Source organism: Paenibacillus sp. RC84 (assembly GCF_041260495.1).
Lineage (GTDB): Bacteria > Bacillota > Bacilli > Paenibacillales > NBRC-103111 > Paenibacillus_F.
In genome coordinates this window covers 461,138-513,904 of the sequence record NZ_JBGBYL010000004.1, presented here as the reverse complement: position 1 = coordinate 513,904, position 52,767 = coordinate 461,138, and the positions used below count along the sequence as shown (strand labels likewise).

At 49.9% G+C, this 52,767-nt stretch carries 48 protein-coding genes and 5 pseudogenes (1 of these 53 running past the window's edge); 24 read left to right on the top strand and 29 right to left on the bottom strand.

Annotation, left to right across the window (positions count from 1 at the left end):
* The first annotated feature begins 241 nt into the window (after positions 1-241).
* From ABH899_RS12575 to ABH899_RS12560, 4 genes are all read left to right on the top strand, one after another.
* Positions 242-715 carry a DUF2975 domain-containing protein gene (locus ABH899_RS12575; protein WP_369996482.1) on the top strand — a complete coding sequence of 158 codons (474 nt, stop codon included), beginning with the start codon at positions 242-244 and terminating at the stop codon, positions 713-715.
* 16 nt (positions 716-731) lie between these two features.
* Positions 732-1,211, top strand: a complete 480-nt coding sequence (locus ABH899_RS12570; RefSeq protein ID WP_369996481.1) for a DUF2975 domain-containing protein — start codon at positions 732-734, stop codon at positions 1,209-1,211.
* Positions 1,212-1,221: 10 nt separating this feature from the next.
* On the top strand, positions 1,222-1,440 hold the full coding sequence (locus ABH899_RS12565; RefSeq protein WP_004434885.1) for a helix-turn-helix domain-containing protein: 219 nt from the start codon (positions 1,222-1,224) through the stop codon (positions 1,438-1,440).
* Between the two features lie 605 nt (positions 1,441-2,045).
* The gene (locus tag ABH899_RS12560; RefSeq protein ID WP_369996478.1) at positions 2,046-2,462 is read left to right on the top strand and encodes a VOC family protein; all 417 of its coding nucleotides are present in this window, start codon (positions 2,046-2,048) and stop codon (positions 2,460-2,462) included.
* Positions 2,463-2,541: 79 nt separating this feature from the next.
* Here ABH899_RS12560 and ABH899_RS12555 read toward each other — a convergent pair.
* Together ABH899_RS12555 and ABH899_RS12550 are read right to left on the bottom strand one after the other, a co-directional pair.
* A pseudogene (locus tag ABH899_RS12555) lies at positions 2,542-2,966 on the bottom strand (SRPBCC family protein).
* Between the two features lie 70 nt (positions 2,967-3,036).
* Positions 3,037-3,993: a sigma-70 family RNA polymerase sigma factor gene (locus tag ABH899_RS12550; protein ID WP_369996477.1), complete on the bottom strand. Its 957-nt coding sequence runs from the start codon at positions 3,991-3,993 to the stop codon at positions 3,037-3,039.
* Between the two features lie 1,125 nt (positions 3,994-5,118).
* Here ABH899_RS12550 and ABH899_RS12545 point away from each other — a divergent pair.
* Complete coding sequence (locus ABH899_RS12545; protein WP_369996476.1) at positions 5,119-5,256, top strand: hypothetical protein; 138 nt, start codon at positions 5,119-5,121, stop codon at positions 5,254-5,256.
* A gap of 186 nt (positions 5,257-5,442) precedes the next feature.
* A complete protein-coding gene (locus ABH899_RS12540; protein ID WP_369996475.1) occupies positions 5,443-6,045 on the top strand; it encodes a DUF1349 domain-containing protein in 603 nt (200 codons plus the stop codon).
* Between the two features lie 106 nt (positions 6,046-6,151).
* Here the strand turns inward: ABH899_RS12540 and ABH899_RS12535 are convergent.
* Both ABH899_RS12535 and ABH899_RS12530 read right to left on the bottom strand, forming a co-directional pair.
* A pseudogene (locus tag ABH899_RS12535) lies at positions 6,152-6,256 on the bottom strand (ATP-binding cassette domain-containing protein); the annotation flags it as partial.
* 38 nt (positions 6,257-6,294) lie between these two features.
* A pseudogene (locus ABH899_RS12530) lies at positions 6,295-6,561 on the bottom strand (SMI1/KNR4 family protein); the annotation flags it as partial.
* A 237-nt stretch (positions 6,562-6,798) separates the two neighbouring features.
* Between ABH899_RS12530 and ABH899_RS12525 the strand changes: the two are divergent.
* From ABH899_RS12525 to ABH899_RS28600, 3 genes and pseudogenes are all read left to right on the top strand, one after another.
* A complete protein-coding gene (locus ABH899_RS12525) occupies positions 6,799-7,911 on the top strand; it encodes an amidohydrolase/deacetylase family metallohydrolase (protein WP_369996473.1) in 1,113 nt (370 codons plus the stop codon).
* A gap of 159 nt (positions 7,912-8,070) precedes the next feature.
* Entirely contained in the window at positions 8,071-8,784 is a 714-nt protein-coding gene (locus tag ABH899_RS12520; RefSeq protein WP_369996505.1) for a GntR family transcriptional regulator, read from the top strand.
* Positions 8,785-8,978: 194 nt separating this feature from the next.
* A pseudogene (locus ABH899_RS28600) lies at positions 8,979-9,128 on the top strand (PD-(D/E)XK nuclease family transposase); the annotation flags it as partial.
* 195 nt (positions 9,129-9,323) lie between these two features.
* On the opposite strand, the pseudogene ABH899_RS12510 reads toward ABH899_RS28600, so the two are convergent.
* A pseudogene (locus ABH899_RS12510) lies at positions 9,324-9,632 on the bottom strand (NAD-dependent epimerase/dehydratase family protein); the annotation flags it as partial.
* A gap of 489 nt (positions 9,633-10,121) precedes the next feature.
* On the opposite strand from ABH899_RS12510, the gene ABH899_RS12505 reads away from it, so the two are divergent.
* On the top strand, positions 10,122-10,538 hold the full coding sequence (locus ABH899_RS12505; protein ID WP_369996471.1) for a hypothetical protein: 417 nt from the start codon (positions 10,122-10,124) through the stop codon (positions 10,536-10,538).
* 449 nt (positions 10,539-10,987) lie between these two features.
* Here the strand turns inward: ABH899_RS12505 and ABH899_RS12500 are convergent, their stop codons facing one another.
* Together ABH899_RS12500 and uvrA are read right to left on the bottom strand one after the other, a co-directional pair.
* Positions 10,988-12,511, bottom strand: a complete 1,524-nt coding sequence (locus ABH899_RS12500) for an MDR family MFS transporter (RefSeq protein WP_369996469.1) — start codon at positions 12,509-12,511, stop codon at positions 10,988-10,990.
* Between the two features lie 47 nt (positions 12,512-12,558).
* Positions 12,559-15,063 carry an excinuclease ABC subunit UvrA gene (uvrA, locus tag ABH899_RS12495; protein ID WP_369996468.1) on the bottom strand — a complete coding sequence of 835 codons (2,505 nt, stop codon included), beginning with the start codon at positions 15,061-15,063 and terminating at the stop codon, positions 12,559-12,561.
* A 207-nt stretch (positions 15,064-15,270) separates the two neighbouring features.
* On the opposite strand from uvrA, the gene ABH899_RS12490 reads away from it, so the two are divergent.
* Positions 15,271-15,765 carry a MarR family winged helix-turn-helix transcriptional regulator gene (locus ABH899_RS12490; protein ID WP_369996467.1) on the top strand — a complete coding sequence of 165 codons (495 nt, stop codon included), beginning with the start codon at positions 15,271-15,273 and terminating at the stop codon, positions 15,763-15,765.
* A 275-nt stretch (positions 15,766-16,040) separates the two neighbouring features.
* On the opposite strand, the gene ABH899_RS12485 is transcribed toward ABH899_RS12490, so the two are convergent.
* The 5 genes from ABH899_RS12485 to cls all read right to left on the bottom strand — a co-directional run bounded on the left by ABH899_RS12485 (position 16,041) and on the right by cls (position 20,572).
* A complete protein-coding gene (locus ABH899_RS12485) occupies positions 16,041-16,730 on the bottom strand; it encodes a hypothetical protein (RefSeq protein ID WP_369996465.1) in 690 nt (229 codons plus the stop codon).
* Positions 16,727-17,626, bottom strand: a complete 900-nt coding sequence (locus tag ABH899_RS12480; protein ID WP_369996464.1) for an ABC transporter ATP-binding protein — start codon at positions 17,624-17,626, stop codon at positions 16,727-16,729. The genes ABH899_RS12485 and ABH899_RS12480 overlap by 4 nt, the downstream gene beginning before the upstream one ends.
* Positions 17,623-18,012: a GntR family transcriptional regulator gene (locus ABH899_RS12475; protein ID WP_369996462.1), complete on the bottom strand. Its 390-nt coding sequence runs from the start codon at positions 18,010-18,012 to the stop codon at positions 17,623-17,625. Before ABH899_RS12475 ends, ABH899_RS12480 begins: the two co-directional genes overlap by 4 nt.
* Positions 18,013-18,189: 177 nt before the next feature.
* Positions 18,190-18,906, bottom strand: coding sequence for a YebC/PmpR family DNA-binding transcriptional regulator (locus tag ABH899_RS12470; protein ID WP_009673580.1), 717 nt, complete (start codon positions 18,904-18,906; stop codon positions 18,190-18,192).
* Positions 18,907-19,126: 220 nt separating this feature from the next.
* A complete protein-coding gene (cls, locus tag ABH899_RS12465) occupies positions 19,127-20,572 on the bottom strand; it encodes a cardiolipin synthase (RefSeq protein ID WP_369996461.1) in 1,446 nt (481 codons plus the stop codon).
* A gap of 218 nt (positions 20,573-20,790) precedes the next feature.
* Between cls and ABH899_RS12460 the strand changes: the two genes are divergently transcribed.
* Positions 20,791-20,976, top strand: coding sequence for a hypothetical protein (locus ABH899_RS12460; RefSeq protein WP_369996460.1), 186 nt, complete (start codon positions 20,791-20,793; stop codon positions 20,974-20,976).
* Positions 20,977-21,062: 86 nt separating this feature from the next.
* Here ABH899_RS12460 and ABH899_RS12455 read toward each other — a convergent pair whose 3' ends face one another.
* From ABH899_RS12455 to ABH899_RS12445, 3 genes are all read right to left on the bottom strand, one after another.
* Positions 21,063-21,695, bottom strand: a complete 633-nt coding sequence (locus ABH899_RS12455; RefSeq protein WP_369996458.1) for a type 1 glutamine amidotransferase family protein — start codon at positions 21,693-21,695, stop codon at positions 21,063-21,065.
* 276 nt (positions 21,696-21,971) lie between these two features.
* The gene (locus ABH899_RS12450) at positions 21,972-22,529 is read right to left on the bottom strand and encodes a hypothetical protein (protein ID WP_369996457.1); all 558 of its coding nucleotides are present in this window, start codon (positions 22,527-22,529) and stop codon (positions 21,972-21,974) included.
* 191 nt (positions 22,530-22,720) lie between these two features.
* Positions 22,721-24,025 (bottom strand): Stk1 family PASTA domain-containing Ser/Thr kinase, encoded by a 1,305-nt coding sequence (locus ABH899_RS12445; RefSeq protein ID WP_369996456.1) that lies wholly within the window; start codon positions 24,023-24,025, stop codon positions 22,721-22,723.
* A gap of 258 nt (positions 24,026-24,283) precedes the next feature.
* Between ABH899_RS12445 and ABH899_RS12440 the strand changes: the two genes are divergently transcribed.
* The 4 genes from ABH899_RS12440 to ABH899_RS12425 all read left to right on the top strand — a co-directional run bounded on the left by ABH899_RS12440 (position 24,284) and on the right by ABH899_RS12425 (position 28,380).
* Positions 24,284-24,763: a PH domain-containing protein gene (locus tag ABH899_RS12440; RefSeq protein ID WP_369996455.1), complete on the top strand. Its 480-nt coding sequence runs from the start codon at positions 24,284-24,286 to the stop codon at positions 24,761-24,763.
* Entirely contained in the window at positions 24,756-26,282 is a 1,527-nt protein-coding gene (locus ABH899_RS12435; RefSeq protein ID WP_369996453.1) for a PH domain-containing protein, read from the top strand. Before ABH899_RS12440 ends, ABH899_RS12435 begins: the two co-directional genes overlap by 8 nt.
* A 411-nt stretch (positions 26,283-26,693) precedes the next feature.
* On the top strand, positions 26,694-27,110 hold the full coding sequence (locus ABH899_RS12430) for an organic hydroperoxide resistance protein (RefSeq protein ID WP_009673630.1): 417 nt from the start codon (positions 26,694-26,696) through the stop codon (positions 27,108-27,110).
* A 106-nt stretch (positions 27,111-27,216) separates the two neighbouring features.
* On the top strand, positions 27,217-28,380 hold the full coding sequence (locus ABH899_RS12425; protein ID WP_369996452.1) for an iron-containing alcohol dehydrogenase: 1,164 nt from the start codon (positions 27,217-27,219) through the stop codon (positions 28,378-28,380).
* 59 nt (positions 28,381-28,439) lie between these two features.
* On the opposite strand, the gene ABH899_RS12420 is transcribed toward ABH899_RS12425, so the two are convergent.
* From ABH899_RS12420 to ABH899_RS12410, 3 genes are read right to left on the bottom strand one after another with little or no spacing between them, the layout of a single operon-like run.
* Positions 28,440-28,682 (bottom strand): hypothetical protein, encoded by a 243-nt coding sequence (locus ABH899_RS12420; RefSeq protein ID WP_369996450.1) that lies wholly within the window; start codon positions 28,680-28,682, stop codon positions 28,440-28,442.
* Between the two features lie 45 nt (positions 28,683-28,727).
* Positions 28,728-29,240 carry a DNA-deoxyinosine glycosylase gene (locus ABH899_RS12415; RefSeq protein WP_369996449.1) on the bottom strand — a complete coding sequence of 171 codons (513 nt, stop codon included), beginning with the start codon at positions 29,238-29,240 and terminating at the stop codon, positions 28,728-28,730.
* A gap of 18 nt (positions 29,241-29,258) precedes the next feature.
* Entirely contained in the window at positions 29,259-29,930 is a 672-nt protein-coding gene (locus ABH899_RS12410) for a DUF421 domain-containing protein (RefSeq protein ID WP_369996503.1), read from the bottom strand.
* Positions 29,931-30,259: 329 nt separating this feature from the next.
* On the opposite strand from ABH899_RS12410, the gene xerS reads away from it, so the two are divergent.
* The gene (gene xerS, locus ABH899_RS12405) at positions 30,260-31,342 is read left to right on the top strand and encodes a tyrosine recombinase XerS (protein WP_009673862.1); all 1,083 of its coding nucleotides are present in this window, start codon (positions 30,260-30,262) and stop codon (positions 31,340-31,342) included.
* A gap of 230 nt (positions 31,343-31,572) precedes the next feature.
* Positions 31,573-32,127 carry a GNAT family N-acetyltransferase gene (locus ABH899_RS12400; RefSeq protein WP_369996448.1) on the top strand — a complete coding sequence of 185 codons (555 nt, stop codon included), beginning with the start codon at positions 31,573-31,575 and terminating at the stop codon, positions 32,125-32,127.
* A 124-nt stretch (positions 32,128-32,251) separates the two neighbouring features.
* Here ABH899_RS12400 and ABH899_RS12395 read toward each other — a convergent pair whose 3' ends face one another.
* Both ABH899_RS12395 and ABH899_RS12390 read right to left on the bottom strand, forming a co-directional pair.
* Positions 32,252-33,070, bottom strand: a complete 819-nt coding sequence (locus tag ABH899_RS12395; protein ID WP_369996447.1) for a methyltransferase domain-containing protein — start codon at positions 33,068-33,070, stop codon at positions 32,252-32,254.
* Between the two features lie 67 nt (positions 33,071-33,137).
* Entirely contained in the window at positions 33,138-33,863 is a 726-nt protein-coding gene (locus ABH899_RS12390; RefSeq protein WP_369996446.1) for a YceI family protein, read from the bottom strand.
* Between the two features lie 285 nt (positions 33,864-34,148).
* Between ABH899_RS12390 and ABH899_RS12385 the strand changes: the two genes are divergently transcribed.
* From ABH899_RS12385 to ABH899_RS12370, 4 genes are all read left to right on the top strand, one after another.
* Positions 34,149-34,829, top strand: a complete 681-nt coding sequence (locus tag ABH899_RS12385) for a response regulator transcription factor (protein WP_369996444.1) — start codon at positions 34,149-34,151, stop codon at positions 34,827-34,829.
* Positions 34,826-36,205, top strand: coding sequence for a sensor histidine kinase (locus ABH899_RS12380; protein ID WP_369996443.1), 1,380 nt, complete (start codon positions 34,826-34,828; stop codon positions 36,203-36,205). The genes ABH899_RS12385 and ABH899_RS12380 overlap by 4 nt, the downstream gene beginning before the upstream one ends.
* Positions 36,206-36,279: 74 nt before the next feature.
* Positions 36,280-38,511 (top strand): MMPL family transporter, encoded by a 2,232-nt coding sequence (locus tag ABH899_RS12375; protein WP_369996442.1) that lies wholly within the window; start codon positions 36,280-36,282, stop codon positions 38,509-38,511.
* Between the two features lie 29 nt (positions 38,512-38,540).
* Entirely contained in the window at positions 38,541-38,981 is a 441-nt protein-coding gene (locus ABH899_RS12370) for a hypothetical protein (RefSeq protein WP_369996441.1), read from the top strand.
* A 59-nt stretch (positions 38,982-39,040) separates the two neighbouring features.
* Here the strand turns inward: ABH899_RS12370 and ABH899_RS12365 are convergent, their stop codons facing one another.
* Positions 39,041-40,255 (bottom strand): MFS transporter, encoded by a 1,215-nt coding sequence (locus ABH899_RS12365; RefSeq protein ID WP_218230358.1) that lies wholly within the window; start codon positions 40,253-40,255, stop codon positions 39,041-39,043.
* A gap of 204 nt (positions 40,256-40,459) precedes the next feature.
* Between ABH899_RS12365 and ABH899_RS12360 the strand changes: the two genes are divergently transcribed.
* Positions 40,460-41,065 carry a TetR/AcrR family transcriptional regulator gene (locus ABH899_RS12360; RefSeq protein WP_369996439.1) on the top strand — a complete coding sequence of 202 codons (606 nt, stop codon included), beginning with the start codon at positions 40,460-40,462 and terminating at the stop codon, positions 41,063-41,065.
* Positions 41,066-41,201: 136 nt separating this feature from the next.
* Entirely contained in the window at positions 41,202-42,071 is an 870-nt protein-coding gene (locus ABH899_RS12355; RefSeq protein ID WP_369996438.1) for an AraC family transcriptional regulator, read from the top strand.
* 60 nt (positions 42,072-42,131) lie between these two features.
* Here the strand turns inward: ABH899_RS12355 and ABH899_RS12350 are convergent, their stop codons facing one another.
* The 8 genes from ABH899_RS12350 to ABH899_RS12315 all read right to left on the bottom strand — a co-directional run.
* Positions 42,132-43,769, bottom strand: a complete 1,638-nt coding sequence (locus ABH899_RS12350) for a DUF4179 domain-containing protein (RefSeq protein WP_369996437.1) — start codon at positions 43,767-43,769, stop codon at positions 42,132-42,134.
* Positions 43,741-44,328: an RNA polymerase sigma factor gene (locus ABH899_RS12345; protein WP_369996435.1), complete on the bottom strand. Its 588-nt coding sequence runs from the start codon at positions 44,326-44,328 to the stop codon at positions 43,741-43,743. The genes ABH899_RS12350 and ABH899_RS12345 overlap by 29 nt, the downstream gene beginning before the upstream one ends.
* 190 nt (positions 44,329-44,518) lie before the next feature.
* Complete coding sequence (ilvD, locus tag ABH899_RS12340) at positions 44,519-46,204, bottom strand: dihydroxy-acid dehydratase (protein ID WP_369996434.1); 1,686 nt, start codon at positions 46,202-46,204, stop codon at positions 44,519-44,521.
* A 114-nt stretch (positions 46,205-46,318) separates the two neighbouring features.
* Positions 46,319-47,050 (bottom strand): phosphonate ABC transporter ATP-binding protein, encoded by a 732-nt coding sequence (locus ABH899_RS12335; protein ID WP_369996432.1) that lies wholly within the window; start codon positions 47,048-47,050, stop codon positions 46,319-46,321.
* Between the two features lie 254 nt (positions 47,051-47,304).
* Entirely contained in the window at positions 47,305-49,719 is a 2,415-nt protein-coding gene (locus ABH899_RS12330) for a glycosyl hydrolase family 18 protein (RefSeq protein ID WP_369996431.1), read from the bottom strand.
* A gap of 303 nt (positions 49,720-50,022) precedes the next feature.
* Complete coding sequence (locus ABH899_RS12325) at positions 50,023-50,625, bottom strand: TetR/AcrR family transcriptional regulator (RefSeq protein ID WP_369996430.1); 603 nt, start codon at positions 50,623-50,625, stop codon at positions 50,023-50,025.
* 1 nt (position 50,626) lies between these two features.
* Complete coding sequence (locus ABH899_RS12320) at positions 50,627-51,361, bottom strand: MBL fold metallo-hydrolase (RefSeq protein ID WP_369996428.1); 735 nt, start codon at positions 51,359-51,361, stop codon at positions 50,627-50,629.
* A gap of 178 nt (positions 51,362-51,539) precedes the next feature.
* Positions 51,540-52,767: the 3' portion of a catalase gene (locus ABH899_RS12315; protein WP_369996427.1), read on the bottom strand. It continues 902 nt past the right edge of the window; only the last 1,228 of its 2,130 coding nucleotides appear in the window; its start codon lies off the right edge, out of view; the stop codon is at positions 51,540-51,542.

The window sequence follows — 52,767 nt, the reverse complement described above, 5'->3', positions numbered from 1 at the left end:
CTTTTCTCGCTGGCATAAAAAAATGCACCCCCTAGAATTTTATCGGATTTTACCCAGAGGGTTTTTCCAATGTCCATTCTAAGGGGTGCACTTCAGAGACAGATGGGGGTTATTTGACGTTTAGACTCCAAACGCGCAATTATATTTTAATAACAATATAATAAAATACGATACAAAATTATTGTAAAACGATAAATCGTATGCTAAAATCATGTTGTCATAAATAAGCGAGGTGTTTTAAATGAATGTTAAACGAGGTTCAACCAATTTCTTAAAGGTAATTATTTTTCTGGCTGGAATTGCAGTGCTTGCTTTGTGTATCTATTGGTTGCCTGAAGCAACGAGGAGAGATGCCCTAGCAAATCCGGATTACCATTACCAGGTTTACCCCCTTTTAGTATGCGCGTATGGAATCTGTATAACGTTTTCTGTTGCATTGTATCATGTGTTTAAGCTATTAACTTATATCGAAAGGAACAATGCTTTCTCCGAGTTATCCCTTAAATCTTTGAAGGTTATAAAGAGATGTGCCTTTACAGTCATTTTCTTCATTTTGTTAGTGATAGTAAACTTAATGGTGCTTGCTAAAACCACAGGAGATGACGCAGCGGGTCCGATATCGCTAAGTCTAATGGGTATTTTTGCAACAAGTATTGTTGCAGTCATTTTAGAAGTTCTTCAAAAACCAATAAAAAATCTCCTGAATAAAAAATAAAAAAGAGGTGTTATAAATGAAAAAAGCATCCACATTGTTTTTAAAATTAGCGGTTATTCTTATGGGGATTCCAGTTCTTGCTCTGTGTATATTTTTAGTGCCTAATGTAGCGAATTTTGCATCCGAATTATACCCAAATATCGCTTCAATGAAATATCTCGTTTTCATACTTATGTATGGAGCGGCTATCCCGTTCTATTTGGCTCTCTATCAAGCTTTCAATCTTTTGCGTTATATGGATAAAAGCAAATCATTTTCGCAATTATCAGTAAATGCATTAAAGAATATAAAACATTGTGCGATTACCATCAGCAGTTTATATGTATTAGGCATGCCACTCATTCATTTTATAGCGAAGAAAGTTGACCCTCCTATTGGATTATTGGGACTCATCATCATTTTTTCTTCGCTGGTTACCGCCTTTTTTGCTGCTGTCCTACAACGGCTTTTGCAAGAAGCGATTAACATAAAATCAGAAAATGATTTGACGGTCTGAGGTGGAGGATATGGCAATTATTATTAATATTGATGTGATGTTAGCAAAACGAAAAATGAGCGTAACGGAGCTTTCGGAGAGGGTTGGAATTACTATGGCGAATCTTTCCATTCTGAAAAATGGGAAAGCAAAAGCGGTTCGTTTTTCAACATTAGAAGCGATATGTAAGACTTTGGATTGTCAGCCAGGTGATATTTTGGAGTACAAAAGCGACGAAGACACTCAATAAAAACAGACAACTAATTAATTTAACTAACGGGTACGATAGCTTAATAAACCTGCTAACTCGTAAAAAAATCTGCGGAATCGTATGAATGGATGGATACATACTTCTCACTGTATGAAAAACGTAGAAATAATGAATCGAAGGAAGGATCGTTTATTTCATATTCTGGCGCAGCTTGGGATCAGTTTGAAAATAAACTAGATCAAGCATATAAGGAGTACAAAGAACCCGATATATGTTGGATAACAAGAACATATATCGTTTGCCGTATTTGGACAAGAACTTATATAGGTTCCCGTAAAGTAGGTTCCTTCTCATTAGTAGTTAGTGAATATTTAACAAGAACCCCTGTTCCGTCACTCGATACCCACTCTTTAATTGTCATATATTCATAAAAATTCCTTTTTAAAGAGGTTCAATCTTTATCCCTGCACAATAAGAATAAGCAACCTTACGGGAATGGCGGGTATCCGAACTCAATACCAAGTTATTTTTCAATATTTTCGCTTCCGAATCCATGAGACCGATGAATTCCCGGATCGGATGTCGTCTATATAAACGAAGGCATTAATGAACACAAACTAATTTGACGAAGAGGTGTTTTGAAAATGGCATTAACGTCCGCATTCACGAGCTTCAACCTGCCTGTAAAAAACGTAGAACAATCGAAAGCGTTCTTCACCGGAATCGGATTCGAGCTCAACCCGCAATTCCCCGAGAACGAGAATTCGGTAGCCATCGTGATCGGCGACAACCTACAGGTCATGCTGATCAATCAAGCATTCTTTAATACGCTCACGGTGAAGGAAACCGTAGATACGAGCAAGTATGCGCAGATGACGATCGCATTGGCCTTCGAGAGCCGGGAAAAGGTCGATGAAATCGTGAATACCGCGGTCTCCTTGGGCGGGAAATTGCACGCTGAACCTGAAGATCATGGGTTCATGTATCATTGGGGCTTCGTGGACTTGGACGGCCATCTGTGGGCCATTAACTACATGAACATAGATGCGGGACAAGATTAAGGCTAACGGAGAGCACGCTCGTACTAGGGTTCAAAAAGAAAGACGCCGGGCATCTTCCCAGGCGTCTTCTTCGCGATGATTAGTTTTGTTCGGTATAGGCTTTGAAATTGTCCATGATCGCTTGCCAGCCTGCTTGCTGGAACTCGACGGGATTGGAGCTTTCCGCGTCGAACGTTTCAACGACCTTCGTCTCATTCCCTTGATCGACGAAAGCAATATCCACTCTTCTTCCGTCTTCCATGGTGTAGCCGATCGCCTCATGCAGATTCACGACATCGTAGACGCCGCCAAAATCAAAGCCCATGCTGCCATCCTTCGCTTCCATCCGTGTCAGAAACTTGCCACTGATCCGCAATCGTTTTCGGCTCTCGGCGCATGCCAGTCCTCGGACGCTTGATTCCACCTCGTGATGTGATCCGGTTCGGTCCATTAGCGCCATACCTTCTCGACAGGGGCTTGAATGACGGCTTGCACGGTTACTTTCGTTGGTTGACTCGTTTCCATTAGACACCTCTCTTATGATATTCGTCGTTTGGTTATTCTCAATGATATAGACGTAAGCCAATGACGAAATTCATTGGTCAATTCGCTCAGGCAGCCCAAATCGCGAAAATAATGGCGTATGAATGAAGTTTTGAACGTGCAGGATTTGATTTTCTTTGGTTTCGATGACGTGGATGCCCCAGGGTACCAGGCCAGAGCTCTCTTTGCCCGGCATATACTGGGCCAACGCCGGATAACCGCCATTCACCGTAATGGGCACAAATCGCGAACCTTCGCAATGCCAGCGAGTAAGCGAATAGAAGGCGGACAAATCTTCCTTGCCGCGGATCCACATCTCGAAGGGCGGCATCGACATGCAGCCTTCCTCGTGGAACAACGCGACGAGCGCAGTAATATCGAATTGCTCGAAGGCCTCCACATACCGGGACAGCAGCTGCTGCTCCGGTTGAACGTTCATGCTGCTGAGCTCATCCGAGCGAAGCTGCGCCCGGTCCATCGTCTCTCGGGCTCTTTGCAAGGCGCTGTTCACCGCTGCCGGCGACATCGCCAATGTTTCCGCGATCTGCTTGGAGGACCATTCAAATACATCCTTCAAAATGAGTACCGCGCGCTGCCGCGGAGGCAAGGTCTGCAGGAGAGCGATGAAGCACAGTTGAAGGGTATCTCTGCGGACGAGCCGATCCTCCGGATTGCCCCCAAAGTCGGGAGACGGCCAGATCCAGGCAGAGTCCGGCAGCGTGTCGCGCGGCTCGACGATGGCGACGGCCGGGTCGAACAGGTCAACGGGAAGCGCGCGGCGTTTGGATTGTCTCAGCTTGTCCAAGCAAAGGTTGGAGGCAATCCGATAGACCCAAGTTTTGAACGAGGAATCCTGTCTGAACGTGCTCCAGCTCTGCCAGACCCGAATACTCGTCTCCTGAACGGCATCGTCCGCATCGTCCATGGAGCCTAGCATTCGGTAACAGAACGAGGTTAAGCCCGGCTTCAAGCTTGCAAATAATGGTTCGTCAAATGCGGTCTTGTTCATCGCGGCCTCCCTTAACGATCTCCCCGAAGGGTGGTACATTCATTATATGCAATGAAGCGGACAGCCTCAATCCGAATAAATAGGCAGGATTTAGTACACAGGGATAAAAATTTAGCACGATCGTACTTATAATTCAATAACCAATAGATTAACCCTTGTCTATACTTTTGAAATAATTCGCAATACCTCACGCCAAGACCTGAATACTGGAGCTATCCATGAAATCACTCGTTTCAACAAAAGCCTAAAAATACTGGTTAAATGAGATACTCGAAAGAAAAAAGAGCAAGGAAACGTGGGGAGGTAGAAAACCGTTTTCAGTGAAGGAGATCAATTGGGCAGCATTGCCGCAGTTTGAGGGCTAGAGACGTCCCCGCTCCTTGGCAAATGGCGAAGGTCAGATGAGCGGCAGCAGGTGAAGCGAAACGAGAAACTATATATAATAATCTGGCTGCAGAATAAATTCACAACACATTTTTTTTGAATCCTTTTAGGTTATGGCTCCAATTAGCACAAAATGGTGCCCAAAGTGAATCCGTACCTAAATGGGATGAGCTAAATAAGTTAAAGTAGGCGAGTCTATCAAAATTCTCGTTTAAATACATTAACAAAAACGACCGTTTACAGTACTCGGCTTATAGGATCCCAAGTTAATGAGGACATACCGAATATGAATTGTCCTAACCGTGCATCAAAATAAAAGAAAAAGATCAATTGTATGCAATCTTTTATACCGCTCAAAGGTAGCGATGGATGTATTTGATAAACCAACATTAGAAAACAAGCAGTTTATGAAATATGTTGACCGACGAATTTCTAAAAAATGCGATGTCGTTAATGGCATTGCATTTTTTATTTTTAGATGACAAAACAAAAGTTACAGGAATGTCGGCTGACAAGAACATGCATCCTTAAAAGTCGCGCAGCAGCGGCTTTTTTATTTTAACGATATAAGTTCTTGTCGCAAGTCAGTGACAAGAACTTATATCGTTTGCCGCGTTGGGACAAGAACATATATCGTTTGCCGTAATTGAGAATCTTTCTCGTGAGATTGTGGTTCCATAATTTGAACAATCGTATATAAAATAGAATCAACGTCATATGTTCCAGTGGCGGCTGCTACGTATGAAGTTAATAAAAAAAACGATAAATGATATAGAAAAACATATTCAGCATCCGAACCCTGCAGGCATGACGGCTGCGTTAATGTCGATTGTGCATGAAGGTGCAGCGGCAAAACAGGCGCTTGCGATATTGAAATGAAAGTAATTCGTCGCTTCCCATTCTACATAATAATGAGAGGATCTAGCATATGATCGCCCAAATGAACAAGTCTGGACGCAAGGTGCACTTGTTTTTCTAAATTGACGCAGGGTGACGGCTTCAAGTTTTGGAGTACCGATTTTTACGGTATAATGGGTCTTATTCAGTGAGCAGGAGGGGCAGTTCATGAAATACGATCCAAGTCAATTATTTTGGTTAAATGAGCCCACGAGTTATTCGATTCGAGAAAATGAAGTTGTAATTCAAACAGAGCCTGGAACGGACTTCTGGCAGCGTACGTACTACGGTTTTAGAAACGATAACGCACCGGCTCTGTTATTTAAGATTCATGAACCCTACTTTTCATTTGTGGTCCGAACAGAGTTTGATACTAACAATCGGTTTGATCAATGCGGTGTAGCGATCTACCAAAACAGCGACAATTGGTTCAAGGCTTCCATTGAGTACGAAAATGAACAATACCAACGATTAGGCAGTGTAGTGACGAACAACGGATTTTCCGATTGGGCGACGACAGATATTGACGCTAGTATTAAAGTTATGTTTTACAGAATTAGCCGTCGCAATCGTGATTTCTGCATCGAGAACTCCTATGACGGAGTAGAATATAGACAAATGCGTATTTTTCATTTATTTGAGGGTAGCGGGGAAATTCAACTGGGAATGTATGCGTGCAGCCCAGAGAATTCTTCGTTCACATCTTTTTTTAGTGGGATGGAGATCACGGAATGCATGTGGAAGGCTCATGAAGGGGAGGCAGCTGTCTAAAGACAGAAACATGCCATAATTAAAATACAATAATATCAAGGGTCCTTTTTAGTTTAAAGGGATGTTTGTGTCGGAGGTTACTGACACAAACATCCCCTTGATTGTCAATTCCGGCTGGATCAAGTGTATTAGTTGGCTCATCAAGAATCAGAGCGTCCGGCTTATGAATTAACGCTTTGGCCAATCCAAGATTCTGCGCGTTACCAAGTGACTTCTAGCGTATTGTACGCGGCTATAGATGAGGCCGTGTTCCACTTCGGTTGTCCCAGAGCAAAGCTCCTCCAGCAAAGGAGAAAATTTGCCGTGTGCTACTTTATTTAAGTCATGTTCTTTGTCTTCCTCAGAAGTATCATATTCTTCATCGCTCACTAAGCCTCTAATAAACGCTTCAAAATTATCGGCCAGGAAGGTAATCTCATAGTCATCTTCTTGATCGACGTGAACGATTTCAGGTTCACCCTCTCTACCGCAGGCTCGATAGTCTAACATTACCACATCATGACCTGCTGAGAGACAAACTGCCGATCCCATCTCATAAAATTTTTCTCCTTAAATACTTGTATTATAATCGACCTTTTTGGATATTTAGTCAGCTTGTTACCACGTTATATTTACTTTAATCTTCCTGTATGCTACATTAACATTATAACGTTATAATTATTTTACAATGCGATCGTGCACATACCTAGGGAACCCATAACAAATAATCGTTTGCAAGCGTTCTTAACTAAAACCAGGGAAAAGGTGAAGTTCATGTATGAGCCGAAGCAAGAGTCATTTGTGTTACGTAATGTAAAGCGTGTGAATGGGGAAGCTACCGATGTCGTAATCGAAGAGGGTAAAATTACCGAGGTAACGACAGCCGGGAGTGGACAAGGAAAACAAGTGAAAGACTGCTCGGGGATTTACATATCAAGCGGTTGGATTGATATGCATGCCCATGCCTTTCCCGAATTTGAACCCTACGGCGATGAAATCGATGAAATCGGAATTAAGCTGGGCGTCACGACCATCGTGGATGCGGGAAGCTGCGGGGCGGACCGGATTGCCGAGTTAGCCGCAAGCAAGCAGCACGCCCAAACCAATCTATTCGCCTTTTTGAACATTTCGCGAGTAGGCTTGCAAAGAATCGATGAATTATCCAATCTGGAATGGATAGATACGTCAAAAGTCATTCAAGCGGTAAAAGAGCACAAAGATTTCATAGTGGGATTAAAAGCGCGAATCAGCAAAAGCGTGGTGGGTGAAAGCGGCATTGAACCTCTGCGTATCGCGCGAGCTCTTTCCGATAAAACATTACTGCCGTTAATGGTGCACATTGGTTCCGCACCGCCAAGTATTGAGGAGATCGTCCCTCTATTAGAGAAAGGGGATATTATCACTCACTATCTCAACGGGAAGCCGAATAATCTCTTCGATGATCAGGGCAATCCCCTTCCTGTGTTAGCGGATGCCATTGAACGCGGCGTAAACTTGGACGTCGGGCATGGTTCAGCAAGCTTTTCGTTAAGAATTGCCGAGGCAGCAAAGCAGCATGGCATCGGTTTAAACACGATTAGCACGGACATCTACCGTAGAAACCGATTAAATGGCCCCGTGTATAATATGGCCAATGTCCTCTCGAAATTTCTTTATTTGGGATATTCGCTAGAGGAAGTGATTGCAGCCGTTACGGATCATCCGGCCAATTGGCTCGGAAAACCGGAGCTTGGCCGGATACAAGTTGGGGACGTTGCCAATTTAACCTTATTCACCCTTCGGAATGATCCGATTACACTGGTTGATTCCGAAGGTGTCAAGTGGACAGCCGATAGAAGCATAGAAGCCAAAGGGGTCGTTGTGAATGGTGTTTACATGGAATGTTAATTACGAGGTTTTAACGCGTCATTAGCGCAAGCGGGAGTATGTCGCGGCGGCAGTCTTGTTCGCGCCCCCGGAGCGGGAGAATCTCCGAAGTCATCGGAGGTGAACTACACCGGGCTTTGTCGGGCTCAATAGGGACTTAGAAAGGTAGTGGATGCAGAAGTGAACTTATCCCGGAATCAAAGGCCCTTGTATTTGCAAATCAAAAATATTTTAAAGGATAGAATACTGCATGGCGTGTATCCTATTAAGGCGAATATCCCTTCAGAGCCCCAATTGGAGAAGGAGTTCGAAGTCAGCAAGATTACAATTCGCAACGCCATCAAAGAACTGTGCCAAGAAGGCTATCTGGAAAAGGGTAGTGGCAAAAGGACGAAGGTTATACGCAATACGGCTACTTCCAAGCTGTCTACATGGAAGCGATTTACAGAGATATTGGTCGAAGAAGGCAATCAGGTTCAGAAGCAATTGTTGCAAGTCGAAGTGATCATGACGGAAGAGGGTACGGAACCGCATCAGTTATTTGGAGCACAGTGCGTTCGCATAGAACGTCTGTACAGCCTTAATAATGTGCCCTATACCCATTACACACATTATTTGACCACGCGTATAGGAGAAATCGATCAATGGGAACTGAATGCTCAGTCTCTGTACGAGTGGCTTGAGGAGCAAGAAATCACGTTGGCGAAATATCGGGATCATTTTGCGGTAGCATTTGCCAATCCTCTTGTAGAGGAGAAATTACGCGTGCAAGAGAAAACCCCTTTATTGAAAAGATTGCGTTATTCCTATGACGAAACGGGCGAGGTGATCGAATACAGCGAGGGCTTCTACAATACGGAAATGCACAGTTATATTGTAAATTATGATGTTTAGCCAATAGTAATAAATCGCAACGTACATTGATAGTACCTCATTTCTTTTTTCAAGGGATGGGTTGTCAAGGAAAAAAAATGTCGGAGGACAAAAACATTTATCGTAAAGGAGTCGCATCATTGCGGCTTTTTTTGTTTTAACGATATATGTTCTTGTCCCAAGTCACAGACAAGAACATATATCGTTTCCCGTTAGATAAATCCAAGTGGGAGATGCTGAAAATGAACGAACCGACGTTGAAAAAAGCGATGGAGACGTTGGAGTTTCTTGGACAGGATCGGGAAGGTCGCCGCCTATATGAAAAAAGGGCAAAAGTTTTGCACGATGAAGCTTCCATGATTGAGTTGGGTCAGATTGAGCAATTGCTAGGCGGTCACCCTGATGGCACGACAGAAACATCAAGAATGTGTCCTCGGGCTCGTGAGTGGATAAAAGGGGCTGTGTCCAGAAAGTCAGTTTATGCTGACTTTCTGGACAGCCCCTAATTATTCCATATCATTTAATACGACAGGTCGTTAAGATTGGATTGTGCTGGCGAGGGTGCCGGCAGATGCAGATTCGAGCGCCAGTCGATAAAGTTTGGCTGCATCGAGCCGGTGCACAGCGGGCCAACGGTTCGTTCCATCGCCTACATAGGCGGAGACACCCGTTCTTCTTGCAACATCGATCAAAGTTGGGACCAATCCCTTGTCGCCATCACCATGAACGGATGCCGGAAGACGAACCACGGATGCGCGAACGCCTTGTGAAACCATGGCCAATGTAGTTTCTTCCGATGCGACGCGTGCGACTGAATGGGGATCGGCTGTATCCATCTCCGTACCCAGGCGTCCAGGTGTTAAGAGCGCAAAAGCATTGTTATGAAAGCAACCCTAACGGTGACCAGAAGAGAGTACTAATGAACTTCCATTTGATAAGATCGATAAAATACTGGTCCTGACAAATGGGAGGGATGGAGCCGCGAATTCTATTTTAACCGAGAGGTTTCATTAATACAGGGTCATGATCCACATGATTACATTCTAGTATCAACTGATACTACAACACCTGACTTTAAACCGCTTGATGAAAACACTACAACGTATACTTAGCTGCAATACCTGGATTATTAATAGCTGGGGCAGCATATGCATTTTACCGGTTCAAAGCCAAAGCAAAGTAACTAATTATCCATATGATGTTATTTTTTGTGAAATGAGGTACTATACTAAGATAGTACCTCATTTCTTTTTTCAAGGGGTGGAGCAATGAGATTCTTTAAAATTTGCCTCATATGTTATGCATTCCTGACTATGTCACTATTAATTTCGGCTTGCACAAGCAATAAGGAACCGGACATGTATGAAAAATACTTGTCAGAAAGGGACTTAACGGTTGTTAAAAAAATGGGAGAGGAAAAACAATACGTCTTAACAAGAGAAAAGCTAACTCAATTACCGTACATGGCGTTATGGGGCGTGCAAAATAAGGACGTAACTCCCTACATAAATAAAGATATAATTTCAAAGAGCTATCTTGTAGAAAATAAGAATTTGATTTCCAAGCTCGACTTGAGAAAAAATGATAAATTAAAAGCAACATTATTGGTCGTTGACGAACAAATTGTTGGTGGCTATTTATTGATTACTAATACTAACGTTGATGAGATACCTGCGGGTCTTGGGTATTCATTAACTGGAGGGACAATAGAGGAATTGAGTAAAAAGAGCTTTCAAACTTGGCAATCAGAATGGGTCAGTAAATATAAAGATTAAGGTACAGGCTGCTTGATAAATTATTTGAATCAATACAACAATAGTTTTAAATTTAGTTGTCATGATTGTAAAAAGGAAAATCTGACTTATAGACATATGTACAAAATACGGATTTTGTGAAGTAGATGTACATAAGTTTTTATGTTGTGGGTCCTTTGTGCTTAAATTCATACATTCACAGTATCACTATTATTTCGTCTACAATTAGTGTTTATATTGTTTGTAATCATTTGCTTGTGTTTGTAGAATTATTTAAAAAAGAAAAAACGCTATTGTGCGGCAATCTCACAACATGCGTTTTTCTGTAATTTCTGTAATTTGTAACTTACGAAAATTTAATTGTTTTTGCGTGAATTACAATCAAATCTAACCTTGGTTTATTCACATTTCTAGTATTTTTGGCGTTTTATCATAAATTTATACTTTTAGAATCTATTTATTGAGTTTTTTTAATGCGATGCCGTATATTCTTCAAGCTCGGATGCCGGATCGAATTTCTCTTTACTCATGGAAAATGCTGCCATAAGCGCAATAACTGCCGGTATAATCGCCCAAGCAAAAGTTTGAACAAGTGACGAAGACAACGCTTCGGTAATCTTGTCAAGTATTTGAACCGGAATCTGGCCGCGAGTCTCCGGGGTTAAGATTTTACTCGGATCGCTGAGATTAAGATTTTCCGGCGTTTGTCCCCCGCTTCCGAACATCGTACCTAATTTATTCGTAAACAGATGACTTTGAATGATGCCGAAAACTGTAATTCCCAATGTCATTCCAAGTTCCCGTGTAAAGCTGAGCGTAGAACTTGCGGATCCCCGCTGTTTTGCTGTAAAACCATGGATCGCGGCGTTGCTCAGTACGGAGAATGACGAGCCAATCCCCAGACCGACCAGAATCATGAGAATGGTGACCGTGAAGCGCGAAGAACCGGTCGTGAGTGTCGTAAGCAGAGCCATACCGGCAACAAGAAGCGCCAACGTTGCGATCATGATGGAACGGTAGGTAAACTTGGAAAGCAAGAATCCTCCGCCCGCAGCGGTGATGACCGATCCGACCATCATGGGCAGCAGAACAAGTCCCGAGCTGGTTGCCGTGCCGCCAAATACACCTTGGATAAAGATTGGAATATAGACGGAAGCCGTAATAAAAGCTGCACCGCTAAATACAGCCATGATGTTACTGGTTGAATAAAGACGGTTTTTGAACATACCAAATGTAAGGATAGGTTCTTGCGCACGTCGTTCGATGAATATAAAAGCAACGATAAGGACTGCAAAAGCACCGAACAACCCCGTAATCATGCCGGAGTTCCAAGCATATTCCTTGCCGCCGAGCTCAAGGGCAAACATCAGGCAAAGGATTGAAGCAACCAGCGTAACCGCGCCAAGGTAATCGATTTTTTGCTTGGTATGCTCGACAGACTCTTTGTAGAAAAAAGCGATCATGAAGAATGCCACAATTCCTACAGGCAAATTGATATAGAAAATCCACGACCAATTGATATAGTCCGTAATATACGCGCCGATAAGAGGTCCGAAAATACTGGAAATTCCGTATGCGGCGCCGAATAACCCGCCGATTTTGCCCCGTTTTTCCGGAGCGACCACATCGAACATGATGGTAAATGCGATCGGCACGAGAGCCCCGCCGCCAATCCCCTGTACAGCGCGGTAAATACTCAGCTCAATGATGGAATCTGCCGTGCCGCACAAGGCGGAACCGATCATAAATACGATAATACCGAAGATAAAGAAACGCTTGCGCCCATACATATCCGATAATTTGCCGAAAATCGGCATCCCGGCCATCTCGGCTACCATATAGGCGGATGTCACCCACATCAGCTTATCAAAGCCGCCCAGGTCTCCTACAATGGTCCCGATTGCGGTGGCCACGATGGTATTATCCATCGAAGCCATTAATGTGGCTAGCAGCAGCGCCGCTATGATCAAACCTGCCTTATTTTTCTTTGCCATCGTCTCTGGTTTCCCCCACCTTCTCTGTTACTATGCCCGTTTTATAGTTAAATCCCTTCGGATAAAACCCGCTTCAAGAACATGCCCGTATAGGAAGCCGGCACATCGGCCACCTGTTCCGGCGTACCTTGCGCTACGAGCTGGCCTCCGGCTGCGCCGCCTTCCGGTCCGATGTCGATTACCCAGTCGGATTCCCGGATCAGTTCCAGGCTGTGTTCGACCGCCACAACGGTGTTTCCCGTATCGACCAGCTTATTGAGCAGAACATGAAGCTGTCTGATGTCAGTGGGATGAAGACCGGTCGTCGGCTCATCCAATAGATAGAGTGTGTGGTTTTTGGACGGTTTGCTCAATTCTTTCGCCAGTCGGATCCGCTGTCCCTCACCGCCAGACAACGTTTTAACCGATTGGCCCCATTTCAGGTAACCGAGCCCTACCTCACACAGCATGGTGATGATGCCTGCCATTTTAGTCTCCGTCTGGAGAATCGGCAGACTTTCCTGAACGGACATATTCAGCAAATCCGAAATGGACAGGCCTTTATATTGAACCTGGAGTACCTCTTCCGTAAACCGTCTTCCCTTGCAGTCGTGGCACTTTACTTCGAGATCGGGCAGGAAATTCATATCTACGGACAGCACGCCCAGCCCTTGACATGTCTCGCAGCGGCCCCCAGGTGTATTAAATGAAAAATGCTTGGAGGTCAGCTTTCTTTCCTTAGCTTCCGGTAAGCCCGCAAACAGCTGCCGCAAGTGGGTAAACACATCCGTGTAGGTCGCGACATTCGAGCGCTGGACTCTCCCCATCGGCGTTTGGTCGAAGATTACAATGTTCCCGACATGCCCCATGCCCGTTATTTCCTTGCATCCCGTCTTCTCCGGACCGTCCTGACCTCCTTGCGCAAGGATATCGAAGACGAGCGTGGATTTACCCGAACCGGAAACTCCCGTTACGGACACCAGGCTTCCAAGCGGAAAGGAAACTTCCGGGATTCGGATATTGCGGAGCTGAGCTTCCCGGATCGTGATCTGCTGTCCGTTTCCTTTTCTTCGTACACGTATGGGGGCCGGGAGACTTTCTTCTCTCAGGTAAGCTCCCGTAACCGAACGCTCGCTTGCCATCAAATCTTCCAGGCTTCCTTCCCCGACAACAGTTCCCCCATATAGTCCGGCTCCCGGACCGATATCGATCAGATGATCGGCAGCGCGCATCATCTCGATATCGTGCTCGATAACGAGTACGGTGTTTCCCAGGTCGCGCAGCTCCTGGAGCACCCGGATGAGGCCGGCCGTATCCCGCGGATGAAGACCGGTCGTCGGTTCATCCAGGATGTACAGCACGCCGGTCAGGCCGGATCCAAGCAATGAGGCGAGCCGAAGCCGCTGCGCTTCTCCGCCGGACAGCGTTACGGTCTGTCGGTTCATGGAAAGATAGCCGAGCCCCACATCTATAATCCGTTTCAGCCGTGTAGGCATATCGTGCAGAATCGGCTCCAGCAGATGAAGACCTTCGGCAGGGAGAACGGCCTGCAGTCCTTCCGTCCATGTATAGACCTCGCCCAGCGACCAGTCCGAAACTTCGGAGATAGAAGCGCCGGCTACCCGCACGAGCCGGATTTCTTTTTTCAGGCGGGCTCCATGGCATTCCGGGCAAAGCTGTTCACGGAAAAACCCGCCGTCTTTCTCCTGGGCGCCGGACTCCCCTTCCTTCTCCTTATAACGCCGCCATAAACCAGGAATGACTCCTTCGAATTTTGTGCCTTGGACTGGCTTAACGTTTGGGAAGTGACGCTTGAATGCCTCGCTCTCCACTCCGTAATACAGCAGATCGCGCTGAATATCACCGTAGTCTTTTAAAGGCTGGTCCGGATCAAATTCAAATCCGTAATGCTTACCGGCCGCCACCAGAATACGGATCTGAATGTCGCGATGAACGCCGTTCAGTGAAGCGACTCCCCCGCCGCGCAGACTGAGTTCCGGATTGAAAACGGCTGCTTCATGGATGCTTGCCACATGTCCAAGCCCTCCGCAAGCTTCGCAGGCTCCTTCCGGCTTATTGAAAGAGAAGTGCGGCATCCCCAGCTTCTCAAGTTCAGCATCGCAGTGCGGACAGTAGATCGACTGGGGATTCAGATCCTCGTCTTCCTCTGTTAGCTGCCCCGACGGTTCAAATGAAGGCGGAATACTGCCGCTGCAAGACGGGCATACCCGCTCCCCAAGTCTGGAAAAGATAAAGCGGACATACGTGTAAATGTCTGTCACCGTACCGACCGTCGAGCGCGGATTACGGTTTGTAACATGCTGTCCGACGCTGATAGACGGGGACAATCCCGCAATGGAATCAACTTTCGGCTTGCCGATCGAATCCGACGTCAATCCCATGGAATCCATATACTGTCTCTGGCACTCCCGCTGAAGCGTGTCCATAGCCAGCGTCGATTTGCCGGAGCCGGACGGACCCGTCAGGACAACCAGTTTGTATTTCGGAATCGTAAGCGAGATGCTTTTCAGGTTATTCTCTCTGGCACCTTTAATCACGATGCTGTCTTTCATAAAGAAGCCTCCTCATCCAACTTGATTGGAATGTATCGTTATAAGGTTTACCTAGCACGGGAATCGGCTTTGCAAACTAGTCATGATTCCGATACTATAATGAATAGGGTTAATCATACGACGATCTAGTATCTTGATTGTGTATTATCTCATTAATCTAATATCTCGTTCATCGAGATATATACATCTTAAAAGGAGGGTTTTCTTTTGTCAAGCGACCGGAAAGATCAACCAACCGAGCTTCAGGAAAATTTCACTCTGCGTATGCGCGGATTAGGAACCCGAACCGTTCTGTACCAGCAAAATGTAGCGGCCAGTCTGGGTTTGTACAATAATGATTTTCTATCCATAGATATCCTGCACGAAAAAGGCCCTATCACCGCCGGTGAACTGTCGAAATTAACCGGCCTTGCAACGGGCAGTGTTACGGCTCTGATTGACCGTTTGGAGAAAAACGGTTTTGTCCGCAGGCAAATGGACCCGAACGACCGCCGCAAGGTCATTATTGTCCCTTTGTATGAAGACAAAGAAGAGGTCAGCAGTACGTACCTCCCGCTTCACGACGCGATGGTTAACCTCGCCGCCTCCTATACGGATGAAGAGCTTGAATTCATTAACCGATTCTTAACGAGGGCAAGTACGGTCCTGGAGAAGCAAATTCAGCACTTGAGCTCCGAAACACGCGGCAAATCTTCTTCTTGAACGTGTCAGTTGAAAATAAAAAGGATGGTGTTCCGGATCGTTAAGCTTAATCCGGGAACCATCCTATTTGTGGTACCCCCCTCCTGCCGCAAACTTGTGCATCTTTTTTAACGTTTCTTCCTCGTGGTCAACCCTATAGCTTTCTTTTTAATACCATAATATATATTATGTAAATAACAACTCATTTCACTTTCCTCTCACGAAAGCCTGAACTTCCCTTCGCTATGCTGTCGCAAAAAAAGACGTCCGTAAAAACGGACGTCCTCCATACCCGATCAAGCGCTCGCTCTTCTGAGCAGCACATAAGAAGCCGCGGCGAATATCAATGTCACAGGAAACAGCCAAACCGCTAATTGTACGGCCGTATGCCCGGCTATCCAGCTGAAAATCGCACCCCACCATCCGTTGGCGGTACTAAGAAAAGCCAGTATCGTAATTACCAGGAAAAGAGCCGCCATCAGGATGAACGTACCTTTTCCTCCGAATTTGCGCTGAAAGCTCCCGATCACAAAACCGGTAAATAGATTGTAGAGTAGCAGGCTAAAGAAAATAATGAACTGCGCCAAGATCGATCCATCGCTCAAATAAGGTAAATGAAAGAAATGTAGATTGCTTCCCCAATTGCCGGTCCATACCTCCATACAGGATAACAGAAGTACCAGCAGAGCGCTCAGGACGGACACACCTGCAAACATGACCAGAGTACCCATGTAATAGTCGGTACGCCGTACACTGAATCCAAGCGCAAACGGAAACGTCTGTGCGGCGGTGAGAATACCTCCGATAAACAGGCAGACAAAGATGGAGGCCAAGCCGCCGGTATAGATCTCAACGCCTCCCGTCAACCGGCTCACGAGGTAATTAACGAGAAAATTACCCAGTAGGATCCCGCCGGGAACATACAGCCATAACACCTTATTCCGATAATGTATACTCATAATTCCGGACAAACGCTGCAAATTCATGACCCGTTCACCACTTTCTCTTCGAGATTGGTCTTCGTCAGGTAGATGATCAGCTGCTGCAGGGAAACCGGTGCAATTTCAAGCCCCATGTCTGTGGCCAGCAGCTTGGCCCTGGATTCGGAATCCCCCATAACCGTGACGGAAAGCATAGACGCGAACGGTTCCCGGTGGATCACTTCTTTTCCTTGTACGAAAGATTCAACGCCGGCAGCCGGGCCGATCACGGTATAAGCCATTCCGCGCAGTTCTTCCGTTTCGGCGTCCAGAATCAGTTTCCCGCTGTCAATGACAAGGACGTGCTCCAACAGCCGGCTTACCTCGTCGATCAGATGTGTGGATAAAATGATCGTGCGCGGATACCTCGTATAGTCCTCGATTAACCGGTCGTAGAAAAGACTCCGCGCCACGGCATCCAGGCCTAAATAAGGCTCGTCGAAAATAGTAAGCGGCGAGCGGCTGGCAAGCCCGACTACAACGCCGACCGAGGAAAGCATTCCTCTGGAAAGCTTTTTGACGTTCCGCTTAAGCGGGAGCCTGAAGTCCCGGATCAGCGACCCCGCGTAATCGCCGTCCCAATTCGGAAAAACAGCTTCCGCGACTTTTAACACATCCGCTACCCGAAAGTTATCGGGGTATTTCTGGCTTTCTTTGATAAAGCAGATCTGCTTCATTACGTCGTAATTTTCATAGGGATGCTGTCCGAACACTTTCAGCTCCCCGCTGGTAGGAAACATTTGCGCGGTAACCATTTGCATGACCGTCGTTTTGCCCGCCCCGTTTCTTCCGAGCAGACCGTAAATTTTGTCCGGTTCTATGGAAAAACTGATTCCGTCGACCGCTGTAACCTCATTGAATGTTTTCGTAAGCCGGTTGACTTCCACTACAACTTCTTTCATCCGCTTCTATCCCCTTTCCGGATCATCTCGATCAACTGTTCGCTTGTAATACCGAGTTTCTCTGCTTCTTGAACCATCGAGACAACGAATTGCTCGTAAAATTGAGTTTTCCGCTTATCCATCAATCCTTGTCGTGCTCCCTCAGCAACGAACATCCCGATCCCCCGCTTCTTGTATAAAATGCCTTGGTCCACCAGCAAGTTAACACCTTTGGCCGCCGTCGCCGGATTAATCTGGTAGAACGATGCGAATTGATTGGTCGAAGGAACCTGGGTTTCCTCTGGCAGCCGCTGTTCAATGATGTCATCTTCGATCTTTTCCGCGATTTGCATAAATATAGGACGGCTGTCATCAATTCTGAACGACACTTTTATCACCACTTTCATGTACGAACTTTGCTGGTTAGTTACTCATGTAATTAACCATACAAGAGAAGAGGTGATCCGTCAATAGGCACCTGTTAGTTTTGCAATTAAGATACATAATATTTATTATGTAATCTAAATAAGAAAACACTTTCTCAGACGCAAAAAAACCGCCCGAAGGCGGCTTATAAACGTTTATTATCCGAGGTCTACGTTGTGATAAACCTGCTGGACATCTTCCAGGTCTTCCAGAACATCGATCAATTTTTCGAACTGGGCCTGCGCGTCTTCCGGCAGTTCCAGATCGTTCTGTGCGAGCATCGTTAATTCGGCTACGGTGAATTCGGTGATTCCCGCGTTTTTGAACGCTTCTTGTACCGCATGGAACTGGTCGGATTCCGCATAAACGATAACGGTATCTTCTTCCTCGATGATGTCGCGGACATCCAAATCGGCCTCCATCAAAAGCTCCAGCACTTCCTCGGAAGACTTGCCCTGAACGCCGAAAACAGCCGTCGGATCGAACATATAGGTAACCGAGCCGCTGACGCCCATGCTGCCTCCGTTTTTGTTAAAAGCGGAACGTACTTCCGAAGCGGTCCGGTTTACGTTGTTGGTCAGCGCATCGACAATCACCATCGAGCCGTTAGGCCCGAAACCTTCGTAACGAAGAGTGTCGTAGCTTTCTTCTCCTCCGCCTTTCGCTTTTTCGATCGCACGGTCGATAATCGCTTTCGGCACCATGTATGTTTTTGCACGCTCAAGAACGACCTTCAGAGCACGATTGGATTCCGGATCAGGCTCGCCCTGCTTGGCAGCCACGTAAATCTCACGGCCGAATTTCGCGTAAATCCGGCTTGTGCTTGCGTCTTTCGACGCTTTTTTCTCTTTTATATTGTTCCACTTACGGCCCATTAATGATCCCACTCACTTTCAGAAAGGTATATACCGAGGATGGCAGCGGTGGAAGTCGATCTTCCGCCCTAGCAAGTGCTGCCTCTATTATAACGTGTATATTATATATCTAATCGGACCTCTTGAACAAGTTCGAATCCTTTCAAAATCGTCTGCAGCCCGCTCCGCCGCTGTGTTGAAAACACAAAAACCCGCCGAAAACGCGGGTTTTTCTCTTGCGCTATAGAATCGGAGAAACCAGACGCGCTACCGATTCCTTGATACGGTCCATGAGAGACCGGGCTTTGTACATATCGGGCGTAAACTGCGAGCAGTGCAGCATGTCCTCCTCGAAAATAAGCCTCTGCCGCGTAGCGGTCCGGGTGTCGAACAGAAAAGCATTGACTTCAAAATTCAGCTTAAAGCTGCGCATATCGAGATTGGCCGTCCCTACCGAAGCGACTTTGCCGTCGATAACGATAGTTTTGGCATGGAGGAATCCTTTCTCGTACAAGTACCCTTTCACACCCAAATTGAGCAGTTCTCCCAGATAGGATTTGGTGGCCCAGTAAACCATTTTGTGATCGGGAATCGACGGGATCATGATCCGGATATCCACGCCCGACAGCGCGGCCATTTTCAAAGCGGTCAGAAGGCTCTCGTCCGGCACGAAATAAGGAGTTTGGATAAAAATGCTTTCTTTGGCCGCATAAATCATTTTCAAATAGCCGTTACGGATTTGTTCCAGCTCATTATCGGGACCGCTTGATACGATCTGGATGCCTACCGATCCCTGATGCTTGATTAAAGGATAGTAGCGCGGTACCGCCTTGAGGTAGTGAGAAGACGCCAGGTTCCAGTCCATAAAGAACTGGGCCTGCATCTGCAGAACGGCGCTGCCCGTTACTTTCAGATGCGTATCGCGCCAGTCGCCGAACCGCTCGTTGATGCCGAGGTATTCGTCGCCGATATTAAATCCGCCGATATAGCCGGTCATGCCGTCAATGATCGCCAGCTTCCGGTGATTCCGGTAATTGACGCGGAAATTCAGGTACGGAATACGGGACGGGAAGAAAATCGCCACTTCACCGCCCGCATCCAGCAAGGGCTTGTAAAAATGACGGGGAAGCCAAGAGCTGCCGATATCGTCGAATAGAAAGCGGACCTCGACGCCTTCTTTCGCTTTCTCCGCAAGCGCCTCGATCATTCTGCGCCCGAGCCGGTCGTCTTTGACGATGTAATACATCAGGTGAACGTGGCTCTGAGCTTCTTTAATCGACGCCAGCAGAGAGGCGAACTTGTCGTTGCCGTCCGTAAAAATTTCGACTTCGTTGTCCTGGGTATAAACCGCTGAACTGCTGGTCAAGTTCATATAAATGAGATCCTGATAATCGGCCATAGCCGGATCCTTGTATCTCACTTGGCTTTCACGGAAGCCTCTGCGCTGGGATTCGATCAGATTGTCGATATCTTTCTGATTAAATTCCTTCAGCTTGTAAATTTTGCGCCGGCTCATGTTCTGTCCGAAGATCAAATAAAGGATAAATCCTATGCCGGGCAAAAAAATCAGAACCATCACCCAGGCCCACGTAACGCTCGCGTTCCTCTTCTCCATAAACACGACAGCCAGAGCAAACAGAAAGTTCAATAGAGGAACAAAAGAATAAAGCTTCATCAAGATGTCCAAAGATGCGTACCTCCATTTAACTAAGGGATCGGGGAATATTTTGGATGGATGCCGGTCCCTTTCCTGATCATACATCATTTTGGATGAAATCGAAAAGTTTATCCCGCTTTCTTTTCGAATAAATTGTCGTTTGGGAAGGATTCTTGACGTTAGCGCCTGTAAACATGCTAAAATAACATGTCGAAGGTCACAATTTTTGCGGAAAGGTGCGGACCGCCATGCGAACAGAAGATCAAGTCCAAAGAAAGTTAATGGAGTTAAATAAACAGAAACAATCGGTTCAGGAACGCCTGAACAGCGACCCGGAGAACGATTTCCTGAAAGCGCAGCTGAAGAAATTGGACGATATGACGTTGATGCTGGAATGGGTGCTTAACGCGCCGACAGGCAGCTACCATAGTTAATCCCATTAACTAAAAAAGAACGGGCGTATGCTGCGCCTGTTCTTTTTGCTGCCGCGCTCCGTACAAGCGCCCGATTCTTTTTAGGTTCATCTATGTATTGAATTCATTAGCTGGAAGAAGTATTCAGGTTGATGAGTCTTGTTTAGGTTATACCAGGCATGCAAGGTAACCGGTTCAAATACATCTAATTTTTTCAACACTTCCATCGCGAATTCCAGAGGAGCTACTCCTGATGCGGTAACCAAATTCTCACCAGACACTGCAGGTCCCGCCTCATAAAATGTCTCTCCTTTATAAGTAGGACAGACCCCTTTAATATACGCTAAGTCATTGCTTGTATGCTTTCTGGAATCCAGGTATCCCATATTCGCCAGTCCCTCGGTTGCACCACAAATTGCAGCGACAATAGCGCCAAGCTTTAAAGCTTCGCCGGTTTTTTTCAAGATGGGCTGATGAATATCTTCTCTCCAAGTATTCCCTCCGGGTAAAACTAACAGATCTTTACTCTCAAGAGTCCACTCATCAAGGGAAATATCCGGTATCAGGTTCAGCCCTCCCATCGTAGTAATCATTTCTTTAGCAGCTCCTACTGTAACTACTTTTAAAGGCGCTAAATCCTTTTTGAAATATCTTCCCGTGTTTAGTTCAGCAATCAAATATCCATATTCCCAGTCTGACATCGTATTAAATACATAAAGATAAACCTTTGTTGTTTGCATCCGATAACACTCCAATCACAATTGATATAGCCTATTATAAAATCCTTTCCCTGACAGCTAACGTCAGGGAAGTTATTTCTTTTTCACAAAGGAGCAGCATCAGGAACATGCAGATTTTCAACACGAAGCAAATTTTCCGGGCGATGCCCCAAAAAAGCTCAAAAAAAAGCTCCCGGAATATCCCGGAAGCCGCTAATCGCTAATCATTTAAAGCTTTGTTGCTGTCTGTTATTTATGATTAACATGTTGAAGAGGAAGGTGCAGGTCCTTACGATTTCACATAAAAATCTCTTTTCTTAATTTCCTGCGCGAATGCCGTAAAATCAGCTCCGCATCAAACAGCTCGTGAACCAGAAAACAGACGGAGCCGCTGCACGTAAGCTGATATTCTTTCACGGGAAAAAGATCCGCTTTGAGCTTAACCGGGTGGAAACAAACGTCAGCGCTTCGGTTGTTCTCATAGCCCGCGTACAGGATTTCCCGCTTCGTTTCCAGACTGTCAATCAGCTTCTCCAGATGAAGATTCTCGTGATTCATCCCGTCCAGCGCACCTTCCGGCAGCGCCTCAAGATGAGCGTAAATCGCCTTGTGAAGAATGGTCTCTTCCCTGTATCGGTAAGAACTGACTCTGCGCAGCAGCGGGCTTGTCTGTCCGAAGACGGCGCGAGGCTTTTTATGTAAGCTTTTAGAAGGGATCAGCACCTGTTCGACGACTTCCTCGCTCAATTGTTCTTGAAGGATGATTTCCAGCATCTTAATGGATGAGCCTTCCGAATGCATAAGCAGGTCAAACAAATAACGCTCGTTGCCCCACATCGACCACTCTTTCTCCACTCGCCCCCGTCCTCCTTGTTTACTTTTCGGTCTCCGTGAATAATAGTAAACGATTTCCAGTCTTTCAGGTAGGTTATCAAATGTCTTGTGAAGGGATAAATTTGCAGAGAATCGGTGAAATATGCGAAAAAAGAGCCGTCCACCCGAGGTGTAGGCTCTTTCGCTAAGGTTATCAGACTTGCGGCGGCCGGTTATTGTCCTTTGCTGATATAGAACGTAACGCGGTCGCCTTTGTTCGCCGGCTGATTAGGCGCGGGTTCCTGCCTGAATACGGTGCCGCTCTCGGCGGGATTCGGTTCGATGAAGTACGAATACCGCATGCCGGCCGCTTTCACCGCCTGCTCCGCGGCTTCCTGGGTCATTCCGATCAGGTTCGGAATCTGGCCCGGCACCGCCTCGGTTGCCGGCGTTGGCGTCGGTGTAGGCTCCGGAGTCGCCGTGTTAACCGTCGATGTCGGCGTAGGCGCCGGCGTGGCAGTCGCCGTATTGCCTGCCGTACCGCCGCTGCCGGGACCTTTGCTGGGTCCGCCCGGCAGCAGCATATACATGAAGACAGCGAGGCCGAGCAGGACCACGGCCACGGTCCCCAAGGTCCAGATGGTCCGCCTGAGCGGCATCTTCTCCCGGGTGTCGGCTTCTTCCGCTTCCGGCTCCTTTGCCCTAGGGGGCTTCTCTGTCCTCCGCACGCGTTCCGGCGCAGGCTCTTCTTCCTGGCGGTACTGAATGCGCGGCGGCGCGGTCTCCCGTACCGGCTCCGCCGGAGGAGCGGCCGGTGGGATGAACGCCTTAGGCGGAGCCTCCGGCGATTTCTCCAGCGCGATGATTTCCCGCAGGCTGAATATAAAAGAAGACAGCGAAACTTCTTCGCGGAAAACACGGCGCGACAAAGCAAGCAGCGCCTCTTTCTGTCCGGACGTCAGACCGGTCAGGCTCGGCACCACATTCTCCTGGTACTGGTCGAACGTCGCCGGTCCTTGTTTGGAATGCGTGCTGATTTGATAGAGCAGCGTGCATAAACCGAGCGAGCCGCGCGAAACCAGTTTGCCGGGTGACCAGTAATTCATCACTTTCAGGCGGTTATCCTCCGTCAGCCACATATTCTCGGCCGTTACGGAGAAGCCGGAGATTCCCTCTTCCATCGCTTCCTGCATGCCTTTGCCCAAATCGAAAACAGCGGAGACAATTTCTGTGCCCCGCATACGGTGGCGTCCCAGTTGAGCGGAAAGCGGTGTTCCTTTCTGTGCGGTCAATACCGTGTAGACATGATTTTCGGCAAGTCCCGCGTTTAAAATATGAAAAAAACGTTCGTCCGAAAACTGTGCGGCCTGACCGAGCACACGCAAGTAATCGGATGATGAAGCGTCCCCTGATTTTTCTACCATGAGCAGAAATACATCCCGGTGCAAAGACAGGTCTTTCCCTGCATACATGACGCCATCCGCCAAAGGATGAATCGGTTCGGTCAATACGTACCGCTCTCCAATGCGCTGTTCCATTTTAACAGTCCTCCCGTCCGTGCGATCCTCTACGATTCTCCAATCGTTCTCTTTCTATAGTATACCATTCGAAGCTTATTCATGTTTTGTGCGCGAAAACAAGCGTCTCTCGTGTCATTATGAAGGAAATCGGAGAAAATAGCAAAAATCCTTCCCTCTTCTTCCAGTTTTGAAAAAATGTCTTATAATGGGGAAAGGCCTTTGTGGATAAGGCTGGAAACCAGACAGAGAGAACCGTAAAGGAAAGGATGTTGAGAAATGAATAGACCGCTGACCCGCCGTCTGGACCGGCGATTTGTGACCGCATCGCAGATCAGTTCGCTGCTGACAAACGGCATTTTGCTGCTGGCTTCGCTCGCTTACCTGATGGCGGCCCAAAGCCGTGACTGGTTCATGCTTCCCGGCTGGATTGCGGCAGCCGCTTCCGCCGTATCGCTTGTTTTGTTCACGTTCGTGATTCCGCAGGCCAGATACCGGTTGTATGCGTTCGAAGTAACCGAAGAAGAACTGGAGATCCGCAGCGGCTGGATCTGGATTACGAATATCCTGGTGCCGATGGTACGTGTCCAGCACGTTGAGTTGGAGCGGGGGCCGCTGCAGAGATATTACGGACTCGCCGAGCTGAAAATCGTGACCGCGGCTACGACCCACCGGATCAGAGGCCTTAGCGAGGACGACGCGGAAGCTTTAAAGCACCGGCTGGGCGTGCTCGCAAGGGTGGTGGACGAAGATGAATGAGCCGCGCAAATTACATAAGTCTTATATCTTTTTCCCCGTCCTGAAGACCCTTCAAACGCTGGTGCCGGTTTTTGTGCTTATTGCCATACGGGAAGGAGAATGGAGATGGATGCCGTTTCTCATTCTGCTCGGCGTCTGCGCGCTGTTCGCGGGGTTCGGGGCCGTCGGCTGGAGCACGTTTCACTACCGGCTGGAAGAAGATCGTCTGATCATTCAAAAAGGCCTTATTTTCCGCGAGGAAAAAATCATGTATTATCCCAGAATTCATTCGATGAATACGGAACAGCCTTTTGTGCAGCGGCTGCTTGGCGTCGTGCAGCTCAAGTTCGAAATGCCGGGCGGCAAAAAGGAGTCCGACGGCGTACTGCCCGCCGTATCGGCTCAAGAAGCCGCAAAAATCATCCGGGAGATTAACGCGTTCCTCTCCTCGTCCGGTTATTCTCCCGTTACCGCAGAAAGCGGCGAAGGAAACGGAAGCACGGAGAAGGCAATCGAGCCGGACGCGGCACCTACTGAAACAAAAGGCCGGCCGCCGCATACAGCTGCTGCGGAAGAAACGGGCATGTATGCTTATCGGGCAACGGCCGGAACGTTGATTCTTGCCGCGTTCTCAACGCTGAACATCGGGTTGATCGCGGCCTTCGTGGCCGGTGTCTTGTCTCTTGCCGACGACGTGCTTCCCGGCAATTTGTATGCACGGCTATGGAACGCGCGCAACGAGCTGCACGGGGGCTGGCTGATCTACGTCCTGCTGGGCCTGGGCGGCTTGGCGGCGGCATGGCTGCTGGCGGGACTCTTGTATCTGCTCAAATACGCGGGCTTTACCGTCCGGGCCGAGGCGGGTACGCTCACCGTTTCCTACGGGCTGCTGGAAAAAAAGAAGCACACCTTCCAGGAGGCGCGCGTACAGGCGGTGCTGATTAAAGAAGGACTGGTCCGGCAGCTTATAGGACGGGCGCAAATCGAGCTGCGGGTCGTTTCTTCTTCCAAAGAAGAAAAAATCATGCTCATGCCGCTGGTGTCCGCCAAGCGGATTCCGCAGCTTCTGTCGCAGCTGCTCCCGCGTTTCAGCCTGCCGGATATCGAGAGCCGGCCGCCGGCTAGAGCGCTGCTGTATTACAGCCGCACCGACGTTGCCGTAGTGGCCGTTCTTGCGGCGGCCGCCGTCTATTTCTGGGGGCCGACCGCCCTCTGGGGACTGCTGCTGCTTCTGCTGGATTTCCTGTGGTCTTACTCCCGCTTCAGAAGCTCGGGAATGACTCTCCAGGGAAGCCAGCTTACCGTTCGCGGCCGGATGATCGCAAGGTCGACCTGGCTCGTGCGGCGCCCTCAAATTTTGAGTCTGCGCATGAAAGGCACCCGCTCTCAGAGGCGCAAGCATCTCCTCAGCCTCTCCGTTTCGGTGATGGGAGACACGAGCTCAGCCGCGTGCGAAGTCTCCTTCATCGAAGAACGGGATGCGCAGCGGGTGTGGTCCTGGTTCAGCAGAAGCGTAGATCATGCGCACGGCAAGGACTAAGATTCAGCGTTGGCGCCGGAGCCGGACGGCCCGGTAAATATCGAAATGAAAAGCGTCGATCATGTCCGCCGAAATATCGAACGGATTGACCGGCTTCAGGGGGTTTACTTCAAAAGAGTAAACCCCTTTTTCGATATATGGTTTGAACCCTCCCTTTCATCATTTACATCTGCCTTCACCGTTTTTGCACCCAGGTTTGCCCGAAATAGAACATTTGTTCTCCACCCCGTAAAAAGCTCATTTCGTTATCCGAACGTTCCTTCTTGTTCGCGTTCAGATGATTTTTCCGTTATCCACAATTTTCCTTACCCCCCTTTTCGTTTCATCCTTCTTCCGTTGCTTTAAGGAATAGGAGCGGACAAATCCTTGATTTGGCTGACATTCCTCACATTCGAAAGGAGATAACTGATCATGAAAACCATGTATACGACTTCCGCAACAGCTCAAGGTGGACGCAAAGGACGGGTGGCCACCCCGGACGGCAAACTGGATTTACAGCTCAGCATGCCCAAAGAAATGGGCGGCGACGGTGGCGAAGGAACGAACCCCGAACAATTGTTCGCTTCCGGCTATTCGGCTTGCTTTTTGAGCGCGGTAGAACTGGTCGCCAAGAAAAAAGGCATCTCCACGGAAAACGCGAAGCTGACGGCAGATGTTTCGATCGGCAAAAACGAGGACGGAAGCCTGCAATTGTCGGCTAAACTCCAGCTATCCGTGCCTGGAGCGGATAAATCCCAGGTTGAAGAGCTGCTTGAAGAAGCTCATCAGGTTTGCCCGTATTCCCGTGCGACACGCGGAAATATTGAGGTAGAGCTTCAAGCGGTTTAATTCTTCCAATCCCTACCTGGATAAAGTGGATTGCGGCCCCGCTCATAGGCTACAATAGAAAAGACGGATAGTTCCGTCCATCTTCCCGGTAGAAGGAGATCCCTTTATGAAAAACTTTACTTTCCATAATCCGACCAAGCTCATTTTCGGCAAAGGACAGCTGGAGCAGCTTCCTAAAGAGCTTACCGCATACGGCAAAAGAGTTCTCCTCGTTTACGGCGGCGGCAGTATTAAGCGCAGCGGGCTTTACGACCAGGTCGTTTCCCTGCTCCAAGGCGCCGGTGCCGAAATTTTCGAACTGGCCGGCATAGAGCCGAACCCCCGCGTAAGTACGGTCAAGCGCGGCGCGGATCTCTGCAAGAAAGAAAACATCGAAGTGATCCTCGCCGTAGGCGGCGGCAGCGTCATCGACTGCACGAAAGCGATCGCGGCGGGCGCTAAATACGACGGCGACGTGTGGGATTTCATGACCCGCAAAGCATCTCCCGCGGATGCCTTGCCGTTCGGAACCGTCTTGACGCTGGCGGCGACCGGTTCGGAAATGAACGCCGGTTCCGTCATCACCAACTGGGAAACCCAAGAGAAATACGGCTGGGGTTCCCCGCTCGTTTTCCCGAAATTCTCCATTCTCGATCCGGCCTTCACGGCAACCGTACCGAAAGATCAGACGGTGTACGGCATGGTTGATATTATGTCGCACGTATTCGAGCAGTATTTCCATCATACGCCGAACACGCTTGTCCAAGACGGCTTTTGCGAGACCATCTTGAAGTCTGTGATCGAAACGGCTCCGAAGCTGGTTGAAGATCTGGAGAATTACGAATACCGCGAAACCATTCTTTACAGCGGCACGATGGCTTTGAACGGCCTTCTGGCCATGGGTGTGCAGGGAGACTGGGCGACCCACAATATCGAACATGCGGTTTCCGCCGTTTACGATATTCCGCACGGCGGAGGTCTTGCCATTCTGTTCCCGAACTGGATGACGCACGTTCTCGATGAGAATGTCGGACGTTTCAAGCAGTTCGCAGTCCGTGTGTTCGGCATCCCGGCCGAAGGCAAATCCGACCGCGATGTCGCGCTTGAAGGGATTGAAGCGCTTCGCAGCTTCTGGAATTCCATCGGCGCGCCAAGCCGTCTGGCGGATTACGACATCGACGACAGCAAGCTGGACGTCATGGTCGACCGTGCGATGGTCTACGGTCCGTTCGGCTACTTCAAGCGTCTGGACCGCGAAGACGTGACGGCCATTTACAAGGCATCGCTGTAACGGCACGGACCTTCCCGGCAAAGCCCCCGCAAGGCGCAGGCCGCGTGAAGCGGCCTAGCCTAAGCCCCTGCTGAACATAGAAGAAGCCCCGCTTCATTGACGGTTGTCAGTGAAGCGGGGCTTCTTTGCGTCAGCAGGGGCTTGACCCGCCCGGCAGGATGTCCCCGGCGCGAAGGCCGCTGTTCCTGCCTGCGGAGCCGCCGGCCGTTTTGGCACTGCGTGCGCGCTTTCAGCCGTGCCATCGGGCGGGCAGCCTGCTGCAGCAGGCAGTGCTTGCGATCAGCGATCGCAGTCAACGGCATGCCAGGTCAGCCGCCTTCGGAACCCGGCAGGACCCAACGCCGCGTTTATTCGTCCCGGCGGCCGGGCACGCCCTGCCAGGCTTCCCGCCAGGCGGCGAACTTGCGCTCCCAGCCCATGGCGTTGGCCGGACTCGAGGACGGCAGCCGGACAAATCGGAGCCGGCTGTCGGCGAGCAGGTGCCCGGCATGCTTGCGGAACAGTTTCTCGGAAGCCACGCCGTTAAACATAATGGTGCGAAGGTTCGGATACTCCGCGAACAACGCGTCAAAATCGTTCACGGCCGGCTCCCGGATGTTCGCGTCCAGACTCCCCTCCCGCTCACAGGAAGCGAGCACGTCCCATAAAGCGATTTTGCGGTTGACCGCAAACCGAAGCCGTTCTTCATAGGTATCCGGCACACGGTCTTCACCATGCAGCGAAGCCAGCAGCCTCCAGAAATCGTTGCGCGGATTTCCATAGTATTCCTGTCTTTCCAGCGAAAGCTCCCCCGGCATGGAGCCCAAAATCAGAACGACGCTGTCCGGAGCGATGACGGGCTCGAATCCCACACATAACATAAGTACCTTCTCCTCTTCTTATTTTCCCCATCCCGATGCGTAGAAGCCGTGTTCACGATGCCATTCCGCATAGAAAATATCTTTTATCTGCTTGAACCCCGACTCCTTCATCCGTTCCTTCAGCCACTCTTCGTCGCGGCCGATGCGGTTGAGCTCTTTGAATTTGATTTCTCCTTCTTCGATTAGAGGAACCGGGAGTTCGACGGGTTCTTCCGGCAGGTTCAAGTCTCCCCGGACGACCGTGTCATACGGCGATTTTTTCAGAATGCTGAGCGAACCGTTGTTTTCGAAAATGCCGTAAGCGACTTCGTGAAGGGAAAAAACCCCCTGCTCCCTCAGCAGCATAAGAAGCTGTTCCAGATCAAGACTGTTCGATCGCATAGCCTTTACGTTCAGCTTCCCTTTCTCAATGACGACAGCCGGACTTCCTTCGAAGGCGCGGCGCAGCTTTTTATATTTTTGAGTGATTTTTTCGAAGGTCAGGGAAAGCACGGTCCAAAAGGCGAGCGCAAACAGAAGCTCGAGATATTTGACCTCTTTATCATACACGGTGTTCCCCACAAGTTCACTCAGCATAAGAGCGGAAACGAAATCGAACGGGGTGAGCTGGGAAATTTCCTTTTTGCCGAGCAGCCGGGTCATTCCCCATAAGCCGACGAATCCGGTAATCAGTTTGATGCCGATGTACATAAAATCCACACTGGAACACCCGCTTTCTGGTCGGCGTAATATCGGGAACCTGAATACAGCCGTCAAGCCGTTCAGATAGTACTCAATAACCGGAAAAGCCTGCTTGCAAACAGGAATTCCGCGTCAGCCGGGCATGGTATATAATAGAAAGACGGAGATCACGTATAAAACAGTGAAGAACAGCTTTGTTAAATTACATAATAATTATTATGTAAACCATTGATCATCTTATTCCAGGCTGCCAAATTATACCGGATGACGCTCCGATCTACGGATGGTTCCATGTTTCTGGCATCACTTGATTTAAGAAAGGTACTGAGGTGCACCCGATGAATATTCAAAAACAAAAAGACCGTGAAGAACTCGATAAAAAGATTCCTTTTATGCCTTGGTATGTGGATAAATTCATCCATCATAAGCTTCCGGACCTCTCCCCTTCCACTCTGCTGGAGTATGTAAGGGATTATGAAACGTTCTTTTCCTGGCTTCTGGCCGAGGGACTCAGCACCGCGGAACGGATGGCGGACATTCCACTGGAGGATCTGGAGAAGCTCCATATGGAGAGCGTCGATCATTACCGGGCTTATCTGGCGACGAAGAAAGATCAAGCCAACACGAAGATTACGATTAACCGAAAAATTTCGTCTCTGCGTTCTTTATTTCATTACTTGAGCCAGATCGCCGAGGACGAAAATTATTATCCGCTGCTTAAACGGAACGTGATGGCCAAGATCGAGATCAAGCGGACGAACAAGGCCAAAGATCTGGCGGGAAAATTGGAAGGAAAGCTTCTTCAGGAAAATGAGATCTTCGAATTTATCGACTATATCCGTAGCGGGTACGAACATGACATTGCGAACAACAAGCAGGCCCTGTATGCGTACGAACTGAACAAAATCCGTGATGCCTGCATCGTAAGCCTTATTCTTCATTCGGGCCTGCGTGTGTCGGAAGTCGTTAATTTAACGCTGGACGATCTCGATATGAAAAAAAGAACCGTGTACGTGTACCGCAAAGGGAACAACGACGGTTCCTTCAAGACAAGGGTTTTCTTCCGGCAGGAAGCCGTGGACGATTTAACCTGTTACCTGCAGCTTAGAGAAACCCGGTACCATCCCCCCAAGAAGGAAAAAGCGCTTTTTCTTACGATTCCTAACGGTAAAAAGGAAGGGCAGCTGATGTCCAAACGGGCCATACAGGAAATGGTCATCAAATATGCGAAGCGCTTCGGCAAGCCTTTTCTAAGCGTACATAAGCTGCGGCATTCATTCGCAACCGACTATTATTTGCAAAACGATTTGTACAAGACACAGGAACAGCTTGGACACGCGTCGTCCGATACCACGCAAATTTATGCCCACTTGACCGATAAAACGATGGAAGAAGCGATCGATAAGCGGAAAGAAGGATAAAACTTTATTCATGTCACTAATGATTAATATCATTAAATATATCCGCTTTTTCTTAGACCTTATTCGAAACCGTTAGGGCTGGCGCGTCCAGGCCGGTAAGGAAGGACAAGGCTTTTGTAAGATGATTAATAAGGTTAATTGACTATAGTTAATGCCATAAATGAATATTTGTTTTCCGTCAGATTCCGTTACACTCACTCCACTCTGTCGCAAAGGATGTCGTGATCATAATGCCTATAACCACTGATCTTATTTACTTCCGCTATTTGACCCTGGAAGATGCTCCCGCACTCCTCTCTCTTATGCAAAGAAACCGGGCCCACTTTGAGCCCTTTACGATTACACGTCCCGACTCGTTTTATACGCTTGATGAACAGTCCGCACGGATCCGGAAATGGACCGAGGACCGGGCAGCGGACAAGAGCTACAATTTCGGGATATTTTTTAAGGAAAACGATGAGCTGATCGGCGAGATGTCCTTGTTTCACGCCGCCCGAGAACCGGCGCACAAATGCATGATGGGATACTGTCTGGATCACGCCTACCAGGGCAAAGGGATTATGTCGCATGCGGCACGCCTCGCCCTGGACTTCGCTTTCGATGAAGCGGGGTTTCACCGCGTGGAAGCGGGCGTTATGCCTCACAACATCGGCTCCATCCGAGTGCTGGAAAAGGCGGGGTTCCAGCGTGAAGGAGTCGCCCGCAAAAACGTGAAAATCAACGGAGTCTGGCAAGATCATGTAATGTTTGCCATCCTCGAAGAAGACGAGCGGCCGCGGTCTTAACTCCCGGCCGGATCACTTTCAACATGACAATAGACAGTTCACACGAAGCTTGTATAAGCTCTCCTGAACTGTCTTTTTTCCATGCGCCTTATGACCTTGACCGGTGTATGAGCTTTGTTCCGGTTCACTGTTTCCGTTTACGCAAGCCTTTCACCGGTTTTCGCCCAGCCGGTTTCTTTTTCACCGGTTTCCTGCTCCCTTTCCTTCGTTTGGGGGGAACCGGCAGGGGATCCCGTTGGGGAAGGACGGAGCCTGGCTCATGCCGGAACGTGTTTTCCGGCGGCTGCCTGCTTTCCTCTCTGGCGGCCTCTTCCCTTCTGCGCTCCGCCAGGAGAAGCGGCTCTTCGTAAGTACCCTGGGCCAGTTCTTCCAGCTCCTGCCGAGAGATCGGCTCCTTGACGGCTACGAAATAATACAAGATTTCGTCCACCACATTTAGCGTGGATTGCCGGAGCATACGCCGGTCTTCTTCATCGTAAATGGGAGACAGATACTGCGGCAGATAAAAGAATTCGCAGCGCAGCAGCTTTAAATCGATCTCGGCCCGGGCCCCCTTATCCCATCCGGCGGGCACGTCAGTCATGTAGCTGTTTTCACGCAAAGGATCGTATACATACAACTCGTTCGTAAAAAACCGGGGCAGCTGTTCGTCAAACCAGGAACGGAACTTCGGGTTTATCGCATGATAGGAGGTATGCGCATATGGAGCAAGCAGACAGATGACCGCTTTATGCCGGCAAACACGGTAAATCTCCTTCATCACGTTCATCAGATCGGGCACATATTCCAGCGAACGGCTGGCCATGACGAAATCAACCGTACCGGTTTCTAGAGGGATACCGTCGTTTAAATCGCACTGGAGATCAACACCGGGGAGCGGCTCTTTGTCGATGCCGATAAAACCGGGATGTTTGCGCAGGCCGCATCCCAAATCGATTTTCATACCCATCGCTCCCTAACCCTTTACCAGATACTATTACCGTATGGATGAAGAGGATATTTGGCATGGGTCAAGCGCCAATCTCACGGAAATTGTGCGAATCGGCTTGCCTGTGTCTAGAGGTATCGGGATCTTCAGGTTCCAGAATAAGCGTCACTTCAAGCGTGGCCATATTTTTCCCCGTATAGATCGGTTCGAGAAGCTCGGGGATACCGAAATTTTTGGTTTCCAGGCCGCTGCACCTTGCTTTTAGCTCCATTCGGCCGCCGGTATGCTTGATCTCCCCTTTAAACTGGATCGGTTGGGTCATATTCCGAACGGTCAATTCGCCCTCGATCGTCAGCGGGTGAGGTTCCCCTTCCAGCAGCGGTTTTTCGAACCCGCCGACTTTAACGATCCGGAACGAGGCTTCCGGGTAAGCTTTTACGTTAAAAAAATACCAGTCCCGCAGTTTGGCGTTCCAGGCAGGATCTTCCGAATAAAGAGAGGTCATGTCGGCAGCAACCGTACCGACTATGTGTTCCGTGTCTTCCTGGTTGATTTTTAACAGCCCGGAAAGCTTCGGAAACGTCAAATCCAGCGATTCGTGTGGAGATATGACCGAAACCGCCGCCGAAGACCCCGCAGTCACTTTCCACGTCTTTCCCAATTGGAGCGGACCCAGCTTATCCCCTTTTTGTATTTCTTTCTCCTGTATCCACAAGGGTTCCCTGGCAATTGCGATATATCCCGTCAAACTCCCCAAAATCAGAACAGCTCCAAGCGTACCGAACCACCAATAGCGACTCCGATTCATTCGTAAGCAATGCCCCCTTTTTGGCATAACCGGATGGCCTTCTATTTTTTACATAATATACATTATGTTAACCTTTACGCTTTTCTGATAAGCGCTTTCAGTTCATCTCCTAAAAGCCACCGTTATAGGAAATTTGTCCTAGGTAACTAATTCGTCATAAAAATTCATATTCCTCTCCTTATTTTTCTGGGTATACGGAATTATTCAAATTTTAAGACAATTTTTACATTCGCCAGGATTCGAGTACAATAATGGAACAACCATTCCCTTTAAGAAGGTGTTAGCTTGAAAACTCATCTCTTGATTGCCGATGACGATGCGCATATCCGTGAGCTTCTGCAATTTATTTTCAAAAAGGAAAATTACCTCGTTTCCGAGGCAGCTGACGGCGAAGAAGCCGCCGCGCTGCTGGAACGGGAGCAAATTCATCTCGCGGTTATCGACGTAATGATGCCGGGCAAAAACGGACTGGAGCTTTGCGAAGAAATCCGCAGCTATTACGACATCCCGGTTATTTTACTCACCGCCAAAGGTGAACTTGAGGACAAGGAAAAAGGATATTTGTCCGGCACGGACGATTATCTCGTAAAACCGTTCGAGCCTAAAGAACTACTTTTCCGGGTGAAAGCTCTGCTGCGTCGGTATCAGCTCGTTTCCTCGGATGCTATCGCACTGAACCGGACCGTTATAGATCGCAAGAGCTATGAAATACATATGGACGGTGAGATCTATGTCATTCCGCTCAAAGAATTTGAACTGCTGGCTCAACTGGCCAGTCAGCCGGGACGCATTTTTACGAGGGAACAGCTTCTGAAACTGGTTTGGGGAGCCGACTATGAAGGAGGCAGCCGGACAATCGATGTGCACATCAAACGGCTGCGGGAACGTTTTCACGAGAAAACGAGCGACTTCGTGCTGACAACGGTGCGCGGCCTCGGCTACAAATTAGAGGTCCGCTCCACATGAAGACCTTATATGTACGGATCGTTATCACTTTCCTTCTGATCGCCGTGGTCAGCAGCGCGGCCGCACTTCTCTTCTCCAACGGCTACTACTCCGCCAAGCTCCGGGACTATAACGAACAGAAGATTTTAAGAATTTCTCAGGAAATCCGGGGCCTGTACGAGGAAATTCCGGGACTTGGGCTGGGCGAGTATTTGACCCGCATCGCCAATATGGGGTTCCAGGTTTACGCGGTAGACGACGAACTCCGGGGAACTTTTTACGGGTCGCCTTTTAAACATAAGGAGATCGAACGGGACACGATTGTCCGCGTGCTGAACGGCGACACTTATCACGGAGTTATGGAAGAGCGCCACCTCCTCCTCGTCACGGGTTTTTTCGAGAACAGCATCCGCAACAGCATCGGTCTTCCGGTTAGAAGCGGCGGCAAAACCATGGCCTTGTTCATTCGTCCAGACATGGAACAGCAGATCGGAGAAGTCCGGATTCTGATGGCGCTTCTGCTCGGTTTCACGTTTCTGCTCAGTCTGGTGCTGATTATTGTTTCCACCCGCTTTATCGTTAAGCCCGTACAGAAATTGACGGAAGCCACGAACAAAATCGTAGGCGGAGACTACAACATCCAAATGGACGTCACGCGGCGCGACGAAATCGGCAACTTGGCCCGGCATTTTACGCAAATGGCGCAATCGCTGGAGAAACTCGATCAGATGCGGCAGGAGTTTGTCGCCAATGTCTCGCATGAAATTCAGTCTCCTCTCACGACTATTCAAGGTTTTGCCCAGAGCATCCTGGAAAAAGGCGCTACACCCGAGGAAGAACGAAGATACCTCCGGATTATTGAAGAAGAAAGCCGCCGGCTGTCGTCCCTCAGCAAAGAGCTTCTGACGCTCGCCGCTCTGGACAAAGAAACGAGTGCCCTCAAACCTTCTTCCTTCCGGCTGGACGAGCAGATCCGCCAAATTTTCATTACGACGGAATGGCAGTGGACAGAGAAAGAGCTTCAGCTTCAGCTGGATCTCCCCGAACTGGTCATTCGCGCGGACTCGCAGCTTCTGCATCAGGTGTGGTTGAATCTGATTGCCAACAGCATCAAATTTACCCGGCCGGGAGACACAATCTCCGTTCAAATCCGGCAAGAACAGCAGGGCATCCTCGTCTCAATCGGAGATACCGGACCGGGTATCCCTCCCGAAGACCTCCCCCATATTTTTGACCGCTTCTATAAAGGGGATAAATCCCGCAACCGCTCCCGCTCCGGCAGCGGCCTAGGACTGTCCATCGCTCATAAAATCGTCACCTTGCACAAGGGCAGTATCGAAGCAAACAGCCTTCCGGGCGAAGGAACGGTATTTCAGATCCGGCTTCCTCAGCTGTAATCTTCCGTTCATCGTCCGTTCATAATCCTGTCCTACAATTCATTTGAGAATAAGGACAGGAGGTTATGAACATCATGAACAACCCGTGGAACAAACTCGCGCGCGCCGTGAGCTCCCCCCGAGGGGCTAAAATCGTCGCCGCCCTATGGATAATCGCGATCGTGGCACTCAGCCTGGCTGCGCCGGGATCGAAACAAGTTGCCGTAAGCAGCGGAGAAGGCAGCGCCTTTAGTCAATCGCCTTCGGAAGAAGCTCAAAAAATGATGGATGAGCGGTTTCCATCCGAGGACGGTTTGACGGCGCTGCTCGTTTTTCACGGCAAAAATTCGATTACCGCGGAAGAGCGATCGAAGATCGCCGCTATCAGCGAATGGCTGGCCTCTGCCGGAAAACCGCCGCAGATTGCCGGTGCGCTCCCTTTTCACACGCTGCCCAAAGCGGTCCAGGACAAGATGTTTTCCGATGACGGAACGACAATCCTGCTGAACGCCGCTTTCCATAAGGATTTGGAATCCGGACAGATATACGAAGGGCTTCAGCAAATCCGTACGCAGGTCGAACAGACGGGAATCGGTTCGCTCGATTTCAAGATCACGGGCCCGGCCGGCATCGCGGCTGACACCACTTCCCTCTTCAAAAACGCCGACTTCGTCCTCATGTTCGCTACCGTTGGCCTGATTCTGGTGATTCTCATGATCATTTACCGGTCACCGCTTCTTGCCGTTATCCCCCTGGTCATTTCCGGTATGGTCTACATGGTCGTGGACCGGATACTCGGCCTTGCCGGGAAATACGGCTGGTTTCTCGTCGACAAACAGGCACTGTCCATCATGATGATCCTGCTCTTCGCCGTGCTGACCGATTACTGCTTGTTCGTACTAACCCGCTATAGGGAACAACTCCAGACGTCCGCGGACAAGTACGAAGCCATGCAGCATGCCCTCAGCCGGGTGGCTGAGCCGATCCTGTTCAGCGGCGGGACGGTCCTTATCGCCATGCTCACGTTGTTTACGGCCGTTTTCAAGCCGTACCACCATTTTGCGCCCGTTTTCTCGGCAGCCATGGCCGTTATCATGCTCGGCGGCCTTACGCTTATCCCCGCTGTCTTTGCCCTGCTGGGACGGAAAGCGTTCTGGCCTTTTGTTCCGAAGCTTTCGAAATCTTCAGCGGGCAAGGCAAGGGGGTTTTGGGCTTCGATGGGCGGATTCGTTACGCGAAGGCCCGGTTTAACGGCAGGCATTCTGCTCCTTGCCCTGCTCGCGTCTTCACTTTCCGTTACTTCGATGAAGCATTCGTTTAATCTCTTGAAATCTTTTCCGGACAGTACTTCGTCCCGTCAGGGCTTCGAGATTCTTGAAACCAAATTCCCGCCGGGACAGCTCGCTCCGGTATCGGTTCTTTTAACTTCGGAGAAAAGGCTGCCGCTTGACGCCGCCTTTTACGAGAAGGTCGCCGCCCTGACCGGCCTCTTAAAAAATCAGCCGGGCGTGAACGCCGTCTCTCCGGAAATTACGCCTGCTTTACCCGCAAACGGTGCGCAGCTTCCGAAAAATGTGTTATCTGCGGATGGAACCGCCATGAAACTGCAGCTGACGCTGGAGAGCAATCCGTACGAACCGGTCTCGCTCGATCTGATCGGTCTGCTTCGCGGCAGCAGTCCGGCGCTTCTGGAGAAAAGCGGACTGAATCCGTCCGAATTTACCCTGCATTACGCAGGACAAACGGCGGTGCAGCTTGATGTCAGGAATATGAACAAGCGGGATACGATTCTTCTTTTCTCTCTGATCACGCTTTTTATTACGATTATGCTGCTCATTCAGACCCGATCGTTTAAACATGCGCTCACCATGATCGCCACGATGCTGCTGTCCTACACGGCTACACTCGGCCTCGGCTGGATGATCTTTCATTTCGTGCTGGGTTATGATTCCATCAGCTACCGCTTGCCGGTATACACCTTCGTATTCCTGATCGCGCTGGGCGTCGATTACAACATCATGCTCGTATCGCGCATCAAAGAAGAGGCGGCACGGTACCCTTGGAAAGAAGCCGTAAGCCGCGGCGTCGCTTTGACGGGAGGAGTAATCTCATCCGCCGGGCTCATTCTGGCCGCTACCTTCACGGTGCTCATAACTCAGCCGCTGCAGGAGCTCTTTCTGTTCGGCTTGACGATGGCCCTCGGCATTCTTCTCGATACGTTCCTGGTCCGGGGCATGCTTCTACCCGCTCTGCTCATGTTTACCGGGGAGCGCAAAAACAGCGCGATGAAACGCGAAACCGTGACAGATCACATTGCGCCCCGGTAATAAAACTAAACTCAGGAGGAGCTTTTGACATGTTCGGATTGATGTTATTTCTTCATATAACGGGTTTACTGGGTTGGCTGGGTGCTTTGCTCGGTATTCTTGTCACCATGCTTTTGCTAAGAAAACAACTGGGCACACCCGATGCAAACAGTCTGGCCGGAAAAACGATCCGTGTATTCGGACGAATCGCTCATCCCAGCTCGATTCTCGTTCTTCTCAGCGGAGTTTACCTCATTCTCCAAATGGGACTCGGCTCCGGAAAGCCGTTTTGGCTTCAAGTGATGGAAAAAGGCGGAGGCATGATCATTCTGCTCGCGGTCATCTTTACAGCCGTACTGGGCAGCAAAATGAACAAACGGTTGAACTCAGCGGGCGGGACTTCCGTCCGATTAACCGGCTACCTCAGTATGGTGGGAGTCTTCATGTTTCTGATCGTTTCGGTTATTCTTGTCGTCAGCTTGAAGCTGTAAACCGGCTTTTTCGTAAAAAACAAAAAAAACGCCTTTTACGGCGTTTTTTTGTTTACCTTTTAATTAGATCCGCCGGCCGGAACCAGCTTGCGTTTGTTTTTGCTGCTCCAGGAGGTCGAAATGATGAAAGAAATGACCAGGATAACCGCACCGAACATGTACGGAAGGTTAATTTGTACGTCGAACAGGATACCCGCGATGGCAGGCCCGAAAATATTCCCGAGGCTCATGTACGCATTGTTCATACCTGCGACGAAGCCCTGCTCATCTCCCGCCATTTTGGACAAGAGTGTATTGATTGCGGGGCGCATGATGGAAGTCAAGGTGAAGAACAGCATGGTAATCACTAGAATATACCAGAAGTTGCCCGAGAGAAGCATCAGAATCAGACACAGCGCCGACAGGATAAAGGTCAAGTTAATGAGCTTCTTCTCTCCGAAACGGCGGATCAGCTTATCGATCAGCATCGCCTGAATAACGGCGCCGATCAACGCTCCGACGGTAATCAGAATCGAAATGTCCTTCGCTGTGTAACCGTACTTGTTATCCACGAACAGCGGGAATACCGCTTCAAAGTTAGCCAGACCGAAGGTCAGGGCGAACACAAGCAGCAGCAGGATGAAGTACGGGGCTTTAAACGACTGTCCCAGCTGGATAAAAATGCTTTCCTTCTTCACTTGAGACGAACGGTTAGCGGCAAGCTCTTCTTTGGACAGCGACTCCGGCAGAACAAGCAGGGAACCGATCATAGCCAAAGCGCCGACCGCGGATGACACGTAGAACGGAGCCCGCAAACCGAGTTCCGCCAGAAACCCGCCGATGCCGGGTCCGATAACGAAACCGAGCGACATGGCCGCCCCGAGCATCCCCATTCCTTTTCCGCGTTTCTCGTCGGTTGTAATGTCCGCGATGTACGCCATCATAGACGGAATCATGGCAGCTGCACCGATACCGCCGATGAGACGGGAAGCATACAGCATCCAGACTTCGGTAGCCATGGCGAAAAGCAGATTAGAGACCGTGAACAGTGCCAGACCGGACACGATCATTATTCTGCGGCCGTATTTATCCGACCACTCTCCCCCGATCGGAGAGAAAATAAACTGAGTAAGACCGAAGGCCGCGACGAGGTAGCCCGCTGTTTTGCCTCCGAGACCAAATTCTTTCAAAAATTCAGGCAGGACCGGAATAATAAGTCCGATACCGAGCATCGCGATAAACATATTGATCATCAAGATGACCAACGGCGAGCGGCGGTTTTTCATTGTGCTCATTTGGATTCTCCCTTCAGCTATCCTTATATAAGGGTAACTGCTTCTTTTTGTATTACAGAAGTATAGCGCACAGATTAACTTTTAGTCAATTTGTAAAGTTGTAAAGTTTTTTTTATAAGATAACTCTCCGGGACAGGCTTGACTTTGAACAAATCTCATTCCTATGATAAGGTTGGTATTTAATGCTTAACCGAGGTGAAAAGATTGCCGAGAAATCCAGAAAGAGACCAGGAAATCCGTAAAGAACGCTGTGATCAGATCTTGTCCGCGGCGGTCGAGCTCTTTGCCAAAAACGGGCTCAGCTCCACGAAGATTTCGGATATCGCCCATAAAGCCCACATGAGCCACGGCCTTATTTATAATTATTTTCAGTCCAAAGAAGAAATTTATATTTCGATCGTAGAGAAAAATTTGTGCATCCTGACGGCGCTGTTCGAACAGGCGCATAGGTTGCCGGTTGCTTCTTCCTACGAGAAGCTGACTTGGCTGCTGGATCAAGTCTACAGCGAAAGATGGGACGACGCCGTGTTCTACCAGGTCGTCGCCGATCAGATTCTTACTTCCGATTCCGTGTCGGACCAGCTGAAAACTTCCGTACGCACGAGCATCGGTGACAATTTGAAACTGCTCACCCGTATTTTCCGGGAAGGTCAGGAGAAAGGTGAATTTATCCAAGGAGATCCACGCGAGCTGGCCTTCTATTTTATGAATATGATCCAGGCCGTACTGCTTGCGGAGACAAGAGGGATTTATTTTACGGGCACTCCCCTGCACCGCAATTTGCTTCAGCTCTTTTTGCCGAAAGCCTGAAAAGCCAGCCAGATTTTCAGCCGGTCGCTCCATATAAGGACGGCCGGCTTTTTGCGCCCCCTGCAATACGGGGCACGAATTGTCGGATGCGAAAAAACGGATTCTGCTATTGTAAAGTTGAAAGGAGGTCATGAGCATGAACGGGCTTGAAAAGATGAACAGTGCCCTTGCGTACATCGAAGCAAATCTTGCGAATGACATTGATTTCAAAGAAGTCGCCAGACTCGCGGTGTGCTCGGAGTATCATTTCAAACGGATGTTTTCGACCCTTGCGGGAGTTACGCTCTCGGAGTATATCCGCCGCAGACGTCTTACGCTTGCAGCCTTCGAGCTGGCCAACACGGACCTCAGACTGCTGGATGTGGCCGTTAAATACGGCTACAGCTCTTCGGATTCTTTTGCGAGGGCATTTCTCAGTCTACACGGGATTAATCCTTCCGAAGCGCGTACTCGTGGACAATCTTTGAAAGCTTACCCGCGCATGACCTTCCAATTAACGATACAAGGAGGAAGCGAAATGAATTATCGTTTGGTAGAAAAGGATGCATTCCGGATCGTCGGGTTTAAAAAAAGGGTACCCTTGATCTATAACGGAGTTAACCCCGAGATCGCCGCTATGTGGGAAAGTTTGAATATGGAAACGATCCGGCTGCTGAAATCATTGTCTAACGTGGAGCCTTCCGGGCTCATCAGCGCATCCGTAAACTTCTCGGAAGGGCGCCTGGAATCCGGGGAACTCGATCATTATATCGGCGCGGCAACGACGAAGGACTGCCCGGATCACTTGACACAGTTGGAAGTTAAAGCTTCCACCTGGGCGGTATTCGAAGCGGTCGGACCTTTCCCGGAGACGCTTCAAAATGTTTGGGGCCGTATTTATTCCGAGTGGTTTCCATCCTCCGGCTATGAAAGTACGGAGGGACCTGAACTGTTATGGAACGAAAGCAAAGACACCAGTTCCCCGACCTACCGAAGCGAAATATGGGTCCCTGTTGTGAAACAGTAATTTCTTACTGAAATAGCGTCACAAAAAAAGAGGCCGACAAAGTTGGCCTCTTTCATTTATTTAATTACTCTTCCCCTTTTCCGACAACTCCAGTTTCCAGTCCGTATTCGTATACTGTTTGCCGACGACCGTTCTGACAAGAATCAGTTTGTCCGGAACGGGAGTTAGAGCCGGAAAACGGAATTCGAAAGGCTTGTAGTTTTCGGTGGTGCTACTCAAAACCGTAACCCCGTCTTTCCAATTATCTCCCTTTGGACTCAAGATTCCTCTGCCCTGCGTGGTAAATTCGCTCTTGTCAGCAGTTCTTACCACCCACTTATCGAAGGAGAATTCATTTCGCAAATCCCCCTTTACATGAAGACTGCTTTCAAGTTTATCTCCGTCGCTAGTCGGCTGATTTACCGTCATAAAATCGTTTAAAACAAGTCGATCTTCCTTCCATTCGAGTTTAATCGGTTCTTCTTTCAGCCTCCGAGGGTTAAACTCTACTGTAGTTCCGTCCGTTTCGGCAACAAAATATCCGTCTAAAACAAACTTGTATGGCGAATCGATCGGCAATTCCTTAAATGTATAGCTCCAATGCATCAAGCCAGGTTTGTTGCCGATGGTTTTTCCATCGATCATTACACTGTCCATCATCGGCATTTTTCTGGTATTGACACTATGAATTTCATTTCCGGCCAAATCTTCAAAATGAAAAGACAGTTTCTGTTCCTTCCAAAGTTCTCCCGGTGATCGTTTCAAGGCTTCCCCGCTAAGCTCGGTATCGAATTCCAGGCGAACGCCCTGTACCATCCGTGTTAATCGTTTTAAACGCACGGTCATTCCATCCGGGCTTGTATATTCTCCTTGCAGCGGAGTAATGTGCGTTCGTTTATTGGCTTCTTTTAAATCCAAATTAAAAGTAAAATCCCAGTTACCTTGTGTGATGATGGAAGCGTTGGTCTGGGCATTTCCTAATTGTTCAATCGTTCCTTCTACGGTAAGATGATCTGTCTGCACCGGTTCGGGGAATATAGCCATCATGTAATAAAAGTCGTTCGTTGATCCATAATCGTACATTTCGCCGACTTTATTTCCTTTTTCATCCTTAATAAAAATATGATTTTTATTATAAAAGGCGATGTTATGCCGGTCGTGCTTTCCATCTGGTCCAAACAGTTGAAGCGCTACAACTACTCTGGTCGAATCCGCGACAGCTTCGTCGATTTTCAGCATGTACCCCTTGTCTTTCACTTCAATATTTGGATGCTGCACCAATCCGAGTTTTTGAGCTTTCAATAAACCGGTATCCGCGTTGTTTCCGGCAAACAAGGACCGGACGATGTCCGCCAGCGTAGGGGCGGAAAAGAAGGTTGCGGTACCCATGAACAGCACAAGCGCTGCCGCGGCGGCTGCAAGCTTCCAGCGTTTTTTTAGGCCCTTTGGTTCTTTCACCGAAGTTTCCGCGGCCGTTACGACCGAATCCTTGAAAAGTTCTTCTTCGGAACTGATCGAAAGCATCACCCCTTCGGTAAAGGCAGCGGGAAGCACGTTCGGATAAAGCTGCCGCATCCAGTTCTCTTGTTCTTCCATCCACTCGGTATAACGGTTCCGGCAGCCTTCGCAATCGGCTAAATGATCTTGCATGTTCACCGAGCTAACGTCCGCCCCCTTCAAAACCGCTTGTTCAAAATCTTCCGGCTTCAAGCATTTCATGGTCGATCCGCTCCTCTCCAAGCATCATTTTTTTTAGTTTCAGCCTTGCCCGGTACAGATCGTTCTGGACCTTGCTTACAGGGCAGCCCATGATCTCGCTTATTTCGGCGTAATTAAGATCATTGGTATATCTAAGCAGCAGGACAAGCCGGTAATTGCCCGGGAGCTTGGAAATTCTATGCTGCATTTCTTTCTGCTTTTCCGACAGCAATAAAATCTCTTCAGGCCCTTTTTCTGTAGTCTGATCCTGTTCTGCCAGCAGTTCCGTCGGAATCTTTTTCCTTTTTTTCGAATCCTTGAATATATTTGCGGCAATTGTGTATAACCAGGCCGCAAAGCTTTTGTCCGGATCGTGCCGGTCGAGCTTCCGATAAGCCTTAATGAAGGCATCTTGTGTCAAGTCTTGAGCATCCTGAGGTTCGGCACCCATCCCGCGCAGCAACATGTATACTTTGTTTTTGTACCTGTCGACCAAGTAGGCATATTCGTTTTTATTTCCCCTCAGCACACCTTCGATATGCAACTTCTCCGTTCCGCGTAAATCTTCGCTTGCTTCCAATGTCTGCCCCCCTTATCTCTCCATACTCTATTGACGGTCGATGGCGCTTCAATCTCTCACTCGGTTCAATACAAGATCTGGAATAGGGAAAAATACAGCTAAAAAAAGAGCCCCGTTATCAACGGGGCTCTTTCACGTCCGGTTTGCGCCATAAGAGCGCAGCGGGTGCGATTGATATAAATAAGTGCGATTAGATCTTCATGACGCCGCCAGTACTGGCGTTGGTTACCAGCTTGGAGTAGCGGGCGAGGTAGCCGGTTTTCACTTTCGGCTCAAACTCTTTCCAGCCTTTGCGGCGCTCTTCCATTTCTTCGTCGCTGACCTTCAGCTCGATTTTGCGCTCGATCAGATCCAGTTCAATGATGTCGCCGTCCTGAACGAAGGCGATCGGTCCGCCTTCGGCCGCTTCCGGCGAAATGTGGCCGATGCTGATTCCGCGGGATGCGCCGGAGAAACGGCCGTCCGTGATCAGGCCGACTTTGGCGCCGAGGCCCATGCCGACGATCTGCGAAGTCGGAGCAAGCATTTCCGGCATGCCGGGACCGCCTTTAGGGCCTTCGTAGCGGATGACCACCACGTGGCCTTCTTTGACTTTACCGTTAGCGATGCCGTACAGCGCATCGTCTTGGGAGTCAAAGCAGATGGCCGGTCCGACATGGCGTCCGCCTACGGAAGGGTCCACCGCACCGACCTTGATGATGCTGCCGTTCGGCGCCAGGTTGCCGAACAAGACGGCAAGGCCGCCACGCTCGGAGTGCGGGTTATCCAGCGTGTGGATAACATCCTTGTTCAAAATCTCCGCGCCGGCCACGTTCTCGGCAAGCGTCTTGCCGGTTACGGTGATGCAGTCGCCGTGGATAGCGCCCGGCTTTTTGAGAAGCTCGTTGATAACCGCGCTTACGCCGCCGGCTTCGTGGATATCCTCGATGTGCCAGTCCGATGCCGGAGCGACTTTGGACAGATGCGGCACACGGTTCGCCACTTCGTTGATGCGCTCGATCGGATATTCGAATCCCGCTTCATGAGCGAGAGCAAGTGTATGGAGAACGGTATTCGTCGAGCCGCCCATTGCCATATCCAGCGCGAACGCGTTGTCGATGGCTTCTTTCGTGACAATGTCGCGCGGCTTCAGATCGAGCTTGATCAGCTCCATAAGCTGCGTCGCGGATTGTTTTACGAACTCTCTGCGCTCGGGAGATACGGCGAGAATCGTGCCGTTGCCCGGCATAGCCAGTCCAAGCGCTTCACACAGGCAGTTCATGGAGTTCGCCGTAAACATGCCGGAACAGGAACCGCATGTCGGACAGCCGTATTGTTCAAGCTCAAGCAGAGCTTTATCGTCGATTTTACCGACCTGGTAGGCGCCGACGCCTTCGAATACGGAAGTCAGGGAGATCGAACGGCCGTTGCTGTCTTTACCCGCTTTCATCGGGCCGCCGCTTACGAATACGGTCGGAATGTTGACGCGAAGAGCGCCCATCATCATGCCCGGAGTGATTTTGTCGCAGTTCGGGATACACACCATACCGTCGAACCAGTGCGCGGAAACGACCGTCTCCAGAGAGTCCGCGATAATCTCGCGGCTCGGAAGGGAATAACGCATGCCGATGTGGCCCATGGCGATGCCGTCGTCCACGCCGATCGTGTTGAATTCAAATGGCACGCCGCCCGCTTCGCGGATAGCTTCCTTAACGATTTTACCGAATTCTTGCAGATGAACGTGACCCGGTACGATATCAATATAAGAGTTGCACACCGCGATAAACGGTTTGCCGAAATCCTCTTCCTTGACTCCAGCCGCGCGCAGCAGGCTGCGGTGCGGTGCCCGGTCGAACCCCTTCTTGATCATATCGCTTCTCATGCCTTGTTTAGCCATCTATGATTCCTCCCGCTTCTATCAAGTGCATTGCCGTTTTACTGCATTAAAAGGAATTGTATCACGGATAATCCTTTTTTGCCTATCTTTTTTACAAAGGAATGTCGAAAAATATCAATCGAAAATTTTCGCGCGCTCCATTGAGGAGAGCTTGCGGCCCGCGATGTCCAGAACGATCTTCCCTCCGGCGAGGCCCCAGATGCGGCTGGCATACCGCTCCGCGAACTCCACGTTGTGCAGGGAGCAGACGACCGTTACCTTCTCCCGCTTGCACAGCTCGCGCAAATCTTTCAGCACGCTGTTGGCGGCTTCGGGATCGAGACCGGATACCGGCTCGTCCGCAATGACAATTTTCGCGCCCTGCACGAGCGCCCGCGCGATCGAGACCCTCTGCCGCTCTCCCCCGCTCAAATCCTCGACCTTTTTCTCGGCTTTATCGAGCAGGCCGACTTTCTCCAGATAGTCCATGGCAAGCACATGCTCGTCCCGGGCATTCGTGCCGGTTAACACGCGCATGACGGACTTTTCGTAAAACCGTCCTTTCAACACGTTCTTGACGGCCGTCTGCTTCCGGTCCAGCGCCGGGCTTTCTTCGATAAACGCCCAATCCCGCTTCAGCTTGAACTTCTCGGTGATCCCGAGCGACGTAATGTCCCGGTCGTTATAAATGAACTGGCCGTCGTCCCATTTTTCTTGCAAAGCGATGCACTTCAGCAGGGTCGTTTTTCCGCTCCCGCTTGCGCCGACAAGCCCGATCAGCTCGCCTTCGTCGATTTGTAGCGATATTTTGGAAAGGATCTCCTGTCCCGTGGTCAGCTTCTTGGTCAAATTGCGTATCGTCAACATCAGCCGTATGCTCCCTCGTCTCCGTTAGGTGCACACGCTTACAACTGCGTGCGTCAGCCTTTGCTAGTTTCACCTATTATAGCAAAAACACGGTCGATGAGGAATCGTTTCGTCAGGCGGACGTGCGGAACCCTCCCGCCGGTGTCCGAAAGATGACATCCGCAGAAGGGTCCGCAGCTACCGCTTATGAACATTTAGCTTCCCGGATTAACCGGCCGGATCGCCGGAATGTCACGGAAGACGTACTTCTTCCTTTACTTTTTCAAACTTGCGTTAAGCTGATCGCATTCGGCGGCGGTAACGTTCTGGCCGCACACCGCAATCTGATCCTTCGGCTTGCCGTCCGAAACATCGCTGACCAGCTTGTTGCCCAGGATATGGTTCAGTGCGTTGAGGTTATAGCCGTTGTCCTGCTCAAGCTGCCATCCGAAAATACCGGCAAGCCCGTTGTCCTTGGCATACTGCGTTTTAAGCGCGACGGTGCGCGGTGTTTCCACGGTGATGAAGGAGCCGATCGGATTCACGAGATAATCGGCATTGGCCGCTTTGTCGGTGTAAAGCTTATAACCGTTCTTAGGCTTCAGATCTTTATCCAGGTAATTCTGATAAAGGTCGTAACCTTCGACGACTCCGGCTTCCCATGAGCCTACGCCGGCGATGCCGAGGATCAGGCTTTTGCCTTTCCAGGCCAGGTCTCCGAACGTCGATTTACCGATTAAACCGTTCGTGTATTCCGTAATGTCTCCGTTTTTCATCGCTTTGGAGCGGTGATAGTTGGCGATGCCGATCATGATTTTATTGGCCGGAACGCCGTATCCTTTAAGCAGCTTGACGGTTGTATCCAGAGAAAGATCCACATGCTTGCCCGTTGCGGGGTCCTTGGAATTCGGGTTGGGATACAGCGGCGTGTGATGGCCAAGCTCCCGTTCCCAGGCTCCGCTCAGATCATAGGTCATTGCATAGAGACGGTTGAGGTATTTGCTCGCTTCGGCCCAGTCGATCTTGGCCAGTTTTTCTTCCGTAGCCGGAATCGCGCTCGACAGGCGGTATTCTTTGCCGGTTTTCTTGGTGAGCCAGTCGAGGCCGGCCCGCAGTTCTTTCAGAAGCTTAATGTAGTTCTCGGGATCGTCCTTGCGTGCCATCCCTATGACGGCACCGTCGGAAGCGGGATATTCCCAGTCGATGTCGACGCCGTCAAAACCGAACTGTTCCAGGAAGCGGACGACGGAATCGACGAACGCTTTGCGGCGCGTCGTATCGGAAGCCATCCACGGAAAGCCTTCGCTCAGCGTCCAGCCGCCTACGGAGAGATCCAGCTTCAGGTTCGGGTTCGTTTTGCGGAGCTGGTAGAGCGCGCCGAAGACACCTGCGACATCGTTCGGATCGAGATCGTACATGCTCTCGGTCCCCGTGATTTTGCCGCCTGTCTGACCGGGAAGCGTCCGCAAGAAAGCGGCTTCAAAATCCGCGATAGCCATCGCTCCGTCAGGCAGGTTGCTCTGCTTGCACGTCCGGTTGACCGATGCCGGCGCCGTGGTCGGGAAGCCCGGGTCCTGCGTGTTCTGGGCAGCCGGGAAGCAGACGCCCGCGAAGCCGTAGACAAGCCGGTTCACGTTCTTCACCGGAAGCTTGCTGAAATCGAACCGGCGGCCGTAGATGGCCCAATCACCGAGGTACTCGACGACTTCCTGGCCGGCGCTCATTTCATAGGTGTTGTGCTGCAGCGGCAGGGTGCCGGACGGAAGCTTGCCGACACGTCCGCCCGTATCGGCGTCAAAGCCGGGATGGTTGCCGCCGGGATCGGTGGCGGGATCGATGCCGCCTTTGGTGCCGCCCGTTCCCGTGCCGGAGACGGGATGTCCGGCGCCGATTGCGCCCGTCGGGTTAATTTTGCCGACGTTGGTGTTGCCGGTTCCCGGGTTCGCCGTACCGTAATCTATGTTGTTCGGGATGGACACCGGACAAAGATCGTTGCTGATTTTGCCGGCTACTTCCCACATGTTATAGATAGTGTCGTCCGGCGCTACGCCGTGTACGTCGGAAATGGCTCTGTATGCCTTTCCTTTATAACCGACAATTTTGCCTTTGGCGTAAATTTTCGAAGCGCTCCAATCCGGCGCGCAGAAAGGCGTCGTCGGTTCGGGCTTGGTCGGATCCGTCGTATCGAGCTTCCAGAGCGTCGGCGTCGTAGCCGGCTCCCAGCCCACAAGAGCGGTATGAGCTGCAAGGGCTTTATACGTCTTGCCGTTGTAAGTGACGAGGTCGCCTACTTTATAGGCGGTTCCGGCCTGCCAGGCGGGTGCTCCCGTACCTGGGCTAGGACTTGGACTCGGGCTTGGATTAGGACTTGGACTTGGGTTAGGGCTAGGACTCGGATTGGGACTTGGACTTGGGTTAGGGCTAGGACTCGGTGTAGGGTCTTCCGCTTTTTTCCACAGCGAAGCTACGTTCGGAGGCTCCCAACCGTTCAAGGAAGTATGAGGCTGCAGGCATTCATACGTAACACCGTTGTAGGAAACAAGATCTTTCGCTTTGTAAGCCGTGTTCGGCGCCCATTGGGCGGCCGCTCCCGATGATGTCGAGGGATAAAGGGGAAGTAAACTGAGCAATAAAGTGACCAGCAGCAGCAATGGGAGTAATTTCTTACCGTACGCTTGCGTTGCGTGCATAAAATAACTCCTTCCACTATTTAAATTTTGTGCGGTCCTTGCCTTCCCTGGCAGGCGTAAAGATTCTTCGTCTCCTTTCCTGTAAATTGTATAAAAACTCCCGGAATTTAAGGAGCTTATACCGGTGCGGGCGCAGAAGCCATGATCCTATTTTTAAATATGGAAGCGTTTTCCACAAGGGGGACATTCGCATCATGGAGGGGGAATTATATCCATTTTACTGGAAATTAAAAAGAAGCCCGGAAGGCTCCTTTTTATAAAGCGGATATACGGATCGGAATCTGCCGCATCAGGAAGAACTTTCTATTTGGCAGCGGGATTCGGCGGACCGGTTTCTCCTTGTTTCATCACGTGAATGCCGGCCAGAAAAGCCGAGATAAGCAGCTTCTGGCTCACCTCCACCGAAAGCGCGATTCCGAAGCCTCCGGAACGCTCGATGGACGAGAAGCCGTGCAAAATGCTGCGAAGCCCTCTTGTCGCGTGGATAGCCGCATCCCCTTCCAGTCCGTAGTAGCCGAGTACTCCGACGATGAGGCGGACAATCTCGGCCGAAATACGCTCCAGCTCGCTCTCCTTCCGGTCGGGTGCGCGGAGAGTGGCTTCGTAAAGGCCGGGATGTCTGCGAGCAAAGGCCGCATAAGCTTCCCCGAGGGCAAAGACGGCCTCATCCCCTGCCATTCCTTCGACGGCAGCGGCCAAGTCGCCGTGAAGGATCGAAAGACTGTAGAGAGCGAGTTTGGCTCTCAGTGCGCCAAGTCCTTCAATATGATTGTACAAAGAAGGCGAACGCACATGGAGCTTCTGTGCAAGCGAAGCCAAGGTGACGGCTTCAAAACCTTGCTCGTCGGCCAGCTCGGCAGCCGCTCTGAGAAGCGTTTGTTCATCGAGACCGATTCTAGGTGACATTTTAATGAGATCTCCTTCCGTTTAGCGAGGGGGCGAGATTGCGTTCGGCAGCGGCAATGGCCAGATCCAGCTTGGCGGCGGGGTCGGGCAGCATTGCTCCATGACCGACCGCAAGCAGAGCCGGCGAATAGCCGCGAAGCTTTTTGACGCTTTCCAGCGCTTCGTGTTTGTTCCAGGTAGCGAGAGCCGGAAACGGGAAAAACAGTTTAACTTGACCCGAAACCGCTATCCCCGCTCTGAGCTGCAGGGCATCGCCCGCGATGACGGCATTGCTGCGGACATCGAGGAAGCTCATGGAACCCGGCGTATGACCCGGTGTGGACAGAGCAAGCAGGGAACCGATCCGGTCACCTTCCTTCAGCAGCACGTCGGGGACGGTCGTCACTTTCTTCGGAACGGCCCCGCGCACCGGCATCTGAGGCTCATCCGGATCAAGAGTCGCGTCTCCCTTGAGCAGGCGTGCGTCACGGGCGGAGATAAATACCTCCGCTTGAGGCAGCAGACGCTTAAGCTCGTCGAGAGCGCCGACATGATCCTCATGCGCATGTGTCAGGACGATCCGTTTAATCGGTTTGCCGATTCCGCCGGCCGCTTTCATAATGCCTTTGGCACTGAAAGGCATCGCCGCGTCTATGAGCGTTAATCCGTCCTTTTCTTCCACCAGGTAACAGTTTACCGGAAACATCCGGGGTAAAAAAGCCAGTTGGTAAAGATCGCCTTCACGAGTTATTTTCATTGAAATGTTCCTCCGCTTCTCAAAACTAATCTTGTTAGTTTTATAATAACTAATACCATTAGTTTTAGCAAGCCATAATTTTATTTTCATTACCCTCATGACAAATAAAAACAAAAAGACCCCTGAATTGTCAGGGGTCTTGCAAGCGAGGCCTTGTCGAAGCTGAGCTTCCTTCGCCTTATTTCGCCTGCGATTGCAGGCTGCGGTTCCAGTGGCGGTGCTGGGCGACGGCAGCCGCGAAATCACGGCTGAAGCCGGCTGCTTCATCCGCGCGATCCGCCGCCAGCACGCCCGGCTGAATTTCCGGCGTGGCCGTGGCCGGCGGACTACCGGCAGCCGATCCGGCGATTCCCGCTGCGGCGAGAAGCTCCGTGCCTTCACCTACAGCACCGATGGTCTTGTAGTGCTGGAAGGCTTCTTTGATGAAGTCCGCCGTTTTGGAATCCGCCAGAAGCTCATCGGCGCTTTGGCGTCCCCCCGCTATATAGACAGCATCAAACAGCACGGAATCGGCCGTGAGAAGGGAATGATCCACTTCCAGCGGATTTCCGCCGTCGCAAACGATCGTGCCGAGCTGCACGCTAATCACTTCCGGCACGAGACCGGCCGCCTTCAACGCTTGGAGCATGCCGCTCACTTCTTTGCCGCGGAAGCCGTTGCCGGCCAGCACGGCCACTTTGCGGGTCAGAGGCGTTTTTACCGTATTCATCTGGCTAAGTGCCGGAGAGGACAGCGTCACGCCGGTGTCGGAAGTGTCTTCCGGCGCTTTGGCACCGATTCCTGCGGCAATCTGCTTCGCCAGATCCACACTCACCTGACTGAACATATCGACGGCCCGCTGGCGGATTTCTTTGGTTTTCACTTTGCCGAGCTCAAACCGGAACGCGTTCACGATATGCTGCTTTTCCACGTCGGACATACTGTTCCAGAACAAGGTCGCCTGGCTGAAATGGTCCTTAAAGCTGTCGCTGCGCGCCTGGATCTTGCGGCCTTCCACCTTCTCCGCGTAGTGAGCGTAACCGCCTTCTTTTTCCGATGCGGGCTCGGGAGAATTGCCTGCCAGCGAGTTTTTATGATAGCTGACCGGACCGCGGTTGATCGTCATCCGGTGCATGCCGTCGCGCTGGTTGTTATGCACGGGAGCAACCGACCGGTTGATCGGAATTTCGTGGAAATTCGGACCGCCCAAGCGGGAAAGCTGAGTATCCGTATAAGAAAACAGTCTGCCCTGAAGCAGAGGATCGTTCGTAAAATCAATCCCCGGAACGACATGTCCCGGATGGAAAGCGATTTGCTCGGTTTCCGCGAAGAAATTGTCGGTATTCCGGTTCAGCGTCATTTTACCGATGATTTTCACCGGAACCTGTTCTTCCGGCCAGATCTTGGTCGGATCCAGGATATCGAAG

Bases quoted from the DNA above. Each gene is read 5' to 3' on its own strand.
- ABH899_RS12575 (WP_369996482.1), top strand. From the start codon at position 242: ATGAATGTTAAACGAGGTTCAACCAATTTCTTAAAGGTAATTATTTTT.
- ABH899_RS12570 (WP_369996481.1), top strand. From the start codon at position 732: ATGAAAAAAGCATCCACATTGTTTTTAAAATTAGCGGTTATTCTTATG.
- ABH899_RS12565 (WP_004434885.1), top strand. From the start codon at position 1,222: ATGGCAATTATTATTAATATTGATGTGATGTTAGCAAAACGAAAAATG.
- ABH899_RS12560 (WP_369996478.1), top strand. From the start codon at position 2,046: ATGGCATTAACGTCCGCATTCACGAGCTTCAACCTGCCTGTAAAAAAC.
- ABH899_RS12550 (WP_369996477.1), bottom strand. From the start codon at position 3,993: ATGAACAAGACCGCATTTGACGAACCATTATTTGCAAGCTTGAAGCCG.
- ABH899_RS12545 (WP_369996476.1), top strand. From the start codon at position 5,119: ATGAAGTTAATAAAAAAAACGATAAATGATATAGAAAAACATATTCAG.
- ABH899_RS12540 (WP_369996475.1), top strand. From the start codon at position 5,443: ATGAAATACGATCCAAGTCAATTATTTTGGTTAAATGAGCCCACGAGT.
- ABH899_RS12525 (WP_369996473.1), top strand. From the start codon at position 6,799: ATGTATGAGCCGAAGCAAGAGTCATTTGTGTTACGTAATGTAAAGCGT.
- ABH899_RS12505 (WP_369996471.1), top strand. From the start codon at position 10,122: ATGTATGAAAAATACTTGTCAGAAAGGGACTTAACGGTTGTTAAAAAA.
- ABH899_RS12500 (WP_369996469.1), bottom strand. From the start codon at position 12,511: ATGGCAAAGAAAAATAAGGCAGGTTTGATCATAGCGGCGCTGCTGCTA.
- uvrA (WP_369996468.1), bottom strand. From the start codon at position 15,063: ATGAAAGACAGCATCGTGATTAAAGGTGCCAGAGAGAATAACCTGAAA.
- ABH899_RS12485 (WP_369996465.1), bottom strand. From the start codon at position 16,730: ATGAATTTGCAGCGTTTGTCCGGAATTATGAGTATACATTATCGGAAT.
- ABH899_RS12480 (WP_369996464.1), bottom strand. From the start codon at position 17,626: ATGAAAGAAGTTGTAGTGGAAGTCAACCGGCTTACGAAAACATTCAAT.
- ABH899_RS12475 (WP_369996462.1), bottom strand. From the start codon at position 18,012: ATGAAAGTGGTGATAAAAGTGTCGTTCAGAATTGATGACAGCCGTCCT.
- ABH899_RS12470 (WP_009673580.1), bottom strand. From the start codon at position 18,906: ATGGGCCGTAAGTGGAACAATATAAAAGAGAAAAAAGCGTCGAAAGAC.
- ABH899_RS12460 (WP_369996460.1), top strand. From the start codon at position 20,791: ATGCGAACAGAAGATCAAGTCCAAAGAAAGTTAATGGAGTTAAATAAA.
- ABH899_RS12455 (WP_369996458.1), bottom strand. From the start codon at position 21,695: ATGCAAACAACAAAGGTTTATCTTTATGTATTTAATACGATGTCAGAC.
- ABH899_RS12445 (WP_369996456.1), bottom strand. From the start codon at position 24,025: ATGGAACAGCGCATTGGAGAGCGGTACGTATTGACCGAACCGATTCAT.
- ABH899_RS12440 (WP_369996455.1), top strand. From the start codon at position 24,284: ATGAATAGACCGCTGACCCGCCGTCTGGACCGGCGATTTGTGACCGCA.
- ABH899_RS12435 (WP_369996453.1), top strand. From the start codon at position 24,756: ATGAATGAGCCGCGCAAATTACATAAGTCTTATATCTTTTTCCCCGTC.
- ABH899_RS12430 (WP_009673630.1), top strand. From the start codon at position 26,694: ATGAAAACCATGTATACGACTTCCGCAACAGCTCAAGGTGGACGCAAA.
- ABH899_RS12425 (WP_369996452.1), top strand. From the start codon at position 27,217: ATGAAAAACTTTACTTTCCATAATCCGACCAAGCTCATTTTCGGCAAA.
- ABH899_RS12420 (WP_369996450.1), bottom strand. From the start codon at position 28,682: ATGCCGTTGACTGCGATCGCTGATCGCAAGCACTGCCTGCTGCAGCAG.
- ABH899_RS12415 (WP_369996449.1), bottom strand. From the start codon at position 29,240: ATGTTATGTGTGGGATTCGAGCCCGTCATCGCTCCGGACAGCGTCGTT.
- ABH899_RS12410 (WP_369996503.1), bottom strand. From the start codon at position 29,930: ATGTACATCGGCATCAAACTGATTACCGGATTCGTCGGCTTATGGGGA.
- xerS (WP_009673862.1), top strand. From the start codon at position 30,260: ATGAATATTCAAAAACAAAAAGACCGTGAAGAACTCGATAAAAAGATT.
- ABH899_RS12400 (WP_369996448.1), top strand. From the start codon at position 31,573: ATGCCTATAACCACTGATCTTATTTACTTCCGCTATTTGACCCTGGAA.
- ABH899_RS12395 (WP_369996447.1), bottom strand. From the start codon at position 33,070: ATGAAAATCGATTTGGGATGCGGCCTGCGCAAACATCCCGGTTTTATC.
- ABH899_RS12390 (WP_369996446.1), bottom strand. From the start codon at position 33,863: ATGAATCGGAGTCGCTATTGGTGGTTCGGTACGCTTGGAGCTGTTCTG.
- ABH899_RS12380 (WP_369996443.1), top strand. From the start codon at position 34,826: ATGAAGACCTTATATGTACGGATCGTTATCACTTTCCTTCTGATCGCC.
- ABH899_RS12375 (WP_369996442.1), top strand. From the start codon at position 36,280: ATGAACAACCCGTGGAACAAACTCGCGCGCGCCGTGAGCTCCCCCCGA.
- ABH899_RS12370 (WP_369996441.1), top strand. From the start codon at position 38,541: ATGTTCGGATTGATGTTATTTCTTCATATAACGGGTTTACTGGGTTGG.
- ABH899_RS12365 (WP_218230358.1), bottom strand. From the start codon at position 40,255: ATGAGCACAATGAAAAACCGCCGCTCGCCGTTGGTCATCTTGATGATC.
- ABH899_RS12355 (WP_369996438.1), top strand. From the start codon at position 41,202: ATGAACGGGCTTGAAAAGATGAACAGTGCCCTTGCGTACATCGAAGCA.
- ABH899_RS12350 (WP_369996437.1), bottom strand. From the start codon at position 43,769: ATGAAATGCTTGAAGCCGGAAGATTTTGAACAAGCGGTTTTGAAGGGG.
- ilvD (WP_369996434.1), bottom strand. From the start codon at position 46,204: ATGGCTAAACAAGGCATGAGAAGCGATATGATCAAGAAGGGGTTCGAC.
- ABH899_RS12335 (WP_369996432.1), bottom strand. From the start codon at position 47,050: ATGTTGACGATACGCAATTTGACCAAGAAGCTGACCACGGGACAGGAG.
- ABH899_RS12330 (WP_369996431.1), bottom strand. From the start codon at position 49,719: ATGCACGCAACGCAAGCGTACGGTAAGAAATTACTCCCATTGCTGCTG.
- ABH899_RS12325 (WP_369996430.1), bottom strand. From the start codon at position 50,625: ATGTCACCTAGAATCGGTCTCGATGAACAAACGCTTCTCAGAGCGGCT.
- ABH899_RS12320 (WP_369996428.1), bottom strand. From the start codon at position 51,361: ATGAAAATAACTCGTGAAGGCGATCTTTACCAACTGGCTTTTTTACCC.